The organism is Mucilaginibacter sp. P4_C11, from assembly GCF_056402115.1.
Genome location: NZ_JBFUIA010000044.1, coordinates 1 through 49,572 on the forward strand (window position 1 = coordinate 1; position 49,572 = coordinate 49,572).

At 42.9% G+C, this 49,572-nt stretch carries 30 protein-coding genes; 17 read left to right on the top strand and 13 right to left on the bottom strand.

The window, feature by feature from the left end; translation table 11 throughout:
* Window positions 1–607: 607 nt before the first annotated feature.
* The 7 genes from AC1DU2_RS27520 to AC1DU2_RS27550 form a co-directional block, all read right to left on the bottom strand.
* Window positions 608–1,444 (bottom strand): TlpA family protein disulfide reductase, encoded by an 837-nt coding sequence (locus AC1DU2_RS27520; RefSeq protein ID WP_477388476.1) that lies wholly within the window; start codon window positions 1,442–1,444, stop codon window positions 608–610.
* Window positions 1,445–1,471: 27 nt separating this feature from the next.
* A complete protein-coding gene (locus AC1DU2_RS27525) occupies window positions 1,472–2,236 on the bottom strand; it encodes a GIN domain-containing protein (protein ID WP_477388478.1) in 765 nt (254 codons plus the stop codon).
* 16 nt (window positions 2,237–2,252) lie between these two features.
* Window positions 2,253–2,624 carry a GntR family transcriptional regulator gene (locus AC1DU2_RS27530; protein WP_477360852.1) on the bottom strand — a complete coding sequence of 124 codons (372 nt, stop codon included), beginning with the start codon at window positions 2,622–2,624 and terminating at the stop codon, window positions 2,253–2,255.
* Window positions 2,625–2,642: 18 nt separating this feature from the next.
* Complete coding sequence (locus tag AC1DU2_RS27535; RefSeq protein WP_477388480.1) at window positions 2,643–3,539, bottom strand: hypothetical protein; 897 nt, start codon at window positions 3,537–3,539, stop codon at window positions 2,643–2,645.
* Between the two features lie 8 nt (window positions 3,540–3,547).
* The gene (locus AC1DU2_RS27540; protein WP_477388482.1) at window positions 3,548–4,381 is read right to left on the bottom strand and encodes an ABC transporter ATP-binding protein; all 834 of its coding nucleotides are present in this window, start codon (window positions 4,379–4,381) and stop codon (window positions 3,548–3,550) included.
* Between the two features lie 267 nt (window positions 4,382–4,648).
* Window positions 4,649–6,532, bottom strand: coding sequence for a CocE/NonD family hydrolase (locus tag AC1DU2_RS27545; protein WP_477388484.1), 1,884 nt, complete (start codon window positions 6,530–6,532; stop codon window positions 4,649–4,651).
* Between the two features lie 151 nt (window positions 6,533–6,683).
* A complete protein-coding gene (locus AC1DU2_RS27550; protein ID WP_477388486.1) occupies window positions 6,684–7,166 on the bottom strand; it encodes a VOC family protein in 483 nt (160 codons plus the stop codon).
* Between the two features lie 306 nt (window positions 7,167–7,472).
* On the opposite strand from AC1DU2_RS27550, the gene AC1DU2_RS27555 reads away from it, so the two are divergent.
* The 7 genes from AC1DU2_RS27555 (at window position 7,473) to AC1DU2_RS27585 (ending at window position 20,517) form a co-directional block, all read left to right on the top strand.
* Window positions 7,473–10,850: a SusC/RagA family TonB-linked outer membrane protein gene (locus AC1DU2_RS27555; RefSeq protein ID WP_477388488.1), complete on the top strand. Its 3,378-nt coding sequence runs from the start codon at window positions 7,473–7,475 to the stop codon at window positions 10,848–10,850.
* 24 nt (window positions 10,851–10,874) lie between these two features.
* Window positions 10,875–12,452: a SusD/RagB family nutrient-binding outer membrane lipoprotein gene (locus AC1DU2_RS27560; protein WP_477388490.1), complete on the top strand. Its 1,578-nt coding sequence runs from the start codon at window positions 10,875–10,877 to the stop codon at window positions 12,450–12,452.
* Between the two features lie 74 nt (window positions 12,453–12,526).
* A complete protein-coding gene (locus tag AC1DU2_RS27565; RefSeq protein WP_477388492.1) occupies window positions 12,527–13,345 on the top strand; it encodes a tyrosine-protein phosphatase in 819 nt (272 codons plus the stop codon).
* A gap of 433 nt (window positions 13,346–13,778) precedes the next feature.
* Window positions 13,779–14,837 (top strand): proline iminopeptidase-family hydrolase, encoded by a 1,059-nt coding sequence (locus AC1DU2_RS27570; RefSeq protein ID WP_477388494.1) that lies wholly within the window; start codon window positions 13,779–13,781, stop codon window positions 14,835–14,837.
* Between the two features lie 495 nt (window positions 14,838–15,332).
* The gene (locus tag AC1DU2_RS27575; protein ID WP_477388496.1) at window positions 15,333–17,627 is read left to right on the top strand and encodes a GH92 family glycosyl hydrolase; all 2,295 of its coding nucleotides are present in this window, start codon (window positions 15,333–15,335) and stop codon (window positions 17,625–17,627) included.
* A gap of 100 nt (window positions 17,628–17,727) precedes the next feature.
* Window positions 17,728–18,483 carry a glucosamine-6-phosphate deaminase gene (locus AC1DU2_RS27580; protein ID WP_477388498.1) on the top strand — a complete coding sequence of 252 codons (756 nt, stop codon included), beginning with the start codon at window positions 17,728–17,730 and terminating at the stop codon, window positions 18,481–18,483.
* A 495-nt stretch (window positions 18,484–18,978) separates the two neighbouring features.
* Window positions 18,979–20,517 (top strand): beta-N-acetylhexosaminidase, encoded by a 1,539-nt coding sequence (locus AC1DU2_RS27585; protein ID WP_477388500.1) that lies wholly within the window; start codon window positions 18,979–18,981, stop codon window positions 20,515–20,517.
* Between the two features lie 365 nt (window positions 20,518–20,882).
* Here AC1DU2_RS27585 and AC1DU2_RS27590 read toward each other — a convergent pair whose 3' ends face one another.
* Together AC1DU2_RS27590 and AC1DU2_RS27595 are read right to left on the bottom strand one after the other, a co-directional pair.
* Complete coding sequence (locus tag AC1DU2_RS27590) at window positions 20,883–21,971, bottom strand: phosphotransferase enzyme family protein (RefSeq protein WP_477360876.1); 1,089 nt, start codon at window positions 21,969–21,971, stop codon at window positions 20,883–20,885.
* Window positions 21,972–22,047: 76 nt separating this feature from the next.
* On the bottom strand, window positions 22,048–23,073 hold the full coding sequence (locus AC1DU2_RS27595; RefSeq protein WP_477360878.1) for a LacI family DNA-binding transcriptional regulator: 1,026 nt from the start codon (window positions 23,071–23,073) through the stop codon (window positions 22,048–22,050).
* Between the two features lie 199 nt (window positions 23,074–23,272).
* On the opposite strand from AC1DU2_RS27595, the gene AC1DU2_RS27600 reads away from it, so the two are divergent.
* The 10 genes from AC1DU2_RS27600 (at window position 23,273) to AC1DU2_RS27645 (ending at window position 41,929) form a co-directional block, all read left to right on the top strand.
* A complete protein-coding gene (locus AC1DU2_RS27600; protein ID WP_477388502.1) occupies window positions 23,273–24,346 on the top strand; it encodes an aldose epimerase family protein in 1,074 nt (357 codons plus the stop codon).
* Window positions 24,347–24,468: 122 nt separating this feature from the next.
* Window positions 24,469–25,779 (top strand): DUF3472 domain-containing protein, encoded by a 1,311-nt coding sequence (locus AC1DU2_RS27605; RefSeq protein WP_477388504.1) that lies wholly within the window; start codon window positions 24,469–24,471, stop codon window positions 25,777–25,779.
* Window positions 25,780–25,956: 177 nt separating this feature from the next.
* Entirely contained in the window at window positions 25,957–27,309 is a 1,353-nt protein-coding gene (locus tag AC1DU2_RS27610; protein WP_477388506.1) for a Gfo/Idh/MocA family protein, read from the top strand.
* A 408-nt stretch (window positions 27,310–27,717) separates the two neighbouring features.
* Entirely contained in the window at window positions 27,718–30,765 is a 3,048-nt protein-coding gene (locus AC1DU2_RS27615) for a SusC/RagA family TonB-linked outer membrane protein (RefSeq protein WP_477388508.1), read from the top strand.
* 45 nt (window positions 30,766–30,810) lie between these two features.
* The gene (locus tag AC1DU2_RS27620; protein WP_477388510.1) at window positions 30,811–32,328 is read left to right on the top strand and encodes a RagB/SusD family nutrient uptake outer membrane protein; all 1,518 of its coding nucleotides are present in this window, start codon (window positions 30,811–30,813) and stop codon (window positions 32,326–32,328) included.
* A 71-nt stretch (window positions 32,329–32,399) separates the two neighbouring features.
* Entirely contained in the window at window positions 32,400–33,836 is a 1,437-nt protein-coding gene (locus AC1DU2_RS27625) for an aryl-sulfate sulfotransferase (protein WP_477388512.1), read from the top strand.
* Window positions 33,836–34,879, top strand: coding sequence for a c-type cytochrome (locus AC1DU2_RS27630; protein ID WP_477388514.1), 1,044 nt, complete (start codon window positions 33,836–33,838; stop codon window positions 34,877–34,879). The genes AC1DU2_RS27625 and AC1DU2_RS27630 overlap by 1 nt, the downstream gene beginning before the upstream one ends.
* Window positions 34,880–35,357: 478 nt before the next feature.
* Complete coding sequence (locus tag AC1DU2_RS27635; RefSeq protein WP_477388516.1) at window positions 35,358–38,348, top strand: glycoside hydrolase domain-containing protein; 2,991 nt, start codon at window positions 35,358–35,360, stop codon at window positions 38,346–38,348.
* Window positions 38,349–38,358: 10 nt separating this feature from the next.
* Window positions 38,359–41,460 carry a DUF5107 domain-containing protein gene (locus tag AC1DU2_RS27640; protein WP_477388518.1) on the top strand — a complete coding sequence of 1,034 codons (3,102 nt, stop codon included), beginning with the start codon at window positions 38,359–38,361 and terminating at the stop codon, window positions 41,458–41,460.
* A gap of 106 nt (window positions 41,461–41,566) precedes the next feature.
* Window positions 41,567–41,929, top strand: coding sequence for a phage holin family protein (locus tag AC1DU2_RS27645; RefSeq protein WP_477388520.1), 363 nt, complete (start codon window positions 41,567–41,569; stop codon window positions 41,927–41,929).
* A 1-nt stretch (window position 41,930) separates the two neighbouring features.
* Here the strand turns inward: AC1DU2_RS27645 and AC1DU2_RS27650 are convergent, their stop codons facing one another.
* The 4 genes from AC1DU2_RS27650 to AC1DU2_RS27665 all read right to left on the bottom strand — a co-directional run.
* Window positions 41,931–42,716 (bottom strand): mechanosensitive ion channel family protein, encoded by a 786-nt coding sequence (locus AC1DU2_RS27650; RefSeq protein ID WP_477360901.1) that lies wholly within the window; start codon window positions 42,714–42,716, stop codon window positions 41,931–41,933.
* 60 nt (window positions 42,717–42,776) lie between these two features.
* Window positions 42,777–44,942, bottom strand: a complete 2,166-nt coding sequence (locus tag AC1DU2_RS27655; RefSeq protein ID WP_477388522.1) for a glycoside hydrolase family 3 N-terminal domain-containing protein — start codon at window positions 44,940–44,942, stop codon at window positions 42,777–42,779.
* 45 nt (window positions 44,943–44,987) lie between these two features.
* Window positions 44,988–46,331: a vanadium-dependent haloperoxidase gene (locus AC1DU2_RS27660; protein ID WP_477388524.1), complete on the bottom strand. Its 1,344-nt coding sequence runs from the start codon at window positions 46,329–46,331 to the stop codon at window positions 44,988–44,990.
* Window positions 46,331–49,572 (bottom strand): VCBS repeat-containing protein (locus AC1DU2_RS27665; protein WP_477388526.1); only part of this gene is annotated, 3,242 nt, incomplete at its 5' end. The genes AC1DU2_RS27665 and AC1DU2_RS27660, both read right to left, overlap by 1 nt.

Below are 49,572 nucleotides of genomic sequence, written 5' to 3' on the forward strand. Positions count from 1 at the left end.
ATTTTATTGATTTCTGGTGATCGGAAATTTTACTTCTGAAAAAAAAGAGTTTCATTTATTATTGCTCCTTAAACCATCTTTTTATTTTTCGAAATAGCCCTTCAAGTTTTAGGAATTTTAAAATACGGCAATTTTATTTTTTTGCTTTTTAACGCTCAAAACCCCGGGAGTTTTTATGGCATGTTTTTAGTCGATTACTGTTCAGGAAACCGAAAATGTTTATCACTTAAGCCCATATAAATTAGGGATTTATGCGATTAACAATATGCTTCCTGGAGCTATTAATAATATATAAATCACTTAAAAAATTAAAACTATGTTAATCGTATTAGAAGTTGCAGCATTTTTAGCAGTTATTGTATTACCGTTAATTCCAGCTAAAAAAGTTGCGAAATAATTAGGTATCAAACCCCATCAATAATTTATAATCATTAAAAAATTAAAATCATGTTAATCGTATTAGAAGTTGCCCTGTTTTTAGCAGTTATCATCGTTCCTTTGATCCCAGCTAAAAAAGTTGCGAAATAATTAAGCATTACATTTAGTTGTAAACAGAAGATGGATAGCATTAGGCTACCCATCTTTTTTGTTTTATATGGGTAGGTTGTTATTGTTGATTTAAATACATATCCAATTGCCCGTACAACTGTTGTTTATCACTCGGGCTTTTGGCAGCGTTGATAACTACGCTGCCCGCTTTATTGGTAATAAGGTAACGGGGCATATAAACCATTGCTGTATCGTTGCCAAGCGCGTTGTGATATAAGTTGTCATACGCTTTATCGTTAAGGAAAATATGGCTGCCGTCTATTTTATATTTTTCTATCTGTTGTTTCCAAAAATACCGGTTACCCCGGGATATATACAGGTAAGCTATGTTGGCGTTTGTTTTGTATCTCGATTTTAAGGGTTGGGTAAAGTTTTCAAACTCGGCCAGGCAGGGGCCGCAGGTTGTGCCCCAAAAATCAACATACACCACTTTGCCTTTGAAATTATCAGCTATCAATTTTTTAAACGAGACGTTGCCTTCGTTAATATTAATAAATTTGACATCCTGTGGTGTATTCAATACCATCACTCCCAAAAGCTTTAAACCCAAAAACACAATTGCCAGGCTAACTATGTGCACTAATGATTTAAGAAAGCCTGTTTTATTGGTCTTTACGAACTTGCTGAACATATAAATACCAACGATTAGGAACAACATGCTAAAGAAAGCTTTAAATACGATAAGGAATGTTAAAGCCTGGTTACGCTCAAATGCTTTATCTAAAATTGCCGCTTTATCCTGCTTGCTAAAACTGTAAACGTCCTGCACTGCGTAAATAACCTGTTCTCTCACTTCTGTTTGCCAGGCAAGGTAATGCGTTCCGATATCGATTAATAACAAGGGCACGAATGCCAGTAAGATAGCCCCAATCCAAAAGTTTACTGATCTGATCATGACTTAGGCGATTATAACGTTCAAAATTCAATGCAGCTGGCTTTGCATATAAGTTGCCCTGCCAGTAAGTTGAATTTTAGCAGTACTATCAAGCCGACCGGGATGGAACTGTCCGGCGGGCTTTTCATCAACTTTAAGGCTGCTTTTGCCCAGTAGCGAGTAGTTAAGCATGTTAATACGATTGCTTTTTGTAATGCTTACATATGAGCTGTCGGCCGCCACCACATCCAATTTTTTAACCGACAGGTTGTTTACATCATAATGACTGCCATCAGCAACATGCAGTTTTAAAGAATCGGCACTGTTTAGGTTGCCGGCTATAGTTACGAAAGCGAATTTAATGTCGACAGATTGAATATCGTCTGCAAAAATCTTTACGATATCAGCCTCATCATTCCAGTTCCTGGCGTTGTTATCAAATTTGTCTCTTACCCGGAAAGCGATAAACAGCGTGTCGTTTTTCACTAATGTTTCAAGGTTTTCCTTTAATTCGCTGTTCACCGTCACCGCGTTGCCGCCGGGCTGTGTTGCTTTGTTGTTTTTACCTATCCAGATCCGGGCCATCCACTGTTCAAACCCGCCGGTTTCTTTCATCTTTAATGATCCATCTATCACTATATATTTAAATGCTGGCGAAACAGGCTTGGTAACAAATACACTGTTATCCTGTGGGTACAGGTCGCGGGTAAAGTTGCCCTTGTTATACTGGGCTTTAAGGAGCAGATTGTAGGCCAGTAATGATACCGGGATACAGGTAAAAAGTATGATGATTAATTTTGTGCTGGTTTTCATAAATTGATATTAAGGTTTAGCTGTTAGGTTTATTCATAAACTCCTGGTACCTGCTTTGCAAATCGTTTCCAGGGATTCCAAGCATCTGCATTTTTTTAAACAAGAGGGGCAATTCTTCGTCCATAAACTGGTCTCGCCTTGTTTTCAGGATGTTTTTTGCGGCGTTGGCCTGTACAAAATAGCCCATGCCACGTTTGGTGTAAATTATTTCCTGGGTTTGCAGGTGCTCATATGATCGCATTACTGTATTGGGGTTAACCTCCAGCATAACGGCAAGCTCACGTACTGAAGGTATTTTTTCATCCTCCTGCCACACCTTTAGCTGTATTTTGTCGCACACATAATCTGCTATTTGCAGGTATATGGCTTGTGTATTGTTAAAATCCATGGTTTTTACCTTTGAGGGTTACAATTCTTTTTCTTTAAGCCTAAACCAGGTTATTAACCATAAAAAAGGTATGCTTATCACAAGCAGGGCGTAAAATACTGCGTTGTATTTATTACGTACTTCCATGTTGTATGATATATAATTAACACTGTTGTGCTTTTTCTTCACAAACCAGTTGTTAATCTCCATTTCGGAATAGGGCATTGCAGAGCGAATTCGTGTCCAGGTGGATTCTTTTACTTCTTTATGCCCTACAATATTGTGGTTTACATCGTAATAGGTTTCGCTGATGTTGGCAATAACAGGTTTTCCGGTATCTACAGTTACTATCCGCCTGGCTACCAAAGGATTTAAAATTATCACCCCAAAAAACACAACAATTACCAATATCGCCGATTTTATAAATACGTAGCGCTTAAACAACACCRAACAAAATAACGCCACACTTTGAAGTATCAGGAATATGAAAAGAAATATCAATTCTTCCTGATCCCAATTCGCGGTGTACAGTAAGTTGTTACTGCCAACCAGTTCCCGGTCAATATAATGGCCAATGGCTATCAAAGGGTATATTATGGCAACAAAACAAACCGGGAAAACAATGATGCTGTATATTACGGCCACAACAAATTTTTCAAACGCCGATGCGGGGAGCATTAAAGCCTGGATGCCGGCATGTTTAGTATTAAACTGACTTAAAATGGTGGTGGCAAAAATGCTTCCGACTACTATCATGCTTAAAAAAAACAGGTTTTTCTGAGAGCGCTTATCAAAGCCTTCAAACGATGATATATTGTATATGGTGAGGCCGGCAATGATCCCTGCCATGGCCAGCATACCCAATATATATAGCTGCCGATTTTCGGCCCATTGCTTGCGTACCAGCAACCAAATTCTGTGTATAGAAACTTGCATGTCTTTTTTTAGTTAAATTGTGAAAGCACCTGTTGTTTTTCGGTAAGTACGGCGTTAAAAAACATCTCCATATCCAACCTTGAGTTTTCTTTTTTATGGTTAATGGCTACCACGGCGTAGCCTTTTAAGGCACCCTCGCTGTAAATGGGGCTGGCAACGTCGTTAAGGCTCATTACCTGCTTAAAGGCAAGCTTATCGGTTATATTTTCTACAGGTTGGTTGAGGATAATTTGCTGGTCYTCCAGTATCATTACATAATCAATCAGGCTATCCAGGTCTTTTACCTGGTGGGTACTGATGATGATGAGCTGATCATCCTTAATTACGCCGGCAATAATTTTGCGAAATTGCTTTTTGGATGGAATATCCAGGCCATTAGTTGGCTCGTCCATCAGCAATACCTTTGCCTGGGTGGCCAGCGCGAAGCTTATCAACACTTTCTTTTTCTGTCCATAGCTCATGCGCTGTAGTTTGTTTTCCTGCGGAATTTCAAACTCAGTTAAAAAGCGGTAAAACATATCATGGTCAAACGCAGGGTAGAAGGGAGCATAAATACTGAGGTACTTTTTGATAGATACATTGGGTAGATAAATTTCCTCAGGTAGGAGGTAAACCTGCTGCAAAAACTCAGGCGACCGCTGTGCCGGGTTTTGACCGGCCACATCGCAGGAGCCGCTTAGCGGAAACAAAAGCCCGCAAATATTATGTAGCAAGCTGGATTTGCCTGCGCCGTTGCGCCCGAGCAGCCCATAAATATGTCCCGGCTTTATGCGTAAGTTAAGGTTGTTAAGTACCAATTGATTTTTTTGGTACCCAAAGTTTAGGTGGTTAATGCTAATCATGCAGTTTAATTTAGTGTACTACTATATTAGTACACTGCAATAATAATACAGATTCGTTAAAACTCCAAATTTTAAATGAAATTTATTTTAGTATCAAGCACTTAGTATCAAGTATCAAGACAGGAAGAAAAGGAGGACTGCAATTGCTATAGATAGGGGATGTGAGATAAAGACAGCTAAGCTGTATTGGTTAAAACTTTTGCTCAATAAAAAAGGGTTAACGATTTGCCTCGTTAACCCTTTTTCTGGTTGTTAAATTTTAAATTGTTAATTTTCCAATACGGTAACCTTTACCGACGATTTGTTTTGCGCGTCGTGGTAAATACGGTGGGTTGCTTTCTGGAAATCGGCATCGGTGGCCTGGTATATATCTACAAACTTTTGGGGATTGCGGTCAACCAGCGGGAACCAGGAGTTTTGTACCTGGATCATAATGCGATGACCTTTCCTGAAGGTGTGGCCAACATCGGGCAGCGCATATTTTACTTCGGTAACTTTACCAGGAACAAATGCTTCCGGTTTTTCAAATGAATTACGGAAACGGCCCCTGAACACTTCGCCACGGATAAGCATCTGGTAACCGGCAAGGGTTACATTTTTAGGGTTGGGGTTTGCATTTGGGTAATCATCGGGGAAAACATCAATCAGCTTTACTACATAGTCAGCATCGGTACCGGTTGTTGATGCAAACAGATCGGCTATTACAGGGCCTGTCAGGGTCATGTCTTCTGTAAGGGTATCTGTTTGGTAAACCTTAACATCAGGCCTGCGGCCGGCAAAACGTTGGTCGTCCAGCATATATTCGCGGGTACGGCCTTTTTGAATGCCGTCCTGGTAAGGTACGGGTGCATTCGGATCACTTACATATTCGTCAAAACTATCAGCTGCCGATGGGGCAGTGAACGATAGTTTTCCATCAGGCTGAAAATAAAGCGTTTTTTCGGTGGTGTTTTTTGGCGGCCAGGTTTCAAACTTTTTCCATTGGTTGCTGCCGGTTATGAATATGCTGGCCTCGGGTAATTCCATTTTGCCTTCATCTTTCAAATAGTAATTGAAAAACGGAAGCTCGATGTTTTCGCGGAACCACTCGGCCGTATTCGACCCGAAATTCTGATCGGCAAAAAGCGTAGCATCTTTGCTTTCCCATCCGCCGTGGAACCATGGGCCCATAACCAGCATGTTTTTATGACTTTGCGGGTTTTGTTTTTCCAGTGCATCATACACATGCAAGGCGCCAAAGCAGTCTTCTGCATCAAAAAAACCTCCGACAGTCATGGTAGCAGGTTTGATGTTGACTAAATGCGGGCGGATGTTCATTGCTTTCCAAAACTCATCATAATTAGGGTGCGACATTAAATCGTTCCAGAATTTGATAGAATCGCCCATGTATTTCTTTTTGAAATTGGGCAAAGCACCCATTTCCAGGTAAAATTTGTAGTTATCCTTAAATACTGGTTTAATATTGCTTTTAAATTCTTTTGGCGTAATAGGCTTGGGACGGGGGATGCCAAAACCAGTATAAAAGTTAAACGCATCCATCATCATAAACGCACCGTTGTGGTGAAAATCGTCGCCTATAAACCAATCGGTAACCGGGGCCTGTGGCGATACAGCCTTCAACGCAGGATGTGCGTTTGGCAACGAGGCACTGGAGTAAAAGCCAGGGTAGGAGATGCCTTCGATACCAACGCGGCCATTGTTGTTGGGCAGGTTTTTTACCAGCCAGTCAATGGTATCATAAGTATCGGTGCTTTCGTCAATATCGGTTTTGCTCTTTTTCTTATCTAATATAGGGCGTACATCTACGTAATCGCCTTCACTCATCCACCGGCCACGCACATCCTGGTAAACAAAAATATACCCTGCCCTGGCAAACAACATATTTTGACCAAGCGTGCGCCTGTATTCGTTTTCGCCATAAGGGGCAACGGTATACGGTGTACGCGTCATCATGATGGGGTACTTTTTTGATTGATCTTTAGGTAGATAAATGGAAGTGAAAAGTTTTTTACCGTCGCGCATAGTAATGTACTTTTCCATCTTGGTGTAGTTGTCCTTGATGTAGGTCGCATCGTCAGATGGCGGGGCTGTTTGTGCGCCCGCGAGCGAACAGCATAAAGCAAGCCCTAAGCAGAGTAGCAGTTGTTTCATAAGTCAGTCAGTTAATTTAAACTGCAATTTAATAAATAAAGCCAGGTTTAGGCTGTTTACCAACTTAATTGTTACAATGCGCCCGAAAATTATGCACAGTTAAACCGGCCGATCTGTTTGCAAATTGACCGGTTATTATTTCGAGGCGCTATTATTTGCCATCGTAAGCATCCTGCAAATCCTTAACAATAAGCTTATCCATTTTCATCATGGCTTGCATCGCCCTTGCCGAGCCTTCACGGTCTGCTCCATATAAAACCCTGGTCAGGGTGTCGGGTACTATTTGCCACGACAGGCCAAATTTATCTTTCAGCCATCCGCAGCGCGATTTTTGGCCTCCTTCGGATAGTTTTTCCCAAAAGTAATCTACTTCTTCCTGGTCTTTACAGTCAACAAACAACGATATAGCCTCGTTGAATTTAAACATTGGGCCACCATTAAGTGCCATAAACTGCTGCCCTGCTAAACTGAATGTACCCGTCATTAGTCTCCCTGTTTTGCCCGGGCCCACATCGCCGTACCGGGCAAGGTCGCCTATGGCTGATCCTTCAAATACAGCGATATAAAAATTGATGGCTTCTTCGGCATTATTGTCGAACCATAAAAACGGGGTGATCTTTTGTCTGATTTCCATAATAGTTGGGTTGTTGAATTGGTTTTGAATGATCAAATGTAGCTGTTAACAGGCCTTATTAATACGGGGCGATCAAGACATTTTAGTGGGGCATTTACGGCGTGTATTTAAAATATCAAAATGGATAATCTTATTAATCAATAATATATATTTTCTTTTGGGTTATTATTTTAACGTAATTTAACATATTGGACATATTTAGCGTGTATAAATCATTTTCTTCATGATTTCTTAATTCTTTCATGTTATGCCAACAATTCGGGCTTAACACTGCGGTAATAGTTTTGCAAGAAAAATTAACTTGCGATGGAAAAAAATTTACTTAAGGTTTCTCGATGGTTACTTATTATAATTACCTCGGTATTTATGTGTGGTAACCTGTACGCCCAGAATACAACAATTAGGGGTATTGTTTTGGATGAAAATAATCAACCTTTTCCGGGGGTGGCTGTTCAGATTAAAGGAACCTCAACGGGTACGGTTACAGGCCGCGAAGGCCGTTTTACCATTGGCGCCTCAAAAGGCCAGGTGTTAACGTTTAAATTCCTTGGTTACGCACCGCAGGAGGTTGAAATTGGTACCGACCCCAATCTTTCGGTAACAATGAAAACCGATTCAAAGGCACTAACCGAAGTAGTAGTAACTGCCTACGGTATTAAAAAGGAAGTAAGGAAAATTGGCTACTCTGTTCAGGAAGTTAAAGGCCCTGATTTGGTTAAAGCCCGCGAACCTAACCCCATCAACTCTTTAGCAGGTAAAGTTGCTGGTTTAACGGTAGGTACCAACGCCGAATTATTGGGCAGGCCCGAAATTGTTTTACGTGGTAGCAAGGATTTACTTTTTGTGGTTGATGGCAGCCCGATTAACTCTGATACCTGGAATATAAGCCCTGATGATATTGATACGTATACTATATTAAAAGGTCCCAATGCGGCCGCGTTATATGGTTCAAGAGGTATAAACGGTGCAATTATCATCACCACAAAAAAAGGAACAAACGATAAAAAAGGCTGGGAGGTTAACGTAAACAGCAGTACGTTGTTTGAAGGTGGCCTTATTGCTGCCCCCCAGGCACAAACCGAATACGGTCGCGGTAATGCTTACCACTATGAGTACCAGGCTAAAGATAACAGTAACGTTTATGTACCTGCTGCCGATGCTTTGTACGATAACGGAAACCGTTTAGGTGAATACGGCCCACGTTTTGAAGGCCAGTTACTGCGTCAGTACGATAGCCCTTACAATAGCGTTACCGGCGTACGTACACCAACTCCATGGATTGCACGTGGTAAAGACAACTTCGCAAATTTCAGACAAACCGGTATTATATCTACCAACAACGTTGCTGTTGCAGCAAGCGGTTCTAATTACAATATCAGGCTGTCATATACTCACCTTTACCAAAAGGGTATGTTCCCGAATACAAAGTTAAACTCTGATAACTTCAGCCTTAACTCCAGCTATAACATTACATCAAAGCTGAGTATTGACGGAAGCATGAACTTTAACAAACAATATACGCCAAATATTCCTGATGTGAGTTACGGCCCTAACAGTTATATTTATATGTTTAAGGTATATGGCTCGGCAGATTATGACGTACGCGATCTGAAAGATATTTATAAAGGCCCAATGGGGGTGCCTAACCTGGTACAATATGCACAGGAATATGGCCGTTTGAACAACCCATGGTTTATGGCCGAAAAATGGCTGCGTGGTCATGACAAGACGGATATTTATGCTTATTTACGTTTAAACTATAAAATTTCTAAAGATCTTAACCTGAGCTTGCGCTCACAGGTATCTACCTGGAACCAGCAGAGAACCGAGCAAGTACCTTCGTCAGCAAACTTAAATGCCTATACCTCATGGTATAAATTTGGCTGGTATGGCGATTACCGCGAAGACGACCGTAAGTTGTTTGAAAACAACACCGATTTGCAATTGAATTATAACAAAACCTTTGGCAAATTCATATTTACAGGTTTATTAGGCGCCAACTCACGCTCATTTACCTATGATTCCTTCTATGGCACTACTCGTGCTTTGGCTATTCCAAACGTATACGGTTTGTCAAACTCGTTACAACCTGCGCTTACCTATAACTGGAATTCAAAAATGCAGGTGTATAGCGGTTACTACTCGTTTGATATTGCTTACGATAAGTATCTTAATATCAATACAACAGGCCGCGTTGATAAATTATCGACCTTCGCTTCAGGTCATGACACCTTCTTTTATCCATCAGTTTCATTATCTACAGCGGTTTCTGATTATGTTGACTTGCCAGAAGCCATCAGCTTCTTAAAATTCCGTGCTTCTGAGGCGGTACTTAAAAGTGGATTAACAATGTCGACCATTGGTACAGCTTATAAGCAAGTTTTAGGCACCGGTGCAACTACCAACACATTGCTTGGTTATGGAACTGAACTGTATAGCTCATATGACGGGCCAACCTATTCAAACCAGGATGCTGCCTCTTATACAACATTGTATAATAACAGCGCGTCGGTGGCATACGCTAATACAAAAGCCAATCCAGATTTGCATTCTTTAAAAAGGGTATCTTATGAAGGTGGTATGGATATCAAGTTCCTGAACAATCGCTTAGGTTTGGATGTAACTTATTTTGATACACAGAATGGCCCGCAAATTTACCCGTTCCCGGTTGATCCGGCAACTGGTTATAATGCCCAAAACGAAAACGCGGTTACCACCAAAAGGGCTGGTTTCGAAATAGCGCTAACAGGTTCGCCTTTCCGTAACAAGGACGGATTTTCATGGGATGTTAACGTAAATTACTCTACATTCAAAGAAACGCTTACATCAATTGGTTACGGAACTAACTCAAGCATAGCGCTTGTACCTAATCACAGCTTTGCCGTTGGCGATAGGGTGGATGAAGTTTATGGAACCAAATTTTTAAGAGATGGTACCGGTAATATTGTTTATGATGCAAGTGGCGCTTTATTAAAGGCATCAGGATCAAACAGCCAGTTATATGGTTCATTGGGCCATTTAAATCCTGATTTTACCTTTGGTATCAACAACAGGTTCTCGTACAAAAACTTTAGCTTCAGCTTCCAGGTTGACGGCCGTATAGGCGGGGTTATTTACGATTATAACTATTATGCCGCAAGGCAGGGTGGTACCGATCTATCTACCGTTAACGGTGTAATTGGTGCCGCACGTTTAGCGGAGTGGCAATCAACTAAAACCGGTACACAAGCGCCAACTCCTTCATTATTAGGTAATGAAAGCGGAGCCGGTGTTAAAATTGTAAGCGGTACGCCTAAATTCCAAAATGGTGTTATATCCAACATAGGCGACCTTACTTTTGCACCTAACACAACTCCAATAACTGTTCAGGGGTATTTGAACGGTAACGTTAAATCTATCGACGAATCATTCATGATCAGCAGGTCATTCGCCAAATTACGTGAGGTTACCCTTGGTTATAATATTCCATCTAAATATCTGCAAAACAGGGCTATTAAAGCGGTATCAATATCATTGGTAGGCAGAAACCTCTTATACTTTGCAAAACGTAAAGATTTCGACATCGACCAATATGCTTCTGGTTTCGACTCGACTACCGGTACTACCGGTGGTGCCCAGTCAAATGGCGCATTACAAAGTACAACTGCACGCAGGTACGGGTTTAACCTAAACGTAACATTCTAAATTTTATAAAACATATTTATAAAGATGAAAGCTTTTAAAATAATAACAGCAGCCGTTGTGTTGACGATGTCAATCACGAGCTGCCAGAAGGGAAACCTTAATTTGAATCCCAACGCGGTTAACGCGAACTCGGCGATCCCGGTTTCACTAATAGTTAACCACCTTACCGCTATATTGGTTAGATCAGATGAGATGCCATTTGGTGGTGATGTTTATAAAAACAACCAGTTCCAGGTATCTAACTATGCCAAATATTGGGGTACAAATGAAGATAGCTGGTCATACAGCGCTCATAGTTACGAGATATTGAAGTATGCTGTACAATTGGAGTTCCAGGCAAAAACTCAGTTTGGAAATACAACCAACAAGTATTTTGCAATATCAAAATTCTTCCGCGCGTACTCGGCAGTTTGGTTAGCACAAAGGGTAGGTGATATTCCGATGACCCAGGCAGGCGATATTGCAAATTATGTTACGCCGGCTTTTGATACACAGCACGATGTTTATAAAAACTCATTGAAACTGTTGGACGATGCTAATGCTATTTTAGCTGCTCTGGGTTCACCGGGAACTGTTTTGGATGGTGGCGATATTTTTGCCTTAACCAACCTGCAATGGCAAAAAGTTATCAATACTTACCGTTTAAGAGTATTGATAAGCTTAAGCAAAAGAGCCGACGATAATGCCGATTTAAACATAAAATCGCAGTTTGCCGCTATATTGGGTAACGCAGCTACCTATCCTATAATGACAAGCAATAGTGATAACGTTGTTTACAAATATACAACTGCAACGCCATATCCTATTTTCGCTTCAGGTAGCAACTCGTATAATAACTTTATGAATGTGGGTAAACCAGTACTGGATATCACAACATCTACACAAGATCCTCGTACATATTTAATGGCTACTCCGGTGAAAACTACTGATGTTGGTAATTTCGCAAACTATATCGGCGCTGATCCGGGTACAGCTTTGGCGACACTACAAAACGAAGGCCCTACCGGTAAATATTCGTTTTTTAATGCTCAACGTTATTTGGGTGATGCTACAGGCAGTAAAGCCGAGCCTTTTATTTTTATTGGTTATCCTGAAATGAGCTTCAACATTGCCGAAGGTATCAATAGGGGCTGGGTTCCAACACTTACCGCCGCCGATGCTAAAACCTGGTACGATAAAGGTATTGCTGCCTCGTTCAGCAACTTCGGTTTAAATGTTGCCACAAACTCAACAGTAACTATATCAGATGCAGCGGGTAAAAGTCTTGGCACGGTTACCACAGATAACGCCACATTCCTGGCCAATGTGAGCTATAATGTAGCGTCGCCAACTACAGCCCTTGCTCAAATTTTACAACAAAAATATGTGGCCTTGTTCATGAACTCTGGCTGGGAAGCATTCCTTAACCACCGCCGTACCGGCTTACCTGCGCAATTTAGCGAAGGTGGTACTGGTATTGGCACTGCAGGCGGTAAGTTGCCGCGCCGTTGGTTATATCCTTTAGATGAAATTAATGCTAACGGTGCCAATTACCAAAAAGCAATAAGCAGCCAGTTTGGTGGCACCGATGATGTATTTAAAGATACATGGTTAACAAAATAAAATCAACCTGAACAATACACTTTAAAAAACAGGGGCTTAGCAATAAGCACCCTGTTTTTTACATTAAAACCGATATGAAAAAACTACAATTATTATTAATAGCTACTTGTATTGCTACAGGTGTTAACGCACAGGTTGCCGATAGCGCCAAACGCAAAGTTGAATTACAGGGGGCTGTAAACTTTCGCGATTTGGGTGGCTATACAACCAAAGATGGCCACCATATAAAATGGGGTAAAGTTTACCGCAGCGCAGATATGAGTAAGCTTACCGACCAGGACCTGGCAGAGTTAAACAAAAGAAACATAGCCTATGATGTTGACTTGCGTGGTACGCAGGAGTCAAAACAGGCGCCTGATCGTATGAATCCAAATACCGACTATATCTTGTGCCCTGCCGGAAGCGAAAATGTTGGTAACATGATGAATAGCTTTAAAAATGTGAAAGGCAACGGCGATTCTATCCTGATAAATTATTACAGCAACATAACGCCATTGGCCGATAGGTATAAACCAATGTTTGGCAAACTTTTAAACCTGCCGGCAGATAAAAGCCTTGTTTTTCATTGCACCGCAGGTAAAGACCGTACAGGTATAGGCGCGGCCTTAATTTTGTACAGCTTAGGCGTTCCTTATGAAACTATTATGGATGATTATAAGGCCACAAACTATTACCGCACCGCCGAGAACGTCAAAATGGAAAAGATGATGGTAAAAGCCATGAACATTGACGAAACTGTAGCCAAAAACGTAATGGCCGCCAACCCCGAATATCTTGATGCAACATTCAGCCAAATTAAAAAGCAATATGGCTCGGTTGATAACTACCTTAAAACCCAAATTGGATTAACCAACGACGATATTAAAAAGCTAAAAAAGAAATTTTTAGAATAGTACTGAAATGCTGGAAGCCCAAAGCATAATGCTGAAAGCTTCATATGGGTATCAATTGCTTCAATACTGAAAAACTGTCGCTGCAACTGCAGGGCAAATGCATGTAATTGGGTTAACATAACTTAACATATTTCAGAAACAATATTTGTAATAATTTGACAATCAGTATTTTATATTTTATCATGGTTAACATTAAAATGGTAGCTAATTTAGGGCATCCCAATATTTGTGCCTGTTGTTGACCAATACGAAGCCCTTCGGTACCCCGATCATTTAAACAGGATCAGCAATAGAAACAAGGTGCCGTTTGATGCTTATATTTTCGCGACGCTATAAGCTTATTTTGTTAACTATTTACATTGGCTGCAACAATGGCTTTTTGTTGGCTTGAATTTTATTGGTTAGCTTTATATCATTATACAACATAAACTTTATGATGAAAAGATATTTTGCAGTACTTATTGTTGCTGCTGCAGCATGGCTAAACGCCTGTAAGCAACCTCCAATTTCCCAGCCGGGCGATGTTACTTTAAGCAGCTATTTTAGCGACACCACCGGTGGTGTTAAAACAGGTGGCGTTCAGGTAGTAACTATCAATACACCCAAGGGCAAGTTCCACGTCTGGACAAAAAAACTGGGCAACAATCCTAAAATTAAATTGCTGCTGCTTAACGGCGGTCCAGGTGCCACACACGAATACTTTGAGTGTATGGAAAGTTTTTTGCCGGCCGAAGGCATCGAACTGGTTTATTATGATCAACTGGGCTGCGGCAATTCTGATAATCCTAAAGATACATCCATGTGGAGCCTGCCCCGTTATGTTGAAGAGGTTGAGCAGGTACGCCAGGCCTTAAAACTGGATAGCAGTAATTTTTACCTGCTTGGCCACTCATGGGGCGGTATCCTGGCTATGGAATATGCGCAAAAATACCAGCGTAATTTAAAAGGCCTTATCATTTCAAATATGATGATGAGTGTGCCCGATTATGGTAAATACGCCAATGATGTATTAGCAAAGCAATTTGACCCCAAAGTGCTGGCAAAGATCCGTGCCATTGAGGCCAAAGGCGATTTTAAGAATCCGGAATATATGCAATTACTGCTGCCAAATTTTTATGCCAAGCACATTTGCCGCATCCCGCTTGATCAGTGGCCCGAACCTCTTAACAGGGCAATGGGTAAGCTGAACGAATCACYATATGTAACCATGCAGGGACCAAGCGAATTTGGTGTTGCCGGTAAGCTGGTTAAATGGGACAGGATGGCCGACTTACCAAAAATAGCTGTACCAACGCTAAGCATCGCCGGTCAATATGATACAATGGACCCGAAACATATGGAAAAAGTATCTCAGCTGGTACAAAACGGCAGTTATTTGTATTGCCCCAACGGCAGCCATATGAGTATGTATGATGACCAGCAAACCTACATGACAGGCCTTATTAAATTTATAAAAGGAGTGGATGCAGGCGAAAAGAAGATAAAACTGTAACCACCTTCAAATTCAAAAGACAACGCCCTGGGCCTTTATCTGCCGGGGCGTTTTGCTTTGGTAAACTGTTCTTTTGTTGGCAAACAATACAAATTTACAGGCTTCCTTTTATATTGCAAAATCGCCTTTTATTGATGCACAAAACAGGTAAAAAGAGGTAATTAATTCAAACTTTTTTGCAATAAATGTGCTACTTATTGATACAAATACTACATTTTTTAACACAAAAATAAAATGGAGATTTTTTTTCAAAAAAAATCAAAAAAAGCATCCGAAAAAATTGGAAATCGTAAGCTTTAAAATTGCCAGGGCGGTAAGCACTCCGCTCTGTGGTTGAGGTGGCAAAATTAAACCGACCGGTAAAATGATTAAAATGTTTAAACATGCAATTTATCATTGAACAAAAAAAAGTTTACCACTTTTAACCGGAATGATTTTAAAATAAGAGATTTGCTGTCGCCGAGTTATAAATACATCTAAACACCCTATTGAAAAATGATTTTTGCATCGTACCCTAAATTTAAAAAAGGCGCCTGTTTACTGGCCGCCGGCTTACTGCTCGCCGGAACAGTTAATGCCCAGCAAAACAATACAAAAACTCAAAAAGACGAAGTAGACTTTGTTAACCCACTGATAGGTACCGCCATTACCGGTTTTGCCAAAGGCCTTGATGGCGGTGGTACCATGCCCTGCGTAAATGTGCCCTTTGCCATGACAAACTTTGTTGCCCAAACCGGCGAAAGCAAAATGGGCCGCATGTGTTATCAATACGAGGATAAAACGGTTATCGGCCTGTTGGCCACCCACCAGCCAACCGTTTGGATGGGCGATTACGGCTATGTATCTATTATGCCCCAGGTTGGTAACCTGCGTGTATTACCAAACGAACGAAAACTAAGCTACGATCATAAAGACGAGATAGCAAAGCCATACTACTATTCGGTTAAGTTAAAGGCCGACAATAAAACCTTCATCAAATCAGAAATAGCAGGAGCAAATACCTGCGGCATGTTCCGGTTTACTTTTCCGGCTGCGGATAAAGCCCACCTCATTATCCAGGGTATAAACCTTAACCCGCAACTGAAGGATTGGGCAAACGATTATGCTCCAAGACTTAAAAAGCTAAAAGGCTACGTTCATGTTGATACTATCAATAATGAAATTACCGGCTACAATCCCGACAGGCAATCAGCCCAGATAGGGCCGGAGCTTAAAAACTTCAAGGGTTATTTTATTATAAAGTTTGATAAACAGATCCGAAAGTATGGCACCTGGGATAAAAGCGTCATCAAAAAAGGCAGTAACGAACAATTTGGCACCCGCATGGGGGCTTTTATCTCTTTTAAAACAATAACCAATACCCAGATCAAAGTAGCGGTGGCCACTTCGTTTATCAGTATTGACCAGGCCCGCAATAATCTTAAAAAAGAAATTCCCGATTGGGATTTCGACAAAGTTGTAAAAACTACCCGCGATAACTGGCAGCAACAATTAAAAGTGATACAGGTAAACGGGATTACCGCGGGCCAGAAAACCATATTTTATACCGCCCTTTACCATACTCTGTTGTTCCCAAGGCAATTTTCGGAGTATGGCCGGTATTACAGTGCGTTTGACGATAAGGTACATAGCGGTGTTTCTTATAACGATTATTCGCTTTGGGATACTTTCCGCGCTTTGCACCCTTTGTTAACGCTGACCCAGCCCGAACGGGTAAATGGTATGGTGAAATCGTTATTACAAATGTACCAGGAGGGCGGTTGGATGCCCATGTGGCCAAACCCAACCTATACCAATATTATGATAAGCACGCATGCTGATGCCGTGGTGGCCGATGCCTATGTAAAAGGTTTTCGCGGGTATAGTACCAAACTGGCTTATGAAGCCATGCATAAAGATGCATTTACAGCGCCCGACGGTGATACACAAAAAAAATGGGGCGACCGCGACCTTTGGACAAGCTATGAAGCCCGTGGCGGCCTAACCAATTATCATAAACTGGGCTATGTTCCTGTTGATAAAACCCGTGAATCGGTTTCGCGTACTATTGAGTATGGTATTGACGACTATTGCGTAGCCCAGGTGGCCAAAGCCTTAGGTAAGGATGATGACTATAAGCAGCTGATAGCCTGGAGCCAGAATTATAAAAATGTGTATAACAACGCTACCGGGTTTATGGCGCCGCGCAATGCTAACGGACAATGGTCGGCCAAGCCGGATAGCGGGTTTACCGAAGGCACCAAGTGGACTTATACCTTTGGCGCCATGCAGGACGTACCGGGCATGATAGCCCTTATGGGCGGCGAAAAGGCATTTGCCGATAAACTATCCCACAACTTTACCGATGGCCACTACAGGGCCGATAATGAGCCCGGGCACCACTACATATACCTGTTTAACTATTGCGGTATGCCCTGGAAAACCCAGGAACTGGTAAGGCAAAACGTGGGCTGGCAAAATTACCGCAACGCCCCGGTAGGCATCAACGGTAACGACGATTGCGGCCAAACATCGGCATGGTATATTTTTAGCACCATGGGTTTTTACCCGGTAACCCCGGCATCGGGTATGTACAGCATTGGCGCGCCTCAATTCCCTTATATTGCCCTTAGCCTGCAAAATGGCAATAAACTGGTTATTAAAGCCACCGATCTATCGGCACAAAACAAATACGTGAAGGCAGTTACGTTTGATGGCCAGCCCATAAAAAACCACATGATATCGCACGAGCAGATAAGCCACGGCGGCACATTGGAATTTAAAATGACAAGTGTGCCGCAAAAAGATTGATATGCAGATTTCAGATATGCGGATTTCAGATGTGCAGATTTTTTTCCTTACCGGTGGTCGGCGCAGCATATCGAAATAGAATTTAAATGACTCACAGTCGATGAAAGAATTTATAATAGATCAGTTGAAAGTTGAAGTATCGGGTAGCCGGCACCTCATGGGTATAGCGGCGGCAAATGCCGTCACGGAAAAAATCAACCAATTGCTAATAGCAAAGCAATTCGTTAATATCATTTTCGCAGCGGCCCCGTCGCAAAATGAATTTTTGGATGAATTGCTGAAAAGGGATATAGATTGGACAAGGATCAGGGCTTTTCATATGGATGAGTACCTTAACCTGGATGCGGACGCACCACAAGGTTTTGGCAATTTTTTAAAAGCACGCTTGTTTGGCAAAGCGCCCTTTAAGGCGGTACATTATCTTAATGGCAACRCCGCAGATGCGGAGCAGGAGCGCCTGCGTTACGCAGACTTGCTAAGCCAGTTCCCGCCGGATATTGTTTGCCTGGGCATCGGCGAAAACACGCACCTTGCTTTCAACGACCCGCATGTGGCCGATTTTAATGATCCGCTGTTGGTTAAAATTGTCGATCTGGACAATGCATGCCGCGTACAGCAGGTAAACGACGGCTGTTTTGCCAGGATAGAAGATGTGCCTACACATGCCTTAACGCTCACCATCCCCGCATTGATAAACGCTCCTTTTGCATTTGCCATTGTGCCGGGCGAAAAAAAGGCAGATGCGGTTAAGCATACATTGAATGACGCAGTATCAGAAAAATACCCTTCAACAATATTGCGAACACACCCGGATGCTATATTATTTGTTGATGATAAAAGTGGTGTATATATTTAGGGACTAATAGGGAATTGGATTTGAAGATAGATGTGGTAGGTTTGATATCATAGGTGTTAGGAAGAAATAGAAAAGCGCAGGGTGTGTGCGGTACCTTCCCTTGGGAAAAGGGGGGAGGTCATTAAGTTAAGCAATTGACAGGATGCTCCAGAGGAGCAAAAGCTTTGTAGAATAAATGAATTAAAGTTTTTGCGTGCCAGAGGTACGCCACCTAACGTTCCGTACCTCTGGCACGGGAAGCTCATCTTTGATGTTTTTACTACAAAGCTTTTCCCCCGCTGGGGGAGAAAATCTTTAACTTAATGACATTGTGGAAGGGGAGGTAGGGGCTTAAATCAGGCATTCAAGCTGCTTTGCAATTCGTCGCTCGCATAAACCCCTCCCTGCCTTTGCGCTCATTCCGACCGCATCCCAAGGAGGGAATAAGAAACTTTGGAACACCTATGCAGAGGTGATACCACAAATAAAATTAAGTTCCCCTTTAAAAGGCATTCTATGAAAAAATTAATACCCGCTTTATTACTGATATTTAGTTTAAACGCCGTTACAGCGCAGCAGGCAAAGTCGCCTTTTGCGGTGCGCGGTTTCCATCTCGATCTGCGCATCCAGGTAATGACCATGCCGGCGCTTAAAGCTTTTGCATTAAAACTAAGCCAAAACGGGATGAACACGCTGGTGATGGAGTGGGAGGGTACCTATCCTTTCGAGAAACACCCGCTGATACCCAACCGCTACGCGTACAGCAAGCAGGAAATTAAAAGCTTTATCCGCTACTGCGACAGCCTCGGTATTGATGTGGTACCCTTGCAACAAAGTTTTGGCCATGTGGAATATATTTTACGGCACCAACGTTATAAAAACCTACGCGAGGACCAAAAGGATGTATCGCAGGTGTGCCCCCTGGAAACGGATGGGGATAAAGCCCTGTTTACCGATTTATATACCGAACTTGCCGCCACACATACCTCTAAATATATCCACATAGGAGGCGATGAAACCTACCTGCTGGGGCACGATGCCAAATGTAAAGCCAAAGCCGAAAAAGAAGGTAAATCCAAACTATATACCGATTACATTAAAATGCTGTGCGAAATCGTGATAAAACTGGGCAAACGCCCTGTGCTTTGGGCCGATATCGCGCTGAAATATCCTGAGGCCATTAAATCATTGCCCAAAGAAACCGTTTTTGTAGATTGGAACTACGGCTGGGATATGAGCTATTTTGGCAACCACCAAAAGCTGATGGAAAGCGGTTTCGAAATCTGGGGATCGCCGGCAATCCGCTCGAGCCCGGATAATTATAACCTCACCCTGTGGGAAAAACACCTGAAAAATATCGGCAATTTTATCCCGGCTGCAAGCAAGTTGGGCTATAAAGGGATGATCATGACGTCGTGGTCAACATCCGGCCAATATTCGGCTGTGTATGAATCAGAAGCGGATATGACCGAGCTGTATGCCATCAGGCACGTGTACCCACTGTCGGGATTCAATATGTCTATAGCTGCATATTTCGAAGCCGTTAAAAGTAACCAGCCTTTAAATATCACCGGCTTTGTGTACAGTTACGGCCAAAAGCAGTTCGGGTTTGATAAGGCCGGGGCCATATCATTTTGGGAAGCACTTAAAACAACACCTTATGAAATACAACAGGGCGAGGTAAAATCGCCCATACCATTATCGGTTAAACAATTGCTGGATAGTTGCACTACGGCCCGCCAAAAGCTGTACGCCCTAAAGCCAGCAAAAAACCAGCAGGAATTTGAGCATTTTAAATTAATGGCCGATATCAGGGTGTATTACCTCACTTACCAGGCTATTGAAAAGCAGGTGAACGAGGCGTCGTTTAATAATGCACAAAAGCCCGCAATAATTGCTGCGTTAAAGCAACTATTGGCTACATCAAAAAGCCTGGATGAAAGGTTTGAACAATTGAATAAAGATTTCCTGAATCCATCGGCCATCCGGGAGGAAAACGAACTGCGTAATATGAAAGTGATAGGGTTATTTGATAGGCTGGCAGGCGATAAATAATTTAACAAAGCTACCGCGAGGCTTCACCTGGAAATATAATGAGATTGGAAGATTAAAATCCAACTTATTGATATATTTAAACCACTTTACAACTGTTTTTTATTCTAAACCTTTCATATCATGATTTTAGTATTTGTTTTAATATGTGCGTTTATTATCTATCTAATCAACAAAAAGAAGTTTATAGGTAAAACGAATGCTCAAAAAATATGGGGATTTGGTATTTACGCATTATCCGTATTCGTTGGTATATTTATTTTTTTTGAGATACTTCACATCATAAAATATCATTCCATCAACTAAATTATTGCTACCGCGAGGTTTCACCTCGTGGTTAAACATGGTTTCAGCTTTCAGCTGAAATATTAATTGCTTTGTTTTTCTGCCGTTAAAAACTCCCGGTTAACGCTTGATATCAGCAGTTTAAATGATGGCTCGGCTTTAGTGTATTCGGTAAGTAATTTGAACTGGTTTTTTGCCCGTACTAAATTATGGCCCGGATACTGTGCGCCGTAGTAGCTATCGTTGTTTAAAAAGTCGGTTAAAAAGCGCAGGGCCTGCATGTAAATCATTAGTTTTCCCGAAAAAACGAATAGCTGTTTTTCAGCTTCCGTCAGGATATTGCCCATTTCGCTCATATAACCTTTGTATATGGCGCGGAAAAAATCCTCGCGGATATGGATCTTATCCATGTTAGTCTCTTCTTCGTTGGCGGGGGATAGGTATGTACGCATCATATCGCCCACATCGCTTAAATAGTAGCCAGGCATAACGGTATCCAGGTCTACCAAACAAAGCGCATGGTTTTGGCTGTCAAACAATACATTGTTAATTTTGGTATCGTGATGAATGGCGCGTAAGGGGATCTCGTTATTAGATATCAGCTGGTTGTAAGTTTGCAATATTTGGTATTGATTGTAAACTTCCTTTATCTCGGTTGCGGCTTCTGCCAACTTAACAGGCAACGCATTTTTAGATGCTGCTTTAAACTGGTCGAACCGGAGCTTAAGATTATGAAAATCTGATAGCGTGTATTGCAGCTGGCCGATATCAAAATCATTCAACAGGCGCGTAAACCGGCCAAATTGAACGGCTGCCTCAAAGGCTTCCTGCTTGTCCTGCAAAAAGTTAACCGTATGCGATCCATCGATAAATGGAAATAGCCTGTAAAATTTCCCCTCAGATGATTTTACCATAAAGTGATCATCAATGGTTTTTAACGGTGCAACAAAAAGATAACCGGGGTTATGTTTGCCCAGGTACGTTCGTACCAACTCCAGGTTGTTGGCTATAAAACCGGGATTTTTAAAAACCGAAGTATTAATTTGCTGCAGGATATAGGCATCGCTATGGCCTTTAAGCTTATAAGTATGGTTTATTAAACCCGAACCAAAAGGCTGCACTTCATAGTCGGCAGCGTTTAATCCAAAGCTTATCAGTATATCATCAAACATATTATATCCGGTTAACACATCAAACATACTTAAACAGTTGATGAAACTGCCACGCAAACGTTTGACCGTTTTTTATTTATTTTTTATTCTCGATCAGTTGCGATTCTATAATGATTTTGTAATAAGCACTTTGCTCATTACTACCCTTATCCTGGTGATGCAGCAAATCCATCAGGATATCAGCAGCTTTTTGCCCCTGCAGGTATGGGAACTGCTCAACAGATGCCGCCGGGATGTTTTCCATATAATTGATTAACGGTAAATTGGCGTAGCTTACAAATTCAAGGTCTTTATTTATCCTGATGTTCAGCTTTTGTGCGTGTTTAATGGCAAATAAGGCTACATAATCGTTAAACGTAACTACGGCTGTGGGTTTCCTTTTATTGGCCAGCAACTCGTCGAAAGCTTTTTTTGTGCCTTCCTCCGTTAAATCACAGGATACAATAAGCGAGGGATCAAATTTTAGTCGGTTTTTGGTCATGGCTTTTATATAGCCTTCTTTCCGCTCGCCGGTGGCCACCATAGTCTGGGGGCCGTTGATCATACCTATGGCACGGTGCCCTTTTTTTAAAAGGAAGCTAACAGCCTCGATAGTGCCAATTTCCATATTACAGGCCACGTAGTGGATGTTGGCAATATTGGGTATCCTGTCAAAATAAACTACAGGAATGTTATACTTTTTAAGGTTTTCAAAATGCTGAAAAGATGAAGTGTTTTTGCCTACCGATACCAGCAGCCCATCTACACGGTGATTTTTCATTTTCTCTACCAGTTCCTTTTCTTTCTGCTCATCATCATGTGATTGTGCAAGCAATACCGTATAATTCTTTTTATAAGCGGTATCTTCAATGGCGCTAATGGCCGATGAAAAAAAAGCTTCAGAAAGTTCGGGCAAAATAACACCAATGGTGTGGGTTTTTCCCTTCTGTAAAAAAATGGCGGTCTGATTGGGTTCGTAGTTCAGTTCGACTGCCAGCTTTTTAACTTTTGCCCTTGTGCTCAGGCCGATACTGGGATGGTCATGCAAGGCCCTTGAAACTGTAGATACCGAGATACCCAGCAGCTGGGCTATCTCTTTTATAGTAGTTGGCTTTGATTGCATTATCCTTTTGCTGTACTTGAAATAAAATTAAAGTTAGCAGATTATTATCAAATTATTGCCCGTTTGGCGGCTATTGCAAACGTTTGTGTATTGTTTTCGGGGCCCGGTAACGTATTTTCAGGTGCTTAATAACTAATTTCATCACAGCAAGAAAAGTTTATTACAATTTGCTAATTTAAAATTTTTATCAGCCTAAAATATGAGCGGTAATACGATAACAGTAAAAAACTGGGGTACAGCCAATGGTCAGGATATTACGCTTTATAAATTGCGCAATAAAAACGGCATGCAGGTATCCGTTACCAATTACGGTGCAGCTATCCAGGCCATAATAACGGCCGACCGGGATGGAGCTATGGCCGATGTTGTTTTAGGCTATGATGATGTAGAAGGATACGTGAACGATCCCTATTACACCGGCGCTATAGTAGGCCGTTTTGCAAACCGCATAGCAGGGGGCCTGGTTACGCTGGATGGCATGCAACACCAGCTTACTGTTAAGCCGGGCGGCTTTCATCATCATGGCGGTGCGGTTGGCTTTAATAAAAAAGTATGGGGAGCAAATCATTTTGTTCAAAAAGACAAAATTGGCGTAGTGCTTAAGTACATCAGCCCTGATGGGGAAGAAGGGTTTCCGGGCGAACTGACTACAACAGTTACTTATACTTTGAACAATAAAAATCAATTGGAGGTGGCTTTTGAAGCCAAAACAAGCAAAATCACGTTGCTTAACCTTACCCAGCATGCTTATTTTAATCTATCGGGATTGGCGGGCTCATCAATTTTAAATCATGAGTTGATGATGCCTTTAAACAACTATTTGCCGGTAAACAAGATGCACGTGCCTGTGGGGCATTTGGCAGCCGTTGAAAATACACCTTTTGATTTTACCCAGCCCACAGCCATAGGCAAAAGGATTGATGCCGACCATGAGGAATTGAAACAGGGCCAGGGCTACGACAATACCTTTGTAATTAAACAACAAGCATCGGCCGAATTGGTTATGGCTGCCACTGTATCCGAACCGCAAAGCGGCAGAGTGCTTTATGTTTATACAACCGAACCATCGGTGCATTTGTATACCGGTAATTTTATTGATGATAATTCTCCCGGTAAAAACGGGGCTAAATATATGCGCCGGAGTGGTTTTTGCCTGGAAACCCAGCACTACCCCGATGCGCCAAATCATACGCATTTCCCGACAACGGTATTAAGGCCCGGGGAAACTTTCAGCAGTAAAACTATTTTTGAATTTACAACTGATGCCATTTAAATGATAAAAATGGCCAGTTTCAAACGTTTGCGTGGAGATACAGGATCTTATTTTTTACCAAAGGCCTAAATGCCGGTACATTTATAAAAGGATACCCGGCGGTATTCTATTGATAACCAAATATGAAAAAAACAACCTTCTTCTGCTTTTCTTTTTTAATAAGTGTTTTTACGGCCACCATTTCGCTGGCGCAGGGTACAAGTTCACAAGCTACCTCGTTAAAGCAGGTGATTCCCTTAGGTGGCAATGCCTGGGTAAACGCGCCCGATACCATTACGGATGAGGGCCTGCTGAATTGGAAAAATCCTAAATCAACACCGAATGTCTATTTCAGGGTTTCGGTTGCACAGGATATTAAGATATCCTTAAGGCTGCGGGTGCCACAGGGCGAAAGTAAGATTGGGATAAAAGCAGGCGAAAATTATATATTTAAAAAGGTAAGCAACCGGGCTTTTGATACCATTGAGATGGGGACTATCCATTTAAAGCATGCCGGTCATGTTAAAATTGAACTGAAGGGCATGAGTAAAACAGGCGCAGTTTATGCTGATATAAGCGACCTCATCATCCAAACCAAACAGCCCGATGCCGATATAGCTTATGTAAAACAAGGCAGTTCGTTCCACTTCGGCAGGAGGGGGCCATCAGTGCACCTAAGGTTTACGGTTCCCGATGATAAAAAAACAAAAGTGAAATGGTTTTACAACCAGATAATTGTTCCTAAAGGGCAGGATATTGTTGGATCATATTTTATGGCAGATGGTTTTGGCCAGGGATATTTTGGCATGCAGGTAAACTCGGCTACCGAACGGCGGGTGTTGTTTTCTCTATGGAGCCCGTTTGATACCGAAGACCCCAAGAGTATACCCGACAGCATGCGCATCAAATTGATAAAAGGCGGTACTGGCGTACACATTGGCGAATTTGGTAACGAAGGATCGGGCGGGCAAAGTTATATGCACTACCCCTGGGAAGCCGGGAAAGCATACGCATTTTTGTTAAAGGCCGAACCTGATGCTGCTAAAAATTCAACAACGTTTAGCGCCTATTTTGAAGACGTTGCCGCCGGGAAATGGTTCCTGGTGGCCAGCTTTAACCGCCCGCAAAAAGCTACTTACCTCACCAGCCTTTACTCGTTTGTTGAGAATTTTGAGCCCGAAAATGGCGATAAAACCCGCAAAGCCCTGTTTACCAATCAATGGATAGGCGATAGTGAAAATAACTGGCAACAACTTACCGGGGCTGTATACACCGGCGATGCAACCGCCAAAGCCAACTACCGGAAAGATTATGCAGGCGGCGTTGAGGGAGATAAATTTTACCTGAAAAACGGCGGCTTTTTTGATGGTTTTATAAAATTGAGCACCCCATTCACCAGGGCTGCCGTAAGTGCAAAGCCAGTTATTGACATTAATAATTTACCTGTTAAATAGAGAATCAAGAATCAAGACAAAAAGCAAGCCGATTGACGAATCAATTTCAAGGAAGGAACAGTTCGTTACGTAATATTTTTTATGCTCAGGCCTTGCGCTTATCTTATTTCTTGATTCTAATCTCTTGATTCTTAACTCTTAGTGCCTGTTAAATAAAACTGATATATATCTTATAAAATGGAAAGAAGAGAATTTATAAAAACCGGCGCTATTGCCGCAGCCGGCTTCAGCATCTTGCCGACTGGTAGTTTGTTTGCATCTGCACAAGCCAAAGTAAGGCTTGGTTACATTGGTGTTGGAGCCCGGGGCATGAGCCATATTGCCGAAGGTTTGCTGCGCGATGATGTAGAAGTAGTAGCCATTTGTGATACCCAGGAGCATTCGCTGAAAATTTGCCGCGAATACATAGCCAAGAAAGGTCATGCCCCGGTAGCGGAATACACAGGTGGGCTGGATGCCTACAAAAAACTTTTAGACCGTAAGGATATTGATGCGGTGATCATAGCTACGCCATGGCAGTTTCACCATCCGCAGGCCATTGATGCCATGAAGGCCGGCAAGTATGTGGGCTGCGAGGTTATTGCCGGTTTAACTGTAGACGAACATTGGGACATTGTGCATACCTCCGAAAAAACAGGAATGCCCTATATGACGCTGGAGAATGTTTGTTACCGCCGGGACGTAATGGCTGCGCTTAATATGGCACGCCAGGATCTTTTTGGCGAGATCATCCATTTGGAAGGCGGTTACCAGCACAATTTAAGGCCGGTACTGTTTAACGATGGTAAAGGAAGCTACGGTAACACCGGCGTGGAATATGGTGCTAAAGCCTTAAGCGAAGCACAATGGCGTACCCAGTTTAATATTGATGTAGATGGCGACATTTACCCAACCCATGGTGCAGGCCCTTGTATGCATTATGCTAACATCAACGCGGGTAACCGGTTTACCAACCTGGTATCTTTTAGCTCGAAAGCACGCGGTTTGGGTGCTTATATCGAAGAATTATCGCCCGGCCACCCCAATGCTAAAATCAACTATAAAAATGGCGACGTAACCACCACCATGATCAATTGCGCCAATGGCGAAACCGTGTTGTTAAGCCACGATACGCATTTGCCGCGCCCATACTCCTTAGGTTTCCGCGTGCAGGGTACCAAAGGGCTGTGGATGGATGTAAACAAAAGCGTTTACATTGACCATAAATCAAAAGAAGATGATTCATGGGAGCCGGCACAGCAATGGTTTGATAAATACGACCACCCGCTATGGAAAAAGTACGAAAAACTTGCCCAGGGTGCCGGCCATGGCGGTATGGACTGGTTTGTATTTAACGCCTTTATCGAATCGGTAAAAAACAAACGTCAAACACCTATTGATGTTTATGATTCAGTTACCATGAGCGTTATTACGCCATTATCAACCAAATCACTTAAAGAAGGTAATGCAAGTGTGGCCTTTCCGGATTTTACAAAAGGCAAATGGAAAGACAGGAAAAACAGTTTCGCGCTGGACGACAGCGGTTTTTAAGTAGTTTTTAAGTCTCTTCTCCAATAATATAATGTCATTGCTTATCCAGGCAATGACATTTTTTTTGCCCGGCCGGAACCAAAAGTTGACGGCCGGCCCCGATACGTTAATCTCCTCAAAATCAAAAAAATCCGCCACTCGTCCAAAACAGGAAGTTTTCGGCAGAATCCATCAAAATCGTCCGGTAAAAACCGCTTAAAACATTGCAAATCTGTGTGTTTTGCTTTGTTGCGTAGCTGCAATTTGCTATTTATCAAACGTTTGCGTAGTTAAAGTTTGTGTTAAACAAACGTTTGCGCTGTGTTAAAACAGGCTTTTTCAAGGCTGTATACCTAATTTCCAATATTGAAAAACGAACAGAAACTATTCAAAACCAACAACAATTAATTAATACTAGCACCAAAATGTATGATTAAAATTTACACACATCCTGATCCGGGCTTCACACAAAGCAAACTTTTAAAAAAGAAGCTTTATGGTGCCCTTGTTAAAATGATATGCTGTTACCTGTTTGTATTGCTGCCCATACTGGCCAGCGCACAAACTGTTATTACAGGTAGCGTAAAAGATAAAGACGGACCTATCATAGGCGCAACAATTAGCGAAAAGGGCGTTAAAAACACCACATCGACAGACCTAAGCGGAAAGTTTAAAATTACGCTAAAAGGGGGTTCCAATGTTTTGATCATATCCTATATAGGATACAAAACACAGGAAGTTGCCGCAAGCGGAACAATAAATGTAACCCTGCAGGAAGACCTTAACAAACTGAACGAGGTTGTAGTTGTAGGTTACGGCTCGGTTAAAAAAAGCGACCTTACGGGTTCTGTAAGCTCGGTAAAAGCCGATGACCTTAACTTAGGGGGTACAACTTCAAACCTGGGCCAGGCCATACAGGGTAAAGCTGCCGGTGTGCAGGTACAACAATCAAGCTTTGCACCGGGTGGTACCATATCTATTACCATACGTGGCGGTAACTCCATTAATACCAGCAACTCGCCATTATATGTAGTTGATGGTTTTATTACCGATAATGGTAACCAGATTAATCCAAATGATATTGATGATATCCAGATCCTGAAGGATGCATCGGCAACGGCTATCTACGGCTCGCGCGGTGGCAACGGAGTTGTTTTGATCACTACCAAAAAAGGAAAAATTGGGAGAGTAGCCGTTGATGCCGATGTTTCAAACGGTCAGCAATATTTAACTTACCATCCGTCACTATTAAACGGGCAGCAGTACACCGATATTCAAAATGCTACGGCTATTGAAGATGGCAAGCCTGCTATATTCCCTTCAAACTTTCCGCTGGCCAATACCAACTGGTTAAAAGCTGCAACCCAGAATGCAACGGTACAAAACCGCAACTTAAGTATTAGCAGCGCCGATAAGGATTCAAAAATTTATGTATCTGGTAATTACCTGAAACAACTGGGCGTATTAAAAGGTACCAGCCTTCAAAGGTATACCGCGAGGATAGGTGCTGAGAAAACCCTGAATGAAAACCTAAAATTAGGCGCCAATTTTTACGGCGCAAGCTCAAATTCAACCCTGCAATCATACTCCGGAGACATTACCGCGCCATTGTTTGGCCTGTTAACTGCTCAACCCAATATTCCGGTTTACAATGCCGATGGCAGTTACTACGTATACCAGGGTAAAAACAACGCCCTTGCATCGCTTTTGGAGCCGACCAACAAAAGCGGCAGCAAACTGATAAACGGTAATGTTTCCTTAGATTATATTTTATTCAAGGGGCTAACCTACCACCTGGGCGCAGGCAGCGAGTATAGCCAGGTTACGGCAGGCCAGTATACGCCAAGAACATTGGTAGCAGGTAAAGCAAATGGCGGTATAGCTGCCGAGCAAATGTCGACTGCTTTCAGGTGGTTGGTTGAAAACTATTTAACCTATAAATACAATTTAAAAGATCATGCATTTACCTTATTGGTAGGTAATTCCAATCAAAGGGATGTTTCCGAATCATTAGGGGCAGGTGCAAAGGGTTTCCCTACTGACGTGTTTTTGTACTATAATTTAAGTGCAGGTTCAACAGTTAACGGTTATAGCAGCGGCAAATCAGAATCCTCGCTAACCGATTATTACGGCAGGCTAAACTATGCTTATAAAGATAAGATCCTGGCTACGTTTACCTTAAGGGACGACGCTTCATCAAAATTTGGCAGCAACTTCAGGCATGGTATCTTCCCTTCAGGTGCTTTGGCATACAAGCTTGAAGATGAGGATTTTATCAAAAACCTAAATACATTCTCGAGCTTGAAACTACGGGTTAGCTACGGTGTTACCGGTAACGACAGGATCAACAATTATCAATACCTGAGCACATTTGGCAACTACAGCACGGTGCTTAGTCCCGGCGGTCCTTTACAGGTAGGTATCGAGCCTTCCAGCTTATCAAACCCTAACTTAAAATGGGAAAGTACGGCACAGTTAGATGCCGGTTTGGATATGGGCTTTGCCGATGGCCGCATTAACGCCACTATCGATGTTTATCGTAAAAAAACTTCAGACCTGTTAATCAATCTTCCAATTGGTCAATGGTGGGGCTTTAATACCCAACTGGTAAACGGTGGCGCGATAGAAAACAGGGGGATCGAACTTGGTATCAATACCAACAACATCCGGTCTAATGGCTTTTCATGGAACAGCAGTTTTAACATCTCGTACAATAAACAAAAAGCTTTAGACCTGGGCGGTATCAAAACCATCAGCAGCAATACAGCTAACCCAAGCGGTACAGTATCCGGCCGGGAATTTTCGAGGCTGGAAGTAGGGCAGGAGTTAGGCATGCTATATGGCTATGTTTATGCAGGCGTACTTAAAACCGGCGAAACCTACTCGCCGCAGCCAAATTCAAAAGCAGGCGATCCTAAATATGTAGATGTAAACGGCGATGGCGTAATAACCCCGGCCGATCAAAAATACCTGGGTAACTCAAACCCTCACTACAGCATGGGTTTTGGTAACGATTTTCATTACAAAGGTTTCGACCTGAACATTTTTATCCAGGGTGCATTTGGTTATAAATTGTTTAACATGAACAGGCTGGTACTGGAATCAACCACAAGCACCGATGCGTTGAACAGGTTTGTTGCCGGTAAAAACGAAAATACAGATATCCCCCGCGAAGGTTATTTCCTGAGCACTTATGGCGGTTATGTAAACTCCCGTTTTGTTGAAAATGCTTCTTACGCCCGTTTAAAATCAGTTTCGTTAGGCTATAGCTTCCCGTCATCGTTATTTCAGCATATCAAAATTGTGCAGGGAATAAGGCTGTATGCCGAAGCCCAGAACCTGGTTACCGTAACCGGCTACAAAGGAACCGACCCTGAGGTGAACGTTCATACCGGCAACACATCCGGCGGTTTGGATTTTAACTCATTCCCGGCTTTCCGAACTTTTGCTTTTGGTATTAAAGTGTCTGTTCATTAATCATTATAAATCATCCCTCAACGGATCAACATAAAATTAAAGCAAATGAAAAAATATAGTATTTCCCTAATCATAGCGGCGGTTTGTTTGCAGTTCTCCTGCAATAAAAACCTCGACCCTAAGGTATATAGCAGCTTAACCAGTACCAATGCGTTCCGCACCCAATCTGATGCGGTAGCGGCTGTAAACGCTGTTTACGCACGTTTAAAAGGCCCGGCTGTTGGCGATAACTTTGACTATTGGACAGTAAGGCACTTTGCCCTGACGGATTTAACAACCGATGTAGGCCACTGTAGCTACAGCGGCGACCCTGGTCAGCTTTCGCTTGTTCAATGGAACTCGGCAAACGGTTTGTTAGCCGAAGATTGGAAACAGATTTATAAACTTGTTGCCGATGCCAACAACGCCATCTACAATCTTTCGGCAATGACTACCATCAGCGACGATGCTAAAAGCCAGTTTCTGTCCGAGATTAAGTTTTTACGGGCGGTTGCTTACCTTGACCTTACCGATGCCTGGGGGCCTGTGGTTTTGGTTACCGAGAAAGATGTTGCCAATCCTAAATATACCAGCCAGCCACCGGTTACGCCTGTTGCCACTATTGATGCGCTGCTGATAGCAGATTTGCAGGCTGCCATAAGCACTTTGCCTGCAAATTATGCCGGCAATAAATATTACTCAACCAATGATGTTGGCCGTGCTACCAAAGGTGCCGCCATGACATTATTGGCCAAGCTATACCTGCGCGAAAAACAATGGCAAAAAGCTGCCGACCTGGCCAAACAGGTAATGGATTTAAACATATACCAGTTGTATCCCAGCTATTCGGGTTTGTTTAAGGAAGATAACAAATGGTGTTCAGAAAACATATTTTCGGTGTTGAGCGATGCCAATGTTAACGGTACCGAATTATTAAACCACTTTGGCCCGCTTAACCACCCGGTACTTACCGACAGGTGGCAGTACTACGCCGTAACCTGGGATTTTTATAACAGCTATGGCGATGAAGACGACCGTAAGAAAATGTTCTTTACACAATACGAAGGCGTTGATGGATTAACCCACAAAGAACCGCCAACTTTGGGTGCTACACCTCCCGCGGGCGTTTTATACATGCCGGATGTTGCTACCATGAAATATGCCGACCCGAATGGCGCAAATACCTATTATGATGGCCACAGTGTTGATATTTTACGCTACGCCGATGTGTTATTAAGCAGGGCAGAGGCATTGAATGAATTAGGCGGGCCTACAACTGAGGCCGTTGGCCTGGTAAACCAGGTTAAAGCGCGTTCGCACGCCAAGCAATTGGTTGCCGCCTCGCTTACCCAGGCTACCTTCCGCGACGCCCTTTTGCAGGAACGTGGCTGGGAGCTTTATTATGAAGGCAAACGCAGGGCCGATTTAATGCGCTTTGGCAAATATGATGTGGTTGTAAATGCATACCTGAAACGTACCGGTCAAACACAAACCGTGCAATTACCGCGCGATCAGTATTTCCCGTATCCGCTTAACCAGGTTACTATTAACCCTAATTTGAACAACTCGGGCAGGCAGCAATAAAAGCCCGGGTATTATCAGCTTAAAAGAATATACGGTTTAAAAAGCCGTATATTCTTCATTTATTTAGTACGATGAGTATAAAAGACAGGTTTTTTGCAGGATGTTGGCTAATGATGGCCATGCTGATAGGTACTGCCGTTTTTACCGGGTGCGGTAACGGGCAAATTATTGAGCAGGTAAATGTTGGCGTGCATAATAACAACGAGTTAAAGATCCAGGTTGATGTAACAACTTCAAAAGCTGCCGGTATACGCGTAAAATACTGGGCCGATGTGCCTAAAAGTATCGGGTTTTATACTCCGGTATCAAAAGCTAATACTAAACATTCGTTTGTACTTACCAATATCGCCCCCGATACCAAATACTTTTATAACATCGTAACCCTGCAAAATGGGGTCGAAAAAGTAAGTAAAACTTACGATTTTAAATCGCACCAGTTACCGCTTTTTCTAAAGGATCAGTTTAAAGCAAAAACCGCCGAAAAAACGACACTGCCTGCTGAGTTTAAAGATGGCCTGATGCTCATCAATAAACGCTACGCACCCGGCATAGCCTATTTGGTTGATTCGTGGGGAAACATCAGGTGGTACCACATGATAGATAGGGTTGGCTTTAAGGTGATTAATTTTACAAAAGATAATACGTTACTTTCTATTTTAGGCCGTAATGACGAGCCCACCAGCTACGGCAGCGAGATATTGGAAATTAACCTGCTGGGCGATACCTTATTATACCTTAAAAAGGGCCAGGGCGATTTTAAGCAAACCATACACCACGAAATTTTGAAAAATGATAAAGGGCAGATAGTCACCCTTTTTGTGGATCAAAAGATTATGGATTTAACCGGCATTGGCGGTGCCAAAAAAGATACCGTTAATGGCGATGGTATTATGGTGATGGATACCAAAGGCAAACAGCTTTATAAATGGAGCGTGTTTGATGTGCTCGATCCGCTGAAAGATAAAAAACTGCTGAAAACCAAAAAAGACTGGATGCACGCCAACAGCCTGAATTACGACATAGACGGCAATTACCTCATGTCGTTTTACAACAACGGCCAGATATGGAAGATTGACGCCAAAACAGGCAAAGTGATTTATAAATTTGGCAAAGGCGGCGATATTGCCATGCCCGCCGAATGTAATTTTACCCAGGCACACGCTGCCCACATCAATGCCAAAGGCGAACTGATGTTTTTTGACAACGGGGTAGAAAAACACCAGTCGGGCGTGTTTGCGATGAAGATTGACGAAAAAAATAAAACCTCGAAGATTGATACGCACTTCCAGCTACCTAAACAAATTTTTAACGGCAGGATGGGCAGTGCATACCTGGTAAATGATACCACCACGTTGGTGTGCTGCTCAAAAAGGCACATCATTGTATTAACCAACAACAAAGGCGTTTTGCAGTGGACTATGGAAACATCGGTACCAACTTATCGCGCCGGCTTTATCAAATACAAACAGCTCGATCCGTATTTAAAACCATTAAGTATATCCTGGTGATGATTAAGTATATTAAATTGAATAAAAAATATCAATATGTAGTAACCTTGTTTGCCATTTTTGTTTTGGCAAATAGCGTACAATTATTTTCGTCCTGCAACGCAAATGGCGGTACACCAGCAGGCACTACAGACTCTGTGACAACAGCATCCGATAGCCTGGTAAGTATTGATACTGCAAAAATACCACATGGCAAATATGGCGATGCGGTGAAGTATGGCAGGCAGTTGATGTTGCACACCGCGTATTACATTGGCCCTAATGGTGTTAATGGCCATTATACCGGTAATAAAATGAATTGTACCAATTGCCACCGGGATGCAGGCACACGCCCTTATGCTTTTAATTTGGTAAGGTCGTTTAAAGATTATCCGCAGTACCGTGCAAGGGAGGGCCGCATTTTATCGCTGGCCGAGCGGATTAACAACTGCGTAATGCGGCCAAACCTGGGCAGGCCTTTGCCGCTGGATAGCAGGGAGATGGTATCAATAATGGCCTATTTAAAATTCCTGAGCGATTCATCGCACGTTGATGCCCGCACCAAAGGACTAAAAAACATGACGGTTGAACTGCCCGATGTAGCGGCATCATCTGATCATGGCGAGAAGCTATACGCGCAGCATTGCGAACGTTGCCACGCAAAAAACGGCGAGGGCAAAATGGCTTTCGATAACGTAGCATACCAATACCCGCCAGTATGGGGACTGCTGGCATATCGCCCGGGCTCGAGCATGCACCGTGTAGTTAAACTGGCGCAATGGTTAAAGGCCAACATGCCTTATGATAAAACCACGCCCGGCACTACGTTTTTAACAGACGCCGAAGCACTGGATATAGCAGCTTATGTAAATGATGATAAAAAACATCAACGGCCCGCTGCCAAAACAACAAAAGAGGAGGATTATCCTAACCACGAAGAGAAAGCAATTGATTATGATAAAGGGCCGTTTAAAGATCCTTTTTCAGAACAACAACATAAGTACGGGCCCTATAAGCCAATTATTGATTACTGGGAAGGTAAGGGTATTACGCCGGTTATTTAATATTGGGCGAGGGGTTTTTAAGGAAATAGAGATGGGGATTTGTGGGGTTCCTTCAATGAGGGAAGGAGCGAAGTTATCAAGTTAAGGATTTTCTCCCCCAGCGGGGGGAAAGCTTTGTAGCAAAAAAATCAAGATGAGCTTCCGTGCCAGAGGTACGGAACGTTAGGAGGCGTACCTCTGGCACGCAAAAACGTTAATTCATTTATGTTACAAAGCTTTTGCTCCTCCGGAGCATCCCGTCAATTGCTTAACTTAATAACATCGGGGTAAGAGGAGGTAGCGGTCAAATCAAGCGTTCAATCGGCATGGTAAATATCGCTCACATAACCCCTCCCTGCCACTGGGCGCATCACCAAACGCTTACTTCCCGTAGGAGGGAATTAAAAAAATTAAAAGCACCGGGTTTTAACCCAATTGCGATGAATAAATTGGATTGACTACCTGATATTATATTAAAAGTACTGACTAAATTTAAACCATGAAAAAACAACTTTTCGCCATCATTTTTCTGCTAGGTGGTTTTACGGCTTCGGCACAAAAAATACCTTATACCAATTGCGAGAAATGCTGGCTGCCCGATTCATTAGGAAATCACCGGGTAGTATTATCATATACCGGTTCGCCGGCGGCAATAGCGGTTGCAGATATTCCCTGGAGAAGACGTGATGCCAACCCGCAGGATAAGCGTATTATTTTGGTTGATGCAAAAACAAACAAAAAAATAACCAATGTATACGTAAACGATATCACCCGGGAAAAAGGTAAAATAACATTTGAACCAACTTCGGGAACGGGTACTTATTATGTTTATTACATGCCCTACAAAAATGAAGGCCGATCTAACTATCCAAGGGGAGTTTATTTGAAGCCCGAAAAAACAGCGTCGAATGAGTGGATGCAAAAGGCCTCCACTTATGACGCTGTTACCGGGGCTACGGTTAAGGCTTTTCAATCCATAGATGCTTTCAATACCTTTTACCCGATGGAAGTTATTGCCACCAAAGCAGAGACTGATGCTTTGATCGGCAAAAATAACAAAGAGGCCTTCCTGGTTTTTCCGGAAGACAGGTTAAACGCCATCCGTATGACCAAAGATTTGCCACAACGATGGATAGAACTTGGGCCGCAAAACAAATATACGGGTGTAGCTGCCCGGGGCGAAAACTTTGCCTTTCAGTTGGGTGTTTACGCCTTGCAGAACATCGAAAATGTGAAGGTTACATTCAGTAACCTTACTTCGCCGGCAGGCAAAACCATCCCCGCATCGGCGTTGTTTTGTATTAATACAGGCGGCACCACTTATGACGCTAAACCGCTAACCAAAACCGTAAATGTATCACAGGGTGATATCCAGGCTTTATGGTGCGGTGTTGATGTGCCCGTTTCGGCTTTACCGTCGATTTATACAGGTAAAGCTACTATCGTGGCTGATGGGAAAGCTGCTAAAGTGATTACGATATCTATAAAAGTAAACAGCAAAATATTAAAAGATGGCGGCGTAAATGAGCCTTATAAAATGACCCGCCTGGGTTGGTTAAATTCAACCATGGCACAGGAGAATACAGTAATTGCACCGTATACGCCATTAGCAGTTGATGGCAATACCATTAGCCTGCTGGGCAGAAAGGTGGAAGTAAATAAAGATGGTTTCCCTAAACAGGTACAAACTTACTTTACGCCCGAAATGACGGAATACGCCGCCACGCCAAACAACCTGCTCACCGAAGGCATTCACTTTCATTTTATAAACGCCGACGGCAAAAAAATTAACCTGAAAAGCCAGGGCGTGCAATTCAGTAAAAAAGAAGCAGGTACAGTACAGTGGACAGCGGTAAACGCAAATGATAGCCTGCAAATGGATGTATCCGCATCGCTGGAGTTTGACGGCTTTATGGCCTATACAGTAAAGGTGAAGGCTTTGCAGGATGTAAGTTTAAAGGAGATAAATATGCATATCCCCCTTAAAATGGACTTTGCCAAATACATGATGGGCCTTGGCCAAAAAGGCGGAGATCGTCCTGAAAATTTTGAGTGGAAATGGGATGTGGCCCATAAAAATCAGGATGGCGCCTGGGTTGGAAACGTAAACGGTGGTTTGCAATATTCGCTGCGCGATGAAAAATATGTTCGTCCGCTTAATACCAATTTCTACCTGCAAAAACCATTGATCCTGCCATCATCATGGGGCAATGAAAATAAAGGCGGTATCAAAATTGCCTTTGATGGTAAAGCGGTGCTGGTAAATAACTACAGCGGCGAACGGAATTTGAAAAAAGGAGAGGAGCTGTACTACAACTTTACCTTACTTATTACCCCTTTCCATACCATTAATACCGATTTTCAGTGGGCCACCAGGTTTTATCATGCTTACAAACCTATTGATACCATTAAGGCAGCAGGTGCAAGCTTAATAAACATTCACCATGCTACGGCTATCAACCCAACCATCAACTACCCGTTTATCGCCTGGCATAAAATGAAGGCTTACGATGATTCGGCTCATACGGCTGGGTTAAAAGTGAAAATTTACAACACCATACGCGAACTATCCAACCATGCTTATGAAACCTTCGCGCTCCGTAGCCTTGGGCACGAAATTTATTCGCCCGGTAAAGGTGGCGGCTTCAGCTGGCTGCAGGAACACGTTGGCGATGATTACATTGCCGCCTGGTTTGTTCCCGAAATTAAAGACGCTGCCATTATTAACAGCGGCATGAACCGCTGGCATAACTATTATGTAGAAGGCATGAACTGGCTTACCCAAAACGTAGGCATCGATGGTATTTATTTAGACGATGTGGCCTTTGACCGTGTAACCATGAAACGTGTTAAACGCGTACTTACTAAAGACGGGCACCCCGGTATAATTGATCTTCACTCGGCCAATCAATACAATAAAAGTGATGGTTTTAATAACAGCGCCAATCTGTACATGGAGCATTTTCCATACCTGAACCGCCTGTGGTTTGGCGAATATTTTGATTACGAGAAGAACGACCCCGATTTTTTCCTGACCGAGGTAAGCGGTATCCCATTTGGTTTAATGGGCGAAATGTTACAAGGCGGTGGTAATAAATGGCGGGGCATGGTGTATGGGATGACTAACCGCATGCCCTGGAGCGATGGCGCCGATCCCAGGCCGATATGGAAAGCCTGGGATAACTTTGGTATGAAGGGCACCAAAATGATTGGTTACTGGGTTGATGATAACCCGGTAAAAACAGATAAAGCCAAAGTACTGGCAACTGTTTACAAAAAAGCGGGCGCAGCAATGGTATCTATAGCCAGTTGGGAACATGCCGATACTGATTTTAAATTGACTATCGACTGGAAAAAACTGGGCATCGACCCTGCTAAAGCCACAATCACCGCACCGGAAATCAAAAGTTTTCAGCCGGCTAAAACATTTGGTTTGAATGACAGGATTCCGGTTGAAAAAGGAAAAGGCTGGTTATTGATCATTAAATAAAGCTAAGCTGATGAAGAAACAATGGTTGATGGCCTTATGCTTTTGCATAGGCACAGGGAGGGCTTTTGCCCAGCAGGAGGCAAGTGTAAAGGAGTATAACAAAACAATTATCAGCTATCCTTTCTCTGATCCTAACCCAATCCCCAACTTTACCAACGTTTACCCGTATTTCCGTTACGACGGATTTACGGATAAACCGGTATCAAAAGAATGGAAGATAGTGGAGCTGGAAAACCAGTACATTAGGCTTACCATAATGCCGCAGATAGGGGGAAAGATATGGTCGGCTATCGAAAAATCGACTGGTAAGCCTATTGTTTATGAAAACCATGTGATCAAATTCAGGGATATTGCCATGCGTGGCCCCTGGACAAGCGGCGGTATCGAACCAAATTACGGCATCATCGGTCATACCCCAAATTCAGTAACCCCGGTTGATTACCTTACCCGTAAAAACGCCGACGGCAGTGTAAGCTGCATCATCAGTGTACTTGACCTGCTCACCTGCACCACCTGGACAATGGAGGTTAACCTGCCTAGAGATAAGGCATACTTTACCACCAAATCGTTCTGGTATAATTCAACGCCGATTGAGCAGCCATATTACCATTGGATGAACACCGGGATAAAAACAAAAGGCAACCTGCAATATATTTTTCCGGGCACCAATTACCTGGGCCACCAGGGAGAGTATAGCGACTGGCCGATAAATAAACAAAACGGGAGGGATATATCGTTTTACGAAAACAACAATTTTGGCGGCTACAAATCATACCACGTATTTGGCAAGTACACCGATTTTTTTGGAGCCTATTGGCACGATGACGATTTCGGCATGGCACGTTACGGCGGCCACGAAGATAAAGCCGGCAAAAAGATCTGGATCTGGGGACTATCAGACCAGGGTATGATTTGGGAAAAATTGCTGACTGATAACGACGGACAATATTCCGAAATTCAATCGGGCAGGTTGTTTAACCAAACATCGCCTAAAAGTACTTTTACACCATTTAAACACAAAAGCTTTGCACCCGGCGCATCAGATACCTGGACGGAGTATTGGTACCCGGTTATGAAAACCAAAGGCTTTGTAAAAGCTAACAACTACGGGGCTTTAAATGTGAAGGCGGCTGATGGCTGGCTCAAATTATACTTTAACCCGGTACAAAAAACAGATGATGTGCTCGAAGTAAAACAGGGCGGGCAGGTTATCTACAGTAAAAAATTAACCCTCAATCCGCTGCAAATCTTCGCTGATTCTATCAAGGCGGATGCCAAAGATGTAATAGTAACCATAGGCGGCAATAAGCTTATTTATGATGCCAGGCCCGATGCCAATAATTTAAGCCGTCCGCTTGATTTGCCAACCGGTTTCGACTGGAACAGCGCCTACGGCCTGTACACCCAGGGTAAAGAATTAATGGATCAAAAAATGTACCCTGAGGCAGAAATAAAGCTAACAGAAGCATTAAGCAAAGATCCATATTACCTGCCCGCACTTGTGCAAAGTGCTGTATTGATGTATCATAACATGCGTTATGCCGACGCCCTAACCTATGTTAAAACCGCTTTGAGCATCAACACCAACGATGGAGCGGCCAATTATTATTATGGCGTTATCAATACTCAATTCGGAAACTTGGTTGACGCCAAAGATGGCTTTGATATTGCGTCGCTATCGGTAGAATACAGAAACGCTGCTTATTCGGCTTTAGGCAGTTTGTATCTTAAAGAAAAGAATTACGAAAAGGCCCTGGAATTTGCTTCAAAAGCGCTGGATTTTAACAGGTACGATATAGGAGCATTACAGGTGCAGGCCATTGCTTACCGGCTGTTAAAGAGTGATAAAAAGGCCGCAGATGTATTAGCAACGATATTGACTTTTGAACCACTTAGCCATTTCGCCGCGTTTGAAAAGCATTTGCTAAATCCAACGGAAGCAAATAAAACCGCCTTCGGCTCCATGATCCGGAACGAGCAACCTATTGAAAGTTATTTAGAGCTTGCGGATAGTTATGATAAAAACGGCTGTGTTAACGAAAGTGAGCAGGTTTTGCAGTTATCGCCGGTTAACGCCTTGGTTGTATATAAGCTGGCCTATTTGGCGCACCAACAGGGAAAACGCTATACACAATTGCTAACCAAAGCCAATGCGTTAAGCGCAGCCTTTGTGTTTCCGTTCCGCAATAGCGATGAAGAGGTATTACAATGGGTGGTGCAGCAAAACAGCAGCTGGAAACCTAAGTATTTCCTGGCGCTATTGTATAAAGACCGTAACCGGATAGCGGAGAGCAAAAAACTATTTGCCCAATGCGATAACCAGCCAGATTTTGCGCCATTTTATGCTGCCCGGGCGGCCATGCAGCTGGGAGCGAGCGATATTGTCGATTTAAAAATGGCGATAAAACTGGACAAAGGCTGGCGTTATAATAAATTGCTTGGCGAGTATTATGTAAATCATAATCAATATGCCGATGCTTTGGCTACCGTGGAGCCTTTTTATAAAGCTCACCAGGATAATTACATCATCGGAATTTTATATGCTAAAACATTGTTACTTAATAAGCGCTATAACCAATGTGGTAAATTATTAGCCCGTATTAACATTCTGCCTTTTGAAGGTGCAACTATTGGCCGAGAATTATATCGCGAAACAGAGCTGATGCAGGCGGCCCAAAAAATAAAATTAAAAAATTATAACGGTGCAATAATTTTTATCAACGAGGCAAAAAAATGGCCTGCAAACCTTGGCGTAGGCAAACCATATGCCGAAAACGTGGATGAACGCCTGGAGGATTGGATGAACTATCAATGCTATCTTAAAAAAGGGGATATTGATGAAGCCAACAAATCCCTACAAAAGATCATCGCCTTTAAACCCAAAATTGAGAATACGGTAAGTAACTTTTTACCGGCGAACGATTTGGTTACGGCCTGGGCGATTGAAAAACTACAAGATAGGGGCGCTGCTGCCAACTGGCTGAATACCGAGATTAAACAATATCCCGATGATAAAGTATTGCAGTGGGTTAATGCCGTTTTTGAAAACAAAAGCTATCAGCAAACAACAATAAGCGATGCCGGGATACGGATACTTAAAGAGTTGATTTAAAATGTTTTTTTACCTGGTTTTTGGTTTAATAAATTAGTTTCTTTTTAATTAATTTATTAAACCATTTTTATTGTATTCTGTTTCTTAAGTAAATCTATACCTGCTTATGGAAACAAACGATACCTATCAACCTATTGTAAAACAAATAAAGCAATATTTTGAAACCCGCTATAAGCTGCTTAAATATCAAGCAATTGAACAGCGTACAAGCATTATATCGGCTATTATCACAGATGTGGCTATGGTTACCGTGTTCATGGTCGCATTTGTTTTCGTTACGCTAACAATTGCCTTTTTTCTTGGCGATTTCTTAGGCTCAAACTGGGCCGGTTTCGGCTGTGTAGCACTGCTTTACTTGTTTTTATCACTCCTTAGCCGCTTGTTTAAAATCACGATAGAGAATGTACTGATTCGCGTTTTGATTCAAAGGATATTTAAGCGTAAAAATAACCTCACAAACGACAATTAGCTTACATGCCGGGTATTTTGATGCCTGCATCTTTAATGCTTTGCAAAATTGTTTCCTGTATGGCCAGTTTGGTATCCTGGAAACCGTGTGCATTTACCCACAGGTTTACATTAATCCGGTAACCATCGGCCTCTATGGTGCCCACGCCAATCCGCCGCTCGGGCTTTGGTAAAATGCTTTCGGTTTTGTTGATAGCTTCATCTATAACAGATTTTACCTCTTTGATATCGATGTTGTTTGGCATTTTTAATTCCAGGTCTAACCGGCGCGTACCTTCACGACTGATATTGATGATCACCTCGTTTGACAGTTTGCTGTTAGGCACTATCACTGTCCGGTTATCATAAGTAGTTATTACGGTGTAAAAAATCTGGATCGATATTACCGTACCTTCCTGGCCCTGGGCAATAATGTTATCGCCAACCACAAAAGGTTTTAGCAGCAAGATGAGTACGCCGCTGGCAAAGTTTTGCAAGGTGCCCGATAATGCCAGCCCGGCAGCTACGCCAAAGGCACCAATAAGGGCTGCAAACAAGGTCATCTGGATGCCTATTATCTGCATTACACCCAATACCAGCAATATTCTTAACGCAACTGCAATCAGGCTTAGCAGGAAGGGTTTTACAGAGGGATCGACATTTTTTCTGTGCATCCCCGAGTGCGACCATTTTACAAACAGGTTAATGAGCCAAAGCCCCACCAATAATACCAACAAACCAACAATAAAGCCGGGGCCGTATTTAATTATCCAATCGTACACATGATCATATAGCTTCTCAATCTTCATAATTATAACCTATTGTTATAACTATTTAACCTCAGGAGCCCTAGTTTGTTTCAGTTTTGCCTATTTGCCTGTAAGCTTAAAGCTGGAACTCAGCTTTTCGTCGGCCGAGTTACTGCCCATAATTAGTTTATAATCACCTGGATATAGTTTCCATCCGTGCTTTTGGATGTCCCATTTCTGTAACTCTTTAACCGGTATTTTTATGGTTACCAATTGCTCTTTTCCTTTGCCAACACTTACCCGTTTAAAGCCTTTTAGTTCCTTAACCGGCATCCTGTCAATGGCCGGGTATTTAATGTAAGCCTGTACTACTTCGTCGGCATCCATATTACCTGTGTTTTTTACTTTAACAGTCACACTGATGGTATCCTTTGCAGCATATTGCTTAGCCGGAGCAGAAGCGGACTCATAGTTAAACGAAGTATAACTCAAGCCGAAACCAAATGGATATTGCACAGCACCACCAAAATAACGGTAGGTACGGCCTTTCATGCTATAGCTGGTATACTCGGGTAAATCCTTAACCGAATTATAAAAGGTAAGCGGCAGATGCCCCGACGGGCTTATCTTTCCAAAAATAATATCTGCCAATGCGTTACCGCCCTGCTCACCAGGATACCAGGCGTATATGATGGCATCGGCATACGGTGCTATAGCGGCCACGTCTACATCGCTGCCGGCAGTTATTACAGCTATGATAGGTTTCTTTACACCCTTGCGTAATTCTCTCATAAAGGCTATTTCGCTTGCGGGCAGGCTCAGCGTCTTTTTGTCGCCGCCAGATTCGGCCAGGAAAGCATCCCCGGCTTCGCCTTCCAATACAGGTGATAAACCTATTACAGCGATGGTTACATCGGCATTGCCGGCACCCCAGATACCGCCAAAATGGGTGGTGTCCCGGTAATCGCAGCCCAGGTCATATTCTACACGGGTGCCTTTGTCTACATTGCCGGTAATACCCTCTACAAAGTTTACTACTTTGCTGCTTACACCATGGTAACTGCCAACCATCGCATCTAAAGCGGCTGCATTGGGACCCAAAACCATAAAGCTGGTATATTGCCCTTGTTTAAATGGCAATACATTATTATCGTTTTTTAGCAATACCATGCTTTGTTGGGCAACCTTACGGGCAAGTGCAATATGAGCCTCGTTGTGAATACTATCAGCACCGTAGTTTTTAAAAGGCGCGGCGCCACCTTCGTCAAAAAAGCCCAATTTAAACTGGGTTTTCAGGATACGGGACAGGGCTACATCAACTTCTTTTTCTGTAAGTAGTTTTTGTTGTACAGCCTTCACCAGGTCACCCTGGAAAACCGACGAACAATCCAGGTCGATGCCTGCCTTTATACCCGCGGCGGCGGTCTCCACAGCCGTCGGGATGGTTTTATGCGTTAAAAAAACATCGTCAAGGGCACCACAATCTGTTACCACGTGCCCTTTAAAGCCCCATTCCGTCCTTAAAATATCGGTTACCAGGTTTTTATTAACGGAGTTTGGTACGCCGTTAATACTATTGTAAGCTGTCATCACAGATTCTACCCCTGAGTTTACCAGCGCATGGAACGCATACAGGTAGGTTTCGCGCATGTCCTTTTCATCAACAATAGCATCAAAGGAATCGCGGGTAGCTTCGGGGCCGCTATGCGCTGCAAAATGTTTGGCAGTAGCCGCTGCTTTCAGGTAACGGCTGTCTTTTCCCTGCATCCCGTGTACAAATGCCGATCCTATGTGCGCCGTTAAAAACGGGTCTTCGCCATAGGTTTCCTGCCCGCGTCCCCATCTTGGATCGCGAAAGATGTTGATGTTGGGTGTCCAAAAGGTAAGGCCCATATACTGCAAACGGCGCCCCRGTGCTGTAGATACGTTGTATTTTGCCCTCGCCTCAGTCGAGATTGCATCGGCAACAGAATCTACCAGTTTTTCATTAAACGTTGCCGCCATACCAATAGCCTGCGGAAATATGGTAGCATCACCTGCGCGTGCTACGCCGTGTAAACCTTCGTTCCACCAGTTGTAAGCGGGGATGTTTAAACGGGGTACAGCTTTGCTCCTGTAGCCCAATAAGGATACCTTCTCTTCTAACGTTAATTTAGATATCAAATCCTTTATCCTGGTATCAATCGATTGCGAAGCATCTTTATAAACAGGCGTGTTTTGCGCCATGGCAGATAACGACGATAGTATTAATGCGCAACCTGATAAACAGGCGGCGCTCTTTTTCATGATGATATGTGTAATATATTTCATTCGAAGGCAGATAGATGAGTTTTATTTAACAAGCGGCAATATACCAGCTTTTTTTATTTTGGTGATGACGGCGCTACCAACTTTCTTGCCTTGCGCGTTGCCATTTTCTATACTTTGCATATAGTGGATGCCGCCATAAAAACGCGACATGGACGCTTCGGCTGCTGCCTGGCGGAAGGACTTGAAATTGCGCTGGCCGCTGCCAAAAGGAATTTCGGTATTGTCGGTATAGGCAAAATTATCGCCCAGCAAATAGGTTAGCATTTCGGCCGATGCATTGGAGATAACAGCGTGTCCGCTGGTATACTCCGGGAAAGGCGGGGTTTGTAAAACGGGTTGCCATTTAACATCCATATACCGGTTAATAAAAGTTTCGGGGCGGATTCGGTTACTGGTGAATTTTTCTTCCCAACAGCTGATGAAGGCATCCATCAGCGTAACGCCCACTAAAGTTGTTACCTCGATAGAGTGGTCAAAATCAAGCCCGGCCTGGCGGGTTACCAAGCCAGTTACATGCATCCAATGCCCACCCGGACTGATCTTTTTATAACCAATAGCCATATGGCCTGATGTGGTGATGGCAAATGGGTTACAATCCCAAAACAGGGCAATGTTAATTTGCTCCGTCGAAAGGTGTTTTGATACATCGTAAACCGCCTTTACCTGTTTATAAAATGCCGACGTTGTATCTTTACTGAAAGGGACTAACGGAGCGGGCTTGTATTGATTGGCCGAATCTATCACCATTGTGCGGATGGTCTTCCAGTTGGGTTCCAGGGCTTCAAAGTATCCCGGCGGGGTGGGGTACCATTTACTTTCGTCTTTTATAGGGGTATATCTCTTTAGTGCACTCAACTGGCTGTAATGGTCTGTTTTTGAAAACGCGACAGCGGCCGCGGAGGCCAACTTTGCTACTTTAATGGAGTTTTGAATGATGGTTGAATCTGTATTTGTCTTTTTCAGCAGCTGCACAAAGGCATCCTGGTCATCAGTCATCATAAATCCGGATGGCAGCAGCAGTTTGGCAGTTTCCAGGATGCTGTAAAAAGCGGCAATTTTATAGTCGTATTTTAAGCGGATAGTATCCAGGGTACTGTTGGCCCTGTAATCTTTGATGAATTTTTGCAGTTCGGGAATGTTTTTATTGTTGGCAGCTACAATATTATAGGCACCCAGCATCACGTAAGCGTAATAACGTGCGGCAACAGGAGGGCCAACTACATCATGTACCATCACCATGGTTACTGCGTTTACTGCATGGTCTGGCTGCAAATAATCGGGGTAATTATTACTGGTATTTTGCGCGTAGCATTGCTGTGCAATCAACGCGCAAAATACCAGGAGCGATTTTTTTAAGTAATTCATTATTCTTTATAAAATTGAAGCGGCCCGTCGCTTACGCCTATCAGTAAATATAATGTATTGTTGATGCTGACCTCCACTGCCGATTTTACATCGCCCATAACCGAAAGTCCTGATGCTGGCTGATTCACATATGTAAAACCGCCTTTGCCATCACCTTTTAACAGGCAGCCATAATTTGCATCAATACTGCCAATCTTTAAACGGTTGTCTGAGTGGTTACCTAATAAAAGGATATCGGTATGTCCATCGTGGTCAAAATCGCCTGCCAGGATCTGGCTTGCAGGGGCAAACTGTGCCTCTGTTGGTAATGGCGCTGCCGTGAATTTGCCATTAATATTGAGGTACAACGTTGTCTGCATATTATTAATGCTCAATTTGCCGGCTTTGGCCATGTTATCGGCGCTAAAAACCTCATTAATAGTAGCATCCGCATACATTTTGTACGAGTTAAACTTGCGACGCATGGGATAAATCTGCTCATTTAACTCATCGCGGCTCACAAAGGGGTAGCTTATACCCTGGATATAAAAATTAAAAAACGGATCGATAGAGCCATTGCCGTCAACATCGGTAAAATACATTTCGGCAGGCTCTTTATCTGTGGCTTTAATTTGGGTGTTTAGGCCTAAGTTACCGGCAATCAGATCTGGTTTGCCGTCACCGTTTACATCGGCAAAGGCAATTTTATTCCAGAATCCTTTTTGCGGGGTATTAAAATAATCAGCGGTTTTATCGGTAAAGCCTTCTTTAGCGTTGATAAAAATGGTAACCGGCATAAATTCGCCGCATAAAACAAGGTCTTTGCGGCCATCGTTATTCAGGTCTATCCATTCCGCGTCTGTTACCATGCCAATTTTATTAAATGGTGCAACGGCGGTAGTAAACTTACCATTGCCATCGTTAACCAGCAAATAGCTTTGTGGTGCCATAGGATATTGGCCCGGTATTACCCGGCCACCTATAAACAGATCAAGATCGCCGTCGCCATCAAAATCACAGGCTTTTACTACCGATTTACTGTTGGTATTCAAAACCGGCAGGGCGGTAGGCGATAGCACAAACCGGCCATTACCTTCGTTTATATAAAGTTCGTCCTGTAAATCGGCAGTGTTGGGTTCATATAACGAATAGCCGCCTTTTGCAATGTACAAATCGACTTTACCATCGCCATTGGCGTCAAAAAAAGCAGCCGCCGCTGTTGTGCCGATATTATCTGTACCACCCCTAATTATATCTTTAGCCAAATACTTGCCGCCTGCCTGTTGAAGGTATATTTTGCCAGGACTGTCTTTTTCGCCGCTTACAAATAAATCTTCCAGGCCATCGCCATTTACATCGGCTTTGGTAATTACCGGCGCTGTTTTGGAGTACATGAACAGCATCAATAACTGGCGTTTAAAATCGTTCAGCGTAATTTCTTCAGGTTTAAAATCAATAACAGGCTCGGCGTGCTTAAATATGGCCTTCTTTACATCGGCAGTTTGCCCCGAAAGTTTTCCGCTTGGATCATATTTAATGGTGAGCAACTGATTGGTACTAACATCCTTTAATAACTGCGTGGAATTATCTGGCCAGGTAACCCGGATAGAATCAACTTTCTTCAGCTCTCCTAAGCCAAAATTCAGCGTGGTTGATACACTTGACAGGTATCCGCGGTTTGGGTTAACCTCCTGGTATTGGATATTTTTGCCGTTATACACGCTTACTTTTGCGCCTATGGCATTGGTGTTTTTACCTGTACCTTTTAATTTAATGGCAACGTAAGATGTATTATTTGTCTCGCGACTGTTGTTTTGGTAGATAGATGCCGGCTGGTTGATATTGTTTACCACCAGGTCAAGGTCGCCATCATTATCCAGGTCGGCGTATACAGCGCCGCTTGATATGTTTTGCTGGTTAATGCCCCATTCTACCTGTTTATTGGTGAAGGTAAGGTCATGATTGTTTTTGAAAATATAATCGGGCACGGCGGTTGAAGGCATGGCCATCACCAGGTCCATCAGGCGGAATGGTTCGGCAGCCATTGCTTTTTTTATCTTGTAATCGCCCCAGTAACGTAAAAAGTCTTTATTGGTGTAATCCCTCAGATATCCATTGGTGATAAAAATGTCTTTATATCCATCATTATCAAAATCGGCAATAAGAGGGCACCAGCTCCAGTCGGTGTTTGATACGCCGGCCAGTTGGGCTATTTCGCTAAATGTGCCATCGCCATTGTTTAGCTGCAGCATATTGCGCATATATTGTTTGTAAAGTCCCTGGTTTTGCATCAGCGCAAAAGACTCGTAGTTTTCTTCCAGTTGAAGTGATTTTTGCCTGTGGTTATCCTCGGGCAACATATCAAGGGTCATAATGTCGGGCAGGCCGTCATTGTTAAAATCGGCAATATCAACACCCATCGAAAAGTGCGACATGTGCCTTAGCATCTCTTTTGATTTTTCGGCAAAAGTTCCGTTGTGGTTATTAATGTAAATGTAATCCGGTTCGTTGTAATCGTTGGTTACATAAATATCCTGCCATCCATCCTTGTTAATATCGGCTATGGCCACACCCAACCCAAAGGTGAGCGGATTTTGTACTATCCCGGCCGCTTTTGATACATCGGTAAAGTGCCCGTTATCATTGCGGAATAGTTTGTTGCTGGCCAGATCATCAGTTTGATCTTTATAACGGGCCAGTTCCATGTTGTCAATCTTTTTAATGTTGTGGTTCAGCAGGAACATATCCAGGTCGCCATCATTATCATAGTCAAAAAACACGGCCTGGGTACTATATCCCGGGTCGGCTAAGCCGTATTCTTTCGCTTCTTCTTTAAATTTGTTATTGCCCTGGTTTATAAATAACTGGTTGCTCCTGGTTGCATTATCAGTTTTGCCCGAGTAGCATACATAAATATCCAGTAATCCGTCGCCATTAACATCGGCCATGGTAACACTGGTTTTCCAGGAATCCGGTCTTCCGCCCAAATCAGGGCTCGCGCTGTCGGTTATGTCCTTAAACTTCATGTGCCCCATGTTCAGGTAAAGCTTGTTCGGCTTCATATTCCCGGTAAACATCAGGTCGGCCAAACCATCATTGTTGATGTCGCCAACTGCTACGCCACCGCCATTATAAAAATACTCGTATGATAACACATTGAGCGATTCGGTCTCGTTGATATCATTGCTGAATTTGATATTGGTTTCCTTGCTATTCAATAACTTGAATAAAGGCTGCTGGGCATAGGAGGGAAGGGAAGTAA

What these genes read in the sequence shown, in the direction of transcription:
- AC1DU2_RS27635 (WP_477388516.1), top strand. Translation starts at nt 35,358, where the DNA reads ATGAAAAAACAACTTTTCGCCATCATTTTTCTGCTAGGTGGTTTTACG.
- AC1DU2_RS27620 (WP_477388510.1), top strand. Translation starts at nt 30,811, where the DNA reads ATGAAAAAATATAGTATTTCCCTAATCATAGCGGCGGTTTGTTTGCAG.
- AC1DU2_RS27585 (WP_477388500.1), top strand. Translation starts at nt 18,979, where the DNA reads ATGAAAAAATTAATACCCGCTTTATTACTGATATTTAGTTTAAACGCC.
- AC1DU2_RS27560 (WP_477388490.1), top strand. Translation starts at nt 10,875, where the DNA reads ATGAAAGCTTTTAAAATAATAACAGCAGCCGTTGTGTTGACGATGTCA.
- AC1DU2_RS27615 (WP_477388508.1), top strand. Translation starts at nt 27,718, where the DNA reads ATGATTAAAATTTACACACATCCTGATCCGGGCTTCACACAAAGCAAA.
- AC1DU2_RS27625 (WP_477388512.1), top strand. Translation starts at nt 32,400, where the DNA reads ATGAGTATAAAAGACAGGTTTTTTGCAGGATGTTGGCTAATGATGGCC.
- AC1DU2_RS27520 (WP_477388476.1), bottom strand. Translation starts at nt 1,444, where the DNA reads ATGATCAGATCAGTAAACTTTTGGATTGGGGCTATCTTACTGGCATTC.
- AC1DU2_RS27530 (WP_477360852.1), bottom strand. Translation starts at nt 2,624, where the DNA reads ATGGATTTTAACAATACACAAGCCATATACCTGCAAATAGCAGATTAT.
- AC1DU2_RS27550 (WP_477388486.1), bottom strand. Translation starts at nt 7,166, where the DNA reads ATGGAAATCAGACAAAAGATCACCCCGTTTTTATGGTTCGACAATAAT.
- AC1DU2_RS27525 (WP_477388478.1), bottom strand. Translation starts at nt 2,236, where the DNA reads ATGAAAACCAGCACAAAATTAATCATCATACTTTTTACCTGTATCCCG.
- AC1DU2_RS27600 (WP_477388502.1), top strand. Translation starts at nt 23,273, where the DNA reads ATGAGCGGTAATACGATAACAGTAAAAAACTGGGGTACAGCCAATGGT.
- AC1DU2_RS27650 (WP_477360901.1), bottom strand. Translation starts at nt 42,716, where the DNA reads ATGAAGATTGAGAAGCTATATGATCATGTGTACGATTGGATAATTAAA.
- AC1DU2_RS27590 (WP_477360876.1), bottom strand. Translation starts at nt 21,971, where the DNA reads ATGTTTGATGATATACTGATAAGCTTTGGATTAAACGCTGCCGACTAT.
- AC1DU2_RS27645 (WP_477388520.1), top strand. Translation starts at nt 41,567, where the DNA reads ATGGAAACAAACGATACCTATCAACCTATTGTAAAACAAATAAAGCAA.
- AC1DU2_RS27640 (WP_477388518.1), top strand. Translation starts at nt 38,359, where the DNA reads ATGAAGAAACAATGGTTGATGGCCTTATGCTTTTGCATAGGCACAGGG.
- AC1DU2_RS27610 (WP_477388506.1), top strand. Translation starts at nt 25,957, where the DNA reads ATGGAAAGAAGAGAATTTATAAAAACCGGCGCTATTGCCGCAGCCGGC.
- AC1DU2_RS27555 (WP_477388488.1), top strand. Translation starts at nt 7,473, where the DNA reads ATGGAAAAAAATTTACTTAAGGTTTCTCGATGGTTACTTATTATAATT.
- AC1DU2_RS27545 (WP_477388484.1), bottom strand. Translation starts at nt 6,532, where the DNA reads ATGAAACAACTGCTACTCTGCTTAGGGCTTGCTTTATGCTGTTCGCTC.
- AC1DU2_RS27595 (WP_477360878.1), bottom strand. Translation starts at nt 23,073, where the DNA reads ATGCAATCAAAGCCAACTACTATAAAAGAGATAGCCCAGCTGCTGGGT.
- AC1DU2_RS27630 (WP_477388514.1), top strand. Translation starts at nt 33,836, where the DNA reads ATGATTAAGTATATTAAATTGAATAAAAAATATCAATATGTAGTAACC.
- AC1DU2_RS27575 (WP_477388496.1), top strand. Translation starts at nt 15,333, where the DNA reads ATGATTTTTGCATCGTACCCTAAATTTAAAAAAGGCGCCTGTTTACTG.
- AC1DU2_RS27565 (WP_477388492.1), top strand. Translation starts at nt 12,527, where the DNA reads ATGAAAAAACTACAATTATTATTAATAGCTACTTGTATTGCTACAGGT.
- AC1DU2_RS27605 (WP_477388504.1), top strand. Translation starts at nt 24,469, where the DNA reads ATGAAAAAAACAACCTTCTTCTGCTTTTCTTTTTTAATAAGTGTTTTT.
- AC1DU2_RS27660 (WP_477388524.1), bottom strand. Translation starts at nt 46,331, where the DNA reads ATGAATTACTTAAAAAAATCGCTCCTGGTATTTTGCGCGTTGATTGCA.